Origin of the sequence: Marinobacter shengliensis (assembly GCF_003007715.1) — a bacterium.
GTDB lineage: Bacteria > Pseudomonadota > Gammaproteobacteria > Pseudomonadales > Oleiphilaceae > Marinobacter > Marinobacter shengliensis.
Map to the genome: position 1 here is coordinate 1 of NZ_PXNO01000025.1, position 57,671 is coordinate 57,671.

Here is a 57,671-nt window from a genome sequence, read left to right on the forward strand (position 1 = left end):
CAGAGCCTGAACCGGGAATGGCTGCTGACCGCCATCACCCACACCGGCAAACAGCCCCAGGCCATGGAAGAAGAGGGTGGCAGCGAACCCACCAGCTACCACAACGACTTCACCGCCATCCCGGCCGATAAAACCTGGCGGCCAGTGTGTGAACACAAACCCATGATGGACGGCCCCCAGATGGCCATCGTCACCGGCCCCGAGGGTGAAGAAATCCACTGCGACCAGTACGGCCGGGTGAAAGTGAGATTCCCCTGGGACCGCTACTCCAAGAACGACGAACACTCCAGCGCCTGGTTACGCGTAGCCCAGGGCTGGGCCGGCGGCCAATACGGCTTTATGGCCCTGCCCAGAATCGGTAACGAAGTGATTGTGTCCTTCCTGGACGGCGACCCGGACCAGCCCATCATCACTGGCCGAACCTATCACGCCACCAACACACCGCCGTATGCGCTGCCGGAACACAAAACCCGGACCACATTAAAAACCAAAACCCACAAGGGTGAGGGCAGCAACGAACTCAGATTTGAAGACGAAGCGGACCAGGAACAGATCTACGTCCACGCCCAGAAAGACCTGGACTTGCTGACCGAAAACAACCGCACCGAAGTCATCAAGAACGACAGCCACCTGACGGTGGACAACCACCAGTTCAGCCATGTGAAAGCGGCAGACCACTGCACCACCGATGGTGAAAGCCGAGTCTCTGTCGGCGCCGATTGCAGCCAGACCATCGCCGGCAGTTTCCACCAGAAGACCGGCCGCACCATGGCCTCGGAAGCCGGCACAGAAGTTCATCACAAAGCCGGTGAGAAAGTGGTGCTGGATGCCGGGGCGGAGCTGACGATTTCTGGTGGCGGCAGCTTTATCAAGCTGGACCCAAGCGGGGTTACGTTGGCTGGGCCTGGGATCAAGATAAATTCTGGTGGGGCGCCGGGGAGTGGGGCTGGGCAAAGTTCTGTTCATCCGGAACTTCCAAATCTCGTTGGCAAAGATGGGGCGGCAACGCCACAGCCTCCCGAACTGGCAATGGTTGGCCAGCGCAAATCTGCCTCTCCTGACCAAGAGGAGTTTGATCAGTTACCGGGCTCCGATCGGAAACTGATCATTGATGTGATTGGTGGGCATCTTGAGCGAGATTCTGTGGAAGCGATTAAAGGGACTGATGGGGAGGAAACTGTATGACGGATACTGTGGATTTTTCAGATGAATCCCGGGATCGCTCGATTTTACGAACAGCAGATTACGACGATACCGACCCCGCGGATCTCGTACTGACTGTGCCCAAGCGCGAAGGCGGCAAGATCTCGATTCCTCTCCTGAAGCACGCAAGATCTAACATCGAGCGTGAAGATTACCAGGATAATACCCTCGTAAGGATCAAGCCCCTGGCAGAGATCGCCAGCAACTTGCCTGTTAGAAGTGGCTCCAATGCCCCCGTTTATCAAGGGAAAGGCGTAGCACTGTTGCGGCCTGGCTTTCTTTATATTTTCCGCGAAGACAAGCTCTGGCGAGAATTAGAGATCAGTCAGAACTCCCAATTCAGCGATATTGATCTACAGGCAGTGCGGGCGGAGGTTGGTGACCCAGAATCTGACTTGAGAATGATACGCCCATCAGCCGGGCAGTGGTTGGACGATGTGCTTGTTCCGGTGTTTCTCCAGGGGCAAGCGGTGATGCACGATTTCCGCATGGCCTACAGTGAAATCCAGTGGGATTGGGCCTACATCCAAAAACTTGAAGAGAGTGCAGCGACTCGTAATGCAAGGACGACGGGTGTGGGTCACGCCTGGGCTGTCACATCGGTTGATACATTGAGTTTTGAAACCGGATTCCCGGCATCACGTGTTGAGGATGCACCCGAGCTCAGGCACAGGGATCTGGGCATTGAACTGATGATAGAGAATCCCTGCGACTTCGTGCTCAGTTTTGAAGGGCCGGGTGAAGACGAACTATGCAGCAAGCTTGCGAAGTTATTGGAGAGCAACGAGAAGCAGGCGAGGGAGTCGGCGAACATTCTTGACCTTACCTGCCCACCTGGAGCGGATCTTTTGCAGCACCTTCGCTCGCAGAAGGGGGTCGTTTGCGTGGCTATCCCGGATCCGTTGTTCAGGTTACGCCACTCGTTGGCGCAGCTTCAATTGGCGCTTCACTATCTCGATGCTATTGATCTCTCCATACAGGAAAAGCCGCTGGTTCATTCAGCGATGCTGATACGTCAAACCTTGTTTGATCCGCAGGCATCTGACTCAAGCGATCAGATCGGAAAGCTGCGAGCAGCAGTAGATCAGGACAAGCTCAATCAAATCCTGGAGCATTCAGAGCGCCAGATGATGCTTGAGAAGATAACGGGGCATCTGAAGAAACTCGAAACACTGGTTGATAGCGGTGAGTTTGATTCAATCTGCGGTGATTACCTAGATCACACAGGGCTTGGCCCATGTGAAGCATTCTCTCTGCATACAGGTCTGCTCGACCTCATTCAGCAATTGCCCGGTATTTTCAGGGCGCAGGGGAAGGAGGCACCCAGTATTCTATCTAGGTTGCTAAAGCAGGGATTGGACAAGAGTTCGATTATTGCTGCTTTAGCTAATGAAGGATGTGCAGAGGGAGAAGTATCACCGCTGCTGGCGCATTTAAAAGCTCTATCTAACAAGCACGACACGCTCACAGAACAGCATCTGAGTGGACTGGGCCTGTCGGCCATTAGCACCATTGCGCAGCAGTTAAAGCATGAGGAGGCTGATTCTGACACTAATGATGACGGCAATTCTTCAGTTTCTGTTGGCTCTGCCGGCACTGTTGCGGGAATGCTTGAAACTGCGCTGGGTGGCTGGAGTGGGGCTGTTCTCAAGGTCGCTGATCGTTTACGTGAAAGTGGCGACTTGACGGCCATCAAGCTGGAGCGGGTGTTTGCCGCAGTCAGTGAAGCGGCTGATATTGCGGATCCAAAACTCGGCGGCGAACTAAGAGTGATGCGCCGGGATGCTGTAGACCTGACGCGCTTCAGCATTGTCGGAGTGCATGGGAAAGGACTCTCGTTTGGTTTGACTGACGCGGACCTTCAGAGTGAGGCGTTAACAAGGCGCAACGACTACCTGTTTGCTGATCGGGTTGACGCGGCTGGTAAAAAAGTTGCCTCCACCAGTCCGGCAAGGCTTGCTGATGAGGTTGGAGAAGCTGTGATGAAGGCGGCTGCCCACACCTGGGTGTTTGTGTTGCCGATTGATCATCCGGAAGCTCTAAAGTTCAGTGCGTGGAAATTTGATTGGGCTAATAAGGCTAAGGCTGTTGCCGACGGTCCTGGGTTGTCTCGGGTTTTGGTGGGTTTGGCTGCATTTAATCTCATGACAGAGTTCTGGTCTTTGAAGGACTTAAAATCCAACAACCACGGTTTTTCAGCAGTAAAGATTTTTGGAGCGGGTTTAGACTTAGCTGCCGCTTTAATGAAAATACACACTATAACTTCTCCAGCGGATAGCAAGCTAGTATCAAAATTGATACTCAGGCCACTCTTTGAGATGAGATCAGTTCCGCTCATCGGACCGTTGATTCACGCACGCCTTGCACATGTTGGGGCGAGCACTATAGTGCGCTCGATGTCTTTGGTTAATTTCTTCGCCGCCGGTGTAATGGTAGGGATCAGTGCATGGGATTTTCGTAACAGTGTAGATCGAGGTGATTTTGACGCTGCTTTGGGGCATGGGCTAGCAGTTATTGGTGGAAGTATTTTCGTATTTTCCAAGCTAATGAAGGGGTTACTGTTCGTCCCTGGATGGGGGTGGGCATTGTTTGGGTTGGGGCTTGTTTTGGGTGGCAGCGTATATGCCGCCCTTGCGACCGATAGTGAATTTGAGCAAGTATTGAAACGTGGGCCTTTGGGGATTGGTCCGAGCCATCCGGGGCTTCCAAACGATGATGCATCGTATTACGCGCAGTTGCTTAGCGTGTTCTCACCGGTAAAAGTGAGCGCAAAACGTTACGCTGACTTGAGTCAAGCCGATAAGGCAATGTTTGCTGATCAAAACCCTTCACCAAATGACTACAGGGTGACGGTGAGCTCCCCATTAATCAGCCGATTTAAGTTTGGCAAGAGTGATTATGGCGGAGCCGCAGATATTGGAAACGGTAAAAAAGCGGGTTTACGTCTCGGTGTCCAAGAACTGGAATATACCCACACGACTATTCAGACCTCGAAAACAGCCGCTTGGAGTGCAGACCATTTCAGTTTGACTCGAAAAGTACCACTGAAACGGGTTACTGCCTGGGTCTCTATACCGGATGAGAATTCGGTCCATTTTATTGTTGAGCGAGAAATGACTGGGAGTGAGTTCAAGTCGCATAATTATAGTGAAAAAAGAACTATTAGTTTAAGGGTTGTATTGCAGGCCCGTATCGAAAGTGAAATCGGAGAGATCTGGTTTCCCGCTCCAATATTAGATCATTATGAACCGTTTGAGGTGGCGCGTCATGAGGTGTTGCCCGATAAAATGCAACACTCACTTAATCCCTTCAACAATGATCCTGTACCGTACTGGATTGTTAAAGAGGTAACGGTGTGAGTCAAAGCGAAGAAAAAATCAGAAATCATAATAGTGAGTTGTGTAATAGTCAGATTTCGGCTGTTCCTGAGCCTGTGAAGAGTAGACGGCGTCTTGGTCAAGATATCCAGCCAGTTGGGGATTATGCGGAGATTGAGCCTTACTATAGGGTTTGTGAGGATGTAGGTGAAGTTCAACATCAGGATCAGAGCGATCCCGATGCCTTCCATTCGAGTGATTGGTGGTGGGACGAGCGCCAGATTCGGTTTCTCAATGGTAAAGCGTTTATCGGGCTTTCTATACTGCTATTATTTATACCATATACATGGGGAGGCGTAGTATTAGTCGGTGGTGGAATCTTAACTGTATACAATGCAATTCTATTTACGGTTGATGCGGAACACTTGCTCCGGGTAATCGCTATTCTTATCGTAATGGTGATTTGGATTCCGCTGTCACTATACGTCATCATAAAAACCATGCCTTGGGTTATGGGCGCATTCGCCTTGTTATTGAAACCTTTTGACAAACTCCTCAGCAAGCTCCTGGACCGAGGCCTCGAAGCGGGCGAAAGCTTCTTCAGTCGTGAGACCGGTCAGGTAAGTTTCGCTATGCCGGGCGGCAAGAAACTGACAGCACCCTTTGAGGAGTTCGATGCCTACGTGGAGCGAGTCATTGAAGCCGGCGGTGTCTTTTATCGCCTGATGTTCGTGCATCGCTATACCGCTAAAGAATTCAGCCAGACGTCCCTGAGCCGGGTCGAGCCATCGAAGGAAGAGGTGATGGCGCTGTGGGACATGCTTCAACGCTACATGGACACCTCCCAGCCCCTACCTGATGTGCCAAGACTGGAGCCGTTCCGGCATCTGGACCCGGTCACTGCGGAGCATGACGAGCGCATCGGGCGTAATCCCCGGTTTTGGCGAGACTTGGATCTGGAAGCGTGGAGACAGGGTGAGGGTGCTGAGTGGTTGAAGCGCCAAGTGGAGTATCCGTGGGATAAGCGCAAATGCAAGCTTACACCGCAACTGGGCAAGATATCGATGGATGAATACCGTAAACAGAGGCCTGCCGGCGCTTGGCCAATTTGATATTAAAAGGATAGTAAATTATGGATCGCCAAATAAAAGATCTCATGAAGCAGGGCTTAAGCCGGAACGAAATCTTCGAACAGCTCAAAAAGCAGTCGGGCAATCAAATGCGTCTGGCTCAAAAGATTGCAACGTTCGAGCCTGGCTCATCCTCTACGCAAACCGTCCTGCTGAACCGAGTTCTCATAGTGCTCTGCCTGCTCCAGGCATGTTTCGGGATCTGGGTGATCCACTCCAATGTGGTCCCGATGGATGAGGAGTTCGGCTGGCAGGGTATCGTAGCGACTTTCATTTTGACGATTTTTTATTTTGTCGGGCTGTTTAGGATGTCCTTTACGGGGTACGCATCATTTATGCTCTTCTGTATTACCGTTGTTGCCAGCTATGCCTATTTCTTCAACCATTTCCCGGTTGTCTCGATCGTGGGTGTATTGCTTGCCGTTGCCGGGGGCGTTCTTTCGTACTCGGTCAAGGTTCGCCTGTTTCCTCACATGGGGTTTTTGGATGTGAGGAAAGACGAACGTGGAGACTACATCTTCGAATAGCTGAAGTTGTAGTCTCCACGTCAATGCAATCTCCGGCCTGTCGCAAAACGCAACACCTGTAGTAATCTGTACACATGGTTCGCGGCAACCATTTCAGGAGGGCATCATGGCAACTCCATTCGAATCGATGACAAACTGATCCGTGAAGCATCAGCAGAGGCTCAGGTTCAGCGGCGCTCTACACCCAAGCAGATAGAATACTGGGCGGAGATTGGCAGGATTGTCGCTGGCGAAGTCTCGGCTGAGGATCTGATGTCCATTGCGCAGGGCAATCGTCGGGTAAAGGTGGAGCCGTTAGTTCCGGAGCCGGTATCCGGTGATGAATTATGGGCTGAGGTGGATGCTGCCCGTGATTCGGGAGAGCTTGCTAAGACTATTGCTCACAGTCGAACAGTGTACCAGTGCTCGATAGAAAATCCCGGGTTCCTTGAGGCCATTCATCCTGACGGTACTCGTGAATTAGTGCGATCTTTCTCATCAAACAAATGAGCCCAAAGGCCACTCCCCCGGCACCACAAACCACCGCTCCCTCTCAACCCAACACCCAATCCCCGGCTGCCACTCCACCCGCGCAAACAACACCGGCACGCCCTGGGCCTCCACAAATGCCACTGCCTCCCGCGCCGCCTCAATATCAGGCTGGGCACCCTGCCTCCAAGGCCCAATCCAATGTGGCTTTTTCAACGCAACCCAACCCGTCAGGTCGGTGCTCTGCAAATCGCCGGCATAGCACCATCGCCCCTGCCTATGGCCCGCCGGCACATAGTCCGGAAGTGCCACTCCGTCATCCGGATAGAACAGATAACCCGGCAGAAACACTAGCGGAATAATCGGTTCTGAAATCCCCAGCTCTGTTAACAGAGCCTGCGCTTCCTCCCGCTGTGCCATAGGGCTCTGGTGGCTGAGCATTCGGTCTACTTTCAGGTCCAGGCGGTCCCTGGCGTTTGGCCCGTACCACTTGGTAATGTCGGGGCCTTCGTTGACGCCCAGGTAGTATTTGATGGCAATTTCATGGTGTTCCAGGCACCGGGTGTGTGGATTCCGCACCAGAAAATCCAGCTCGCCGATGGTTCGGTTGCCGGCCTTGATCTGCTGGTTTTTTAGCAGCAGTTCCCAACCTAGAAGGTCGACCAGGAGCACTTCGTACAAACGCTCAAAGTAATGGCCAAGGCGGCGCTCGGTAGTGGCCGCGAGTCTTGCTGGCATGGTGTCCGGGTGCTTGTCCCAGTGTTTGAGTTTGTCGCGGTAATCATCGGGCAGCCACTGCAGTGGCTCAAAGCTCACGGGGGCGGCCAGGAGTTGCGGTGCCGTGCACAGCCAGGCGAGATGCCGGATGGCCGGTATCTGCAGGTTGAGCAGGGTTTCGGTTTCTGCGTTTGTCGTCATGGCCTGAGAATAACGTAAACTGGGCGTGTTTGAGAGCCACGCAACCACAGGAGCCCTATATGCAATACCTGCACACGATGATTCGGGTCAGCAATCTGGACGACACACTCCATTTCTTCTGCGACCTGCTGGGTATGGTGGAGATTTCTCGTAAAGACAGTGAGAAAGGCCGTTTTACGCTGGTGTTCCTGGCGGCCCCGGAAGACGAAGCCCGTGCCCGTGAAGACAGGTCGCCGATGATTGAACTTACCTATAACTGGGACCCTGAGGAGTACACTGGCGGCCGGAATTTCGGGCACCTGGCATTCCGGGTGGAGAACATTTATGCGCTGTGCGAAAGGCTCCAGGCCAACGGCGTTACCATCAATCGCCCGCCTCGGGATGGCCATATGGCCTTTATTCGAACGCCGGATAATATCTCGATTGAACTGCTGCAGAAGGGCGATGCGCTGCCGGCGCAGGAGCCCTGGGCCAGTATGGAAAACACCGGTACCTGGTGAGGTCATGGAGTCTATTGGTCAGGCTAAAGTGAGACTTGATTCACATTTTTGACGCAGACCCCGGGCGATTTGACCAAGGCTCTGAAACATAACACTCGCTTATCATTTGTTGCGCTATGTAACGCTCTGTTACTAAAACAACAACAAATGAGGTGGTCGTTATGTTCTCCAGAAACGCTCTGGTTGCAACCGTTATGCTGGGTTTGGTGGGGTGCGGGGGTTCCGGTTCAGAGAACGCTTCCGATAATACCAATGCCCAGGGCCCGGGGCCGACGGTTCCGGGCACTACGCCGCCCGGTCAGTCTGATGGCAACAGGGGTCTGCCAATAGGTGAGGGCGAGGTGCGGGTTCTGTCCAATCGCGCCGATCTGATCAGCGGTGGTGACGCTCTGATCGACATCGAGGCTGCCAACCCGGGGGCGGCCCGTGTGTTGCTTAACGGACAGGACGTAACGGCGAAGTTCGCGTTGATGGAGTCTGGCCAGCTGCGAGGCCTTGTTACCGGCTTGGCGTTGGGTGATAACACGCTGGAAGTGCTGCTGGATAATCGCAGTAGCCGGCTGGTGAAGACCATCACTAATCACCCGAAAGGTGGGCCGGTATTTTCGGGCCCCCAGGTTCAACCCTGGACCTGCACCAACGCCGCTGCGGTGGATGAGCAATGCAACCAGCCTGCGGAATACCGCCTCAAATATGTTCCTGCGGAACGCTTTACCCGATTGTTCACCGAGTTTGATCCGCAAGACCCCGGCCTGCCGGATGCTTTTTTGCCTTACGACCCGGAAAACCCTCCCGCCGATGACGACATCGCCACCGTGACCACCGATGAAGGCGTTGAAATGCCGTTCATCGTTCGTGTGGAAACCGGTGTGCTGAACAGGGACCGTTACCAGGTAATGTCATTGTTCCAACCCGGAAACGACTGGACCGCCCTGAATCCCCAGGAGCAGTGGAACGGGAAAGTACTGGTTCATCACGGCGGTAACGTGGGGGTGAGTTACGGTATGGGCAGTCCGCCCAACGGTGACATTTCCGGCCTGACTAGCGGTAACGAGCTGTTGCTGGGAGACAGTATTTCCGTGGCGCTGGCCCGGGGTTTTGTAACCCTGTCGACCGCCCAGGCCAATCTTGGCCACAACGTGAATCTGGTGACCGCTGCCGAGTCTTTGATGATGGCCAAGGAACACATCATCGAGAACTATGGCCCGGTCCGTTACACCATTGGCACTGGCTGCTCGGGTGGGGCGATTGCCCAGCAACACATTGCCAATGCCTACCCCGGTATCTATCAGGGGTTGATTGTTCAGTGTTCCTATCCGGATGTCTGGACCACCGCTACCCAGTTTGCCGACTACAACCTGATCAGCAACTACCTTGGGCTGCAGATGCCGGAGGGTCCGGAAGGGTTCTTCTCCTTCATGACGGATCTGCTAACGAACGGTTTGCTGCCAACCCAGTGGCCCTTTATTTATGGGCACCTGCCCGTTAATCCAGTGGTTTCAGACCTGGCCTTCTTCCCGGCGGCCTACCCAGACCAGGAAGATTGCCGGCGCCTGAAGGAGGGCGTTGAGGTTTATCATCCTGAGGAACGACCGGGCGGCCTGCGCTGCGGGTTGATCGATTACATGGTCAACCAGTTTGGCGAGCGGCCACCGGAGGTGTGGTCTGAAAATGAACAGCTTTTGGGCCGGGGTTTTGCCGGTATTCCGCTGGATAACGAAGGGGTTCAGTACGGCCTCAGAGCCCTGCAGCGGGGATTGATTACCGGCCCACAGTTCCTGGATCTAAACCGGGGGATTGGTGGCTTCAACGTGGACATCAAGTATCAGCCAGAGCGCACCCGGGGAGACATCCAGGCCATCACCAATGCCTATCGCACCGGCGCCATCAACACGGCAGAGAATCTTGCCGGTGTGCCGATGATTGATCTGCGAGGCCCGGACCCCGGCTTTGCCCACGATGCCTTCCACTCCTGGCAAACCCGTGCCCGCATTGAGGAGGTTCAGGGCCATTCGCTCAACCATGTCATCTGGTACGGCGCCTTCCCGATCGCCGGGGATACCGTGTTTACCACTGAGGCCCTGTTGACCATGGACCAGTGGCTGGCGGGCATCGAGGCGGATGAGCGGCACGATAGCCTGCCGGAGAAAGTGATTCGTAACCGGCCCGGCTTCGCCCGTGATCGCTGCCTTTCATTGTCGGGCGCTACCGCCGAATGGGGTGTCATGCTGCCGCTGACCGGTGGCCTGTTGTACCCGGACCCGGTTTTGCCCGGCCTGGAATACTTGCCAACCAACCGATTGCCGGCCGAGATGGGTGAAATCCTGGACGTGGCCACCGGGCAGGTGTGCGGCCTGGATCTTGGCGCCCTTGGCTTGCCCTCGCTGGTGACTGATTTGTTGGCGCCGATCACAGACCCGATTGTTGAAACCCAGGCCCTGCTGGTGCAAACCCGGTTTGGTACCCCAAGAACAGTGGCTGGAGATGACATTCGCACCCTGAATAACAAGTGTCAGCTCAAGCCGGTTGACCCTGCGGATTATCCCGCCAATCTGCTCCAAGGTATTTTCACCTCTGAAAACTTTGCCCAGAAGGTTGCGGAGATTTTCCCGAACGGTGTGTGTGACTACAGCAAGCCACCGGTTGGCCAGGTGCCAACCGTCACGTGGATGCACTATGGTGATGCCGAGACGGTGGTGCATGGCGGCGCGCCGCTGAGCAGCAACGATCAGCCTGTTCCGGGGTGGGCTTCACCGGCGTTTGCGGTCACCCTGTCATCCAATCAAGCTGAGTGATCAGGGCCACAGGGTCGGGCTGCGCCTGGCCCTGTGATTGGCTTGCAAGGCATCGGCCCCAACCCCAACCTGAACAGAGTGCGGCCGACTCAGCAAAACCGGCGGCTAACCGTTGCTGTTGGTCGCTCTTCCCCCTAAAATTCCTCGCTGATCAAACACGCATCAGGATGATGCTGCCCCAAACCCAAGGAAGGAGAATGCCGATGGACGATTGGCAAGGGTGCCTTGCGCCCCAGTGTCAGACTGCGCTCTTGCAGGCCCGCAACAATGTCGCCAGCCGCGGTGGTTCGGTGATTACGGTTGAAGACTACCTGTTGGCATTGCTCGATGCCGTTCCTGAGGCAGTTGCGTTTCTGAAACGGCAGGGGGTGGACCTGGACGAACTGATTCGCACCATCCAGGGTGAACAACCCATTGTTGCAGAAGTACGTGGCGATGGGGACCTGTCTTCCCAGCTTATCTACTGGATTTCCAGCACCCGTGAAGCGACCGATCAGCCCTGGCTGGACTGGCCTGTACTGTTGCATGGGCTGGTTCACCTTGCCGAGCGCCTGCAAGACAAAGCCTATGTGGCGGTGCTGGAACTGGTCAGCCACTGGCCGAGTGCGGAGGGTGAGGCCTGCACGCCTCCGGCTTCCTCTGACCAACCTTTCAGCCCCGTTACGGTGACTGATCCAGCCTGGTTGCAGCTGGCTGAGGACGTTGTGGTGGCTTTATCCGCAAACCGGAATGGGTTGATCTGGGTAGCAGGCCCCCGTGGTAGCGGAAAAACCGCCTGGCTGAGGATGTTGCTGGCGACGCCGGGATTCTCGTGGGTGCAGATGGACTTGCGCCGCCAGGCAGAGGTGATGGCGTCCGATCAGCCGGTGGTCCCATCAGGCGGGGGCGGAGTCGCACAGTGGCCAGCGATGATTCTGGACAATGTGGCACCGCTCGACCTATTGGAACTGATGAGCATGCCGGATGGTGCTGTTCGGGAACTGGTGACAGGATGGCAGGGGCCAATCCTGATGCTGGCATCAGACGACAGGGGTAAAGGACGAACAGACAACCGCCGGTTGGCCGCCATTCTGGGCCGGGAGTTGGAAACCATGGCGATGCCGGGTGTTAGCGAGGCGCAGAGAAGAGCGATCTTGACAGCACACCAGCCAGCCATCGAAAAGCGTTGGAACCTGCAATTGTCGCCGGCAGCGATGGAGTATGCGGCGTCCCGCCAAACACGGAGTATAGCAACGCCCGGCGGTATGCTCGAATGGTTGCACCGGGCAGCCGCCAGGCTTGACCTGTTTGCCAGCCGGGGACCGCTGGAGGCGGTGGCTCTGGCGGCAGAACACGACACCCTTCGGCGCCAGTCCCTGGTGGCCCTCGCCCGGGGGGAGTGTGCTGAGCGGGTAGAGCTGCAGATACAACAACTGGATCTTGAACAAGCCGCCGCTGAGGTGGTTTGGCACGAACGTAAGCGCTCCGGCACCCTGCGCCGGTTATTGGTGGAGGATCTTCGCCAGGAACTGGAACGATGGGTTGCAGCCAGGCCCGGGCCGGTTCACTATGTGCTGAATTGTGAACAACAGCAGGGAGATACCTTGGGTGCAGGACCTGGAAATTTATATTCGTGATCTGGAACCGGCGGCCGTATCCGGTTGGCTGGAGAACCAGCTTGATGACGTTCAACTGGACGATTCGGATGTCACGTCGGTGGTGAAGGGAAGTGCGTTGTTCAATGGTACCCGTTTGCGGATTACCCTGTATCCCGGCGCCTTTGGAAAGAGGTTTACCTCTGTGCTGATGGAGGGCGACGATTTGCCCTGGAACAGCGACCTGGACTGCGCCCGAAGTGCCTGGCGGGCCATGGAAGGGGAGATACGGTGCAGCACCGGTGACTGGAAAGAGGGCGATCCGGTGGAAGATGAGAAGTGGTGGCGCCTGGACCACCGGGGTGAACAACGGGTGGTTTGGAACTGAACCGATCGCCAGAAGGTAAAAAGGCAGCCATTGGAGGCTGCCTTTTTCGTATCCCGTGCTTTGAAATTACTCGCTCAGGATAGACACGTTGTCTGCTTGCAGGCCTTTGTCGGCTTCCACAACGTTGAACCGAACCAGTTGGCCCTGACGCAAGACTCGGCGACCACGACCGCGAATGGCGCGGAAATGTACGAAGATCTCGTCGCCGCTGTCGCGGACGATGAAGCCAAAGCCTTTCTTGACGTTGAACCACTTGACGGTGCCTTCTTCATCACCTTCCGGTGTGGTGTCGTCAAAATCGTCTTCTTCGTCATCATAAACGTTGTTCTGGCGACTGTTGCGTGCCGGGCGGCTCTGGCTTCTGGAAGCCGGCGCTGCGGAGGGCTGCTTGGTGGCAAGCGCGATGGCCAGAAAACCGGTGATGGCAAAAATAACAAAGGCAATCAGGTACGCTGCAAGGCCACCAACACTGCCCAGTGCCTCGGCGACGTTGCCAGCGCTCAGCGCGGCCAGGAATTGCGGTGTGACAGACAGCAGCAGAAACAGTACCAGGGGTGCCGGAATGGCGATCATAAGGGAAAGACGGATCGCTTTGGCTGGATTACGCATTGGCTGAATATTCTCCATGGGTTAACACTAACGATAAAAAGCCAGACATCGGGTAACATGGCATGCCCGGCCAATGAACGCCGCCAATGTTCAATGTTGGCGGTAAAAGGCGGCATCATACCAGATTACCGAAAGGGCTGACCAAATCTCATGAGCAAAAAGACACTGGAAGACAGGCTTGCAGAGCTGGAAATGCGACTTGCGTTCCAGGACGATGTGATCAATACCCTGAGTGAGCAGGTGGCGAAGCAGGAGATGGATATTCGGGAGCTGTGGGATGCCAAGAAGGTGCTGCACAAGCAGTTGAAGGATATTTCGCCTTCGAACATCAAGGCGGAGGAGGATGAGACTCCGCCTCCGCATTATTGAATTTGGAGAAGGTCCGAGAATCCGGGGTCAGACCCCAGCGCGGCCTTAGGGCCCACTGACGCGCTGGGGTCTGACCCCTTGGAGTATGTGGCCCAAGCGCGCTGGGGTCTGACCCCTCAGAGTTAGCCTAGCAGTTCTTCCAGTATCTGTTCGTAGATTTCAGAGAGGGTATCCAGGTCTTCGGCCTTTACGCATTCGTCCACTTTGTGGATGGTGGCGTTGATGGGGCCGAGTTCTACTACCTGTGCTCCAGTCGGTGCGATGAAGCGACCATCAGAGGTGCCGCCGGAGGTGGACAGCTCGGTCTCGCGGCCGGTGACGGAGCGGATGGCGTTCTGGCTGGCGGCAACCAGGGCGCCCTTGTCGGTCAGGAAGGGGCGGCCGCTCAGGTGCCACTGCAGGTCGTACTTGAGCTGGTGCCGGTCCAGAATGGCCACTACCCGCTCTTCCAGGCTTTCTGCCGTATTCTCGGTGCAGTAGCGGAAGTTGAAGTGCACCAGGCACTCGCCGGGAATGATGTTGCTGCCCACGCCGGATTCAATCCGGGTAATCTGGAACGTGGTCGGCGGGAAGAAGTCGTTGCCGTTGTCCCAGAATTCCCTGGCCAGTGCATCCAGTGCCGGTGCTACCGTGTGCACGGGGTTCTCTGCCAGATGAGGGTAGGCCACGTGGCCCTGTACGCCGTGTACTGTCAGGTAGCCGTGCAGGGAGCCCCTGCGGCCGTTCTTGATGACATCGCCCACCTGATGGGTGCTGGAAGGCTCGCCAATCAGGCACCAGTCCATCTTTTCGTTGCGGGCTTCCAGGGTTTCTACCACTTTAACCGTGCCGTCCTGGGCCGGTCCTTCTTCATCGCTGGTGATCAAGAGGGCAATGGAGCCTCGGTGCTTAGGGTTGTTCGCCACAAAGCGTTCGCAGGCGGTGATGAAGGCCGCCAGACTGCCCTTCATGTCTGCTGCGCCCCGGCCATACAGATAGCCATCTTTGATCACGGGATCAAAGGGCGGGTGGGCCCAGTTTTTCTCCGGGCCGGTTGGCACCACATCGGTATGGCCGGCAAACGCCAGTACCGGGCCTTCTGAGCCCTTGCGGGCCCAGAGGTTGTCGGTATCACCGAACCGCAGGTTCTCGCCTGCAAAGCCCAGCGGCGCCAGGCGGGACATCATCAGTTCCTGGCAGCCGGCGTCATCCGGCGTCACCGAGCGGCGGCGAATGAGGTCCATGGCGAGTTCTAAAGTGGGTGATAATGACATGCGGGAAACCTGTGTAAAAAAAGAAAATTTGCCACGGACAACACGGACGTTCACGGACATCAAGAAAGGGTTTTGTCCGTGATTGTCCGTGTCGTCCGTGGCTAACCCAAGCGATTAATTATTCGCGTGCAGCTCTTCGTTCAGTTCAATAGCGGACTTGTTGGTCTTGCACTCAACAGCGCCAGTGAGACTGTTGCGACGGAACAGCAGGTCGTTCTTGCCGGCCAGGTCGCGGGCCTTGATGACTTCTACCTGTTTGTTGTTGTCATCCAGCAGGTTCACCTTGGTGCCAGAGGTGATATACAGACCAGCTTCAACGGTGCAGCGATCGCCCAGTGGGATGCCGATGCCGGCGTTAGCGCCGAGCAGGCAGTTTTCGCCCACGGAGATGATGATGTTGCCGCCACCAGACAGGGTACCCATGGTGGAGCAGCCGCCGCCCAGGTCAGAGCCCTTGCCGATCATCACGCCGGCAGAAATGCGGCCTTCGATCATGCTGGTGCCTTCGGTGCCGGCGTTGAAGTTGATAAAGCCCTCGTGCATCACGGTGGTGCCTTCGCCCACATAGGCGCCCAGACGAACACGGGCAGTGTCAGCAATACGCACACCCTTGGGTACAACGTAGTCGGTCATCTGCGGGAACTTGTCGACCGATTTCACTTCCAGGGTGCGGCCTTCAATGCGGGCCTGCAGCTGGCGCTCTGGCAGTTCGTTCAGGTCGATGGCGCCTTCGTTGGTCCAGGCCAGGTTCGGCAGCAGGCCGAAAATGCCGTCCAGCTTTACACTGTGGGGCTTGGCCAGCCGGTGGGAGATCAGGTGCAGCTTCAGATACACTTCCGGGGTGCTGGAGGCGGTATCGTCGGTAGCCAGCACGGTAACCACCACAGGGCGCATGCTCTCGGCCGCTTTTTCCGCAAGTTTCGCCTGGTCGGTTTGGCCCAGCTGGCGCAGGGCGTTGGCAAACCTGGTCAGTTGCTCGGCTTTAACATCCATGGCCTGGTTACCGCCTTTGTAGTCCAGCGCGGTTTCAACCACGTCGATCAGGTCTTTGCCTGGGGTCATGATCGGCTGCTGGTAATACACCTCCAGCCACTCGCCCTGGTTATTCTGGGTGCCGATGCCAATGCCGAATGCAAAACTCATCTGATCTGCTCCTGTGCTCAATAATTGAAAGAATGTTTGCCACGGACGCGCACTGACCTGCACGGACAAAAAAAAGAATTCTTAATTGCTGTCCGTGAGCGTCTGGGAGTGTCCGTGGCTGAAATAATTAATCAGTCCACGTGGACCATTGGTCTGCGTTAAAGCCCACGGTCACTTCGTCGCCCCGCTCAACCACCGGGCGTTTAATGATGGAGGTGTTCTCCAGCATGATCTGGTGGGCATTTTGGGCGTTAATGGTATCACGAAGCTCGTCGGGAAGTTTTCGCCAGGTCGTGCCCCGCTTGTTGATCAGGGTTTCCCAACCTATGGCCTGCTCCCACTGGCTCAGCTTCTCGCTGGTCAGGCCGTCTTTCTTGAAGTCGTGGAATTCGTAGACGATGCCGTTGTCGTCCAGCCACTTACGGGCTTTTTTCACGGTATCGCAGTTCTTGATGCCATATAACTTCATGCTTTGAAACCTTTTACAAAATCGACGATTCGCCGGGCTGCTTCCACGCACTCCTCCAGCGGCGCTACCAGCGCCATGCGCACTCGGTTCTCACCTGGGTTGTGGCCACCTACCGTTCGGGACAGGTACCGGCCGGGCAGTACGTGCACGTTCTGTTGTGCAGACAGCTCCTTGGCGAAGGTTTCATCATCCATCGGCGTCTCCGGCCATAGATAGAAACCGGCATCCGGGAAGTCCACGTTCATCACTTCGCGCAGGATGGGCACCACCGCTTCGAACTTGGCCCGGTAGGCGGCCCGGTTTTCCCGCACGTGGTCTTCATCACTCCAGGCGGCAATGCTGGCCAGCTGGTTGTGAACGGGCATGGCGCAGCCGTGGTAGGTGCGGTACTTCAGGTAACCGGCCAGTACCTCGGCATCACCGGCCACAAAGCCGGAGCGCAGGCCGGGCAGGTTGCTGCGCTTGGACAGGCTGTGGAACACAATGCAGCGCTTGAAGTCGTGACGGCCGATGGCCGCGCAGGTTTGCAGCAGGCCTTCGGGTGGGGTGGCTTCGTCCGGGTAGAGTTCGGAATAGCATTCATCGGAGGCGACCAGAAAATCATGACGGTCAGCCAGTTCGATAACCTTTACCAGAGTCTCCCGGGGGATGACCGCGCCGCTGGGGTTGCCCGGGGAGCACAGGAACAGGATTTGGCAGTCTTCCCAGACCGATTCAGGCACCGCGTCGAAATCCGGAATAAAGCCGTTGCTGGCGTCGCAGGGCAGGTACACGGGGTCGGCGCCGGCCAGGAAGGCAGCCCCCTCGTATATTTGGTAGAACGGGTTCGGGCTGACAACAGTGGCCGGTTTACTGGCATCCACCACCGCCTGAACCAGGGCGAAAATAGCCTCACGGGTGCCGTTGACCGGAACAACGTTGTGAGCCGGGTCCAAACTGCCTTCGGCCAGCTGGAAGCGCTTGCTGGCCCAGTGGGCGATGGCTTCGCGCAACTCATCGATGCCTTTGGTGGTGGGGTAGTTAGCCAGTTTGTCCAGGTTGTCGGCGATCACCTGCTTCACAAACGCCGGTGACGGGTGCTTGGGTTCGCCAATGCCGAGCGATATCGGCTTCAGGTGTTCAGGTACTGTAATGCCGGCTTTAAGTTTGGCCAGCTTTTCAAACGGGTAAGGATGAAGTCTTTCGAGATTCGGGTTCATTGAATGTCGTCCAGCATTTTGCAAAGGTCCTGTTGCAGGGCCTGGCACACGCCCGGGTCGCGCAGCGGCTCTCCGTGTTCATCGGTGATGAAGAACACGTCTTCCACGCGCTCGCCCAGGGTCGCAATCTTGGCGTTAGTTAGTCGCACCCGGTGTTCCAGCAGCACCTGGCCGATGCGGGCCAGAAGGCCGGGGCGGTCCGGGGTGATGACTTCCATCACCGTGCGCTGATTGATGGTGTCATTGGAGAAGGTCACTTCGGTTGGGAAAGCGAAGTGCTTCAGCTGCCGGGGCGTGCGCCGGTGGATGATGTCCGGGTAGTCTTCCGGGTCATCAAGTTCTTCGATCAGGCGCTTGCGCACTCTTTCCTTGCGGGCCGGATCAACGCCCAGTGGCTGACCCTGTTCATCCAATACCACGTAGGAGCTGATCGAGTGGGGGCCTTCGCTGGAGTTGATGCGGGCATCCACGATGTTCAGGTTCAGCTGTTCAAGCACCGCCGTGGTTGCCGCAAACAGGGCAACCCGGTCTTTCATGTAGATAATAATCTGTGAGTAACCGTCTGTCGGCCCACCCCGGGTGTCACGAATCAGCACCAATGGGTCCGGGTTGTCACCGTGGCGAATGATGGCTGCCGTCTGCCAGGCAATATCCACGGTGGAATCCTGCAGGAAGTAGTCCTCGTCTACCGTTTCCCAGATAGGATCAATCTGCTCATCGGTCATATTCTGTGCGTGCAGGATCTGACGGGCTTCCTCCCTGGTGGCGCGTATCCAGGCCTGGCGGTCTACTGGCGTGTCGGTGCCACGGCGCAGGGCGCGCTTGGCTTCAATGTAAAGCTGGCGCAGCAAGGATGCGCGCCAGGTGTTCCAGAGTTTTGGGTTGGTGGCGCTGATGTCGCACACTGTCAGGATGTACAGATAATCCAGGTGGGCCTGGCTGGGCATCGCCCGGGCAAAGGCCTGGATGATGTCCGGGTCTGAAATGTCCTTGCGCTGGGCGGTCATGGACATCAGCAGGTGGTTTTCCACCAGCCATGACACCAGTTGGGTGTCCCGCTCACTCAAGTGGTGGCGCTCACAGAAGGCTTCGGCGTCAATGGCGCCCAGTTCTGAGTGGTCACCGCCCCGGCCCTTGGCCACATCGTGATACAGGCCAGCAATAAACAGCGTTTCCAGTTTGGGCAACCGATGAATCAGCCGGGAGGCCAGGGGGTATTCATTGCGCACGTCGGTACTGTTCAGCCGCGCCATATTGCGGATCACGCGCATGGTGTGGGCATCGACCGTGTATATATGGAAGAGGTCGTGCTGCATCTGGCCGATGATCTGGCCAAACTCCGGCAAGTAGCGGCCCAGTACGTTGTACTTTTTCATGGCAGACAGAGTCTGGTCCAGTGCGTGTGGCGTGCGCAGCAGTTCCATGAACAGGGTGGTAACCGCCAGATCGGACCGGAAGGCGTCGTCAATCAGGTGCCGGTGGGCCCTTAACGAGCGGATGGTGGTCGCACGGATACCCTTGATTTCAGGGTGCTGGGCCATCAGCACGAAGATTTCCATGATGGCGTAGGGGGCGTAGGCGAACACCTGGTTGTTGATGGCTTCTATATACAGGTTGCGAATCTGGAAGCGTTTGTTCAGTGGGCGGATTTCGTCTTCACTGCCCTCGCCGATAATGGCTTCGTCGTAGTACTGCAGGATAACGTCAGCCAGCTCCGCCAGGGCCAGTACGGTGCGGTAGTAGGACTGCATCATCAGCTCGACGCCCAGCCGTTTGCCTTCATCTTTGTAGCCGAGCATTTCCGCGAGCGCACGTTGGTGGTCGAACAGCAGCCGGTTTTCATTGCGGTCGGCAATCAGTTGCAGGCCATAACGCAATTGCCACAGGAAGGTTTCGCCCTGGTGCAGGATCTGGTGTTCTTCTTCGGTCAGAATACTGAAGCGGGTGAGGTCGGCAATGTTCTGCAGGCCGAAGTGGCGTTTGGTGATCCAGCCGATGGTCTGGATGTCCCGAAGTGCGCCGGGGGAACCTTTAACGTTAGGCTCCAGGTTGTATTCGGTGTCGCCGTATTTTTTGTGGCGCTGTTGCTGCTCTTCCCGCTTGGCCAGGAAGTAGTCACGATCCGAGCTGACCTCGTCGGAATAGACCAGCTCACTGAGCTCTGCCCGCAGTCCATCGGGGCCGGCGATGGTTCGGGTCTCCAGCAGGTTGGTCAGGATGGTGATGTCCTGCCGGGCCGAGGAGAGGCACTCTTCCATGCTGCGCACACTGTGACCGATATCCAGCTTGAGGTCCCAGAGCAGGGTAACGAATGCGCCCAGGTCATCCTGCCAGGCCTCTTCTATGCCGTGGCGGGTCAGGATCAGCAGGTCTATGTCGGAGTGGGGGTGTAGTTCGCCGCGCCCGTAACCGCCCACAGCGACCAGGGCAATGTCGGAGGAGCGGGAAAACGGGTACCGGTTCCAGATCAGCCGGAGCACTTTGTCGATGGTGTTGGCCCTGGCATGAACCAGGGCTCTTACATCGGCACCCTGGCGGAAAGCTTCGGCGTCAGCATCATAGCTTTCCCGTAACAGTTCCCTGGCGGCAAATACCGGTGAGGTGTCGTTGCTGATACGGGATTCCAGCTCGCTTCGGTCCACTTAGAATGACTCTTCCGATCGTTTGGTCAGCACTTCATAGCCGTCAGCGGTCACCAGGATGGTGTGCTCCCACTGGGCAGACAGTTTGTGGTCCTTGGTGACCACCGTCCAGCCATCGGCCATCAGCTTGGTCTGGTATTTGCCTTGGTTGATCATCGGTTCGATGGTGAAGGTCATGCCTTCCTGCAGTTCCATCCCGGTGCCGGGCTTGCCGTAATGCATGACCTGCGGCTCCTCGTGGAACACCTTGCCAATGCCGTGGCCGCAGTAGTCTCTTACCACGGAATAACGATGCTTCTCGGCATGCTGCTGGATGACATGGCCAATGTCGCCCAGGCGGGTGCCGGGCTTGACCAGTTCAATACCTTTATACAGGCACTCCTGGGTGATCTGGATCAGGCGTTCGGTACCGGGCTTGGGTTTGCCAACAACCCACATCTTGCTGGTGTCGCCGTGGTACTCATCCTTTATAACGGTGACGTCGATGTTAATGATGTCGCCGTCTTTCAGGATTTTCTTTTCGGTCGGGATGCCGTGGCAGATCACATGGTTGACCGACGTACAGATGGATTTCGGGAAACCCTTGTAGTTGAGCGGCGCCGGAATAGCCTGCTGTTTGTTCACGATATAATCGTGGGCGATGCTGTTGAGCTCCTCGGTAGAAATTCCGGGCTTTACGTGTTCGTCCAGCATTTCCAGAACTTCGGCCGCCAGCCGGCCGGCCACGCGCATTTTTTCAATTTCTTCGGGAGTCTTGATGGATACTTGCATCGCTATACCTGTTGATTTGCATCAAACAGGCATTTTAAGGGCCTGAGGGGTCAGGTACAAGGCGAGCTGCCTGCTATCGTGACTATAGGGTTGCGCTAAAAATAATGGCACCCCGGTGTCGCTTTATGGTATAAACGCGCCCGCCGGAAACGAATCCGGCAAATTCACACACGTGTCAGCACGTTGTCCCAGGGTGCCGGCTCCTGTTAGAGGAGGCTGGTTGGGGCAATCGGACGCGTGGAGGACTAACCCGAAGCTAAAAGGTAAATATCATGGCTCAGGTAAATATGCGTGACCTGCTCAAAGCAGGTGCTCACTTTGGTCACCAGACCCGTTACTGGAACCCGAAAATGGGTAAGTACATTTTCGGTGCCCGCAACAAGATTCATATCATCAACCTTGAGCAGACTGTTCCTGCCATGAACGAAGCGCTGAATGTGATTCAGCAGCTGGCAGAGAGCAAGAACAAGATCCTGTTCGTTGGTACCAAGCGTGCTGCGTCCAAGATCATCAAGGAAGAAGCTCAGCGTTCCGGCCAGCCCTACGTTAACCATCGCTGGTTGGGTGGCATGCTGACCAACTACAAGACCATCCGTCAGTCTATTCGCCGCTACCGTGATCTGGAAGCCCAGAGCAAAGACGGTACTTTCGACAAACTGACCAAGAAAGAAGCCCTTGAGCGTACCCGTGAAATGGACAAGCTCGAGCGCTCCATCGGTGGTATCAAGGATATGGGCGGCCTGCCCGACGCGCTGTTCGTTATCGACGTGGATCACGAGCGTATCGCTATCAAGGAAGCCAACAAGCTGGGTATTCCTGTTATCGGTGTTGTTGATACCAACAGCGATCCGGACGGCGTTGATTACGTAATCCCGGGTAACGATGACGCCATCCGCGCCATCCAGATCTACGTGAAGGCTGTTGCCGATACCTGCCTGGAAGCTTCCCAGTCTGCAGGCGCTGGTGCTGACGAGTTTGTTGAAGTCAGCGAAGACGCTGCGGGCGCCGCTCCGGCTGCCGAGTAACACTTAAACTTCACGTTTGAGTTGCAAGGTATGCCCGCTCGTTAATCCGGGCATACCTCCCCACCGAATTCGGAAACGATTAAGAGGACTGAACATGGCTGCAATTACCGCTGCAATGGTCAAAGAGCTGCGTGAGCGTACCGGCCTTGGCATGATGGAATGCAAGAAGGCACTGGTTGAAGCCGGTGGTGACGTTGACGCCGCAATCGAAGAGCTGCGCAAGTCTTCCGGTCTGAAAGCCGCCAAGAAAGCCGGCCGTACCGCCGCTGAAGGCGTGTCTCTGGTTAAAGTGTCTGACGACAACACCGTTGCCTACATTCTGGAAGTGAACTCCGAGACAGACTTTGTTGCTCGTGACGACAACTTCATGAACTTCGCCAACGACGTTCTGAACGTTGCCTTCGAAAAAGGTGAAACCGACGTTGCGGCCCTGATGGCTGGCGATCTGGAAGCCAAGCGTGAGGCGCTGGTTCAGAAGATCGGCGAGAACATCACTGTTCGTCGCATCATCAAGGTGGAAGGTCCGGTTGTGGGCGGTTACGTTCACAGCAACAACAAGATTGCCTCTGTTGTGGCCCTGACTGCAGGTAACGAAGAGCTGGCTCGTGACATCGCGATGCACGTGGCTGCTGTTAACCCGCGTGTTGGCAAGCCCGACGACATGCCGGCTGAAGAGCTGGAAAAAGAGAAAGAGATCATCAAGGCGCAGCCGGATATGGAAGGCAAGCCTGCTGAGATCATCGAAAAGATGATGGGTGGCCGCATCAAGAAGTTCCTGGCTGAGAACAGCCTGATTGAGCAGCCGTTCGTCAAGAACCCAGACCAGAAAGTGGGCGACCTGATCAAAGCTGCCGGTGGCGAGCTGGTTGGTTTCGTTCGCCTGGAAGTGGGTGAAGGCATCGAGAAAGAAGAAGTGGATTTCGCTGCTGAAGTGGCTGCTGCCGCTGGCACAGGCAAGGCCTGATCCTCTTCTGAGCGCTGTCACGCAAGGTGGCAGTGCTTACCTGAGTCTGCCACGTCAGTCGGGTACGCCCGGCTTTCGTGGCGGGCTTGTATCTGAGATACCCCTTTTTTTGAGGAGTATGTCAGATACAAGCCTGCAACGGGTTTGCGCCGGATAGCCAACAGACGATAAGGGGATCACCATGCCGACATCTTCAAAAAACCAGCCCAGATACAAGCGTGTTCTGCTGAAGCTCAGTGGCGAGGCCCTGATGGGCGATCACGATTTCGGTATTGATCCCAAAGTTCTTGATCGCATGGCGCTTGAAATCGGTGCCCTGGTCGGTATTGGCGTACAAGTGGGGTTGGTGATTGGCGGTGGTAACCTGTTCCGGGGGGCAGCGCTGAGTGCCGCAGGCCTTGACCGTGTGACGGGGGATCACATGGGTATGCTGGCCACGGTCATGAATGGTCTGGCCATGCGTGATGCGCTTGAGCGTTCCAATATCCGGACCCGTGTGATGTCTGCCATTCCAATGAGCGGCATTGTTGAACATTATGACCGCCGGCGCGCAGTACGTGACCTGAAAGAGGGTGACGTGGTTATTTTCAGCGCAGGTACCGGTAACCCGTTCTTCACCACAGACTCCGCCGCTTGCCTGCGGGGTATCGAGATCGAGGCCGATGCCGTGCTGAAGGCCACCAAGGTTGACGGTGTCTACAATGCGGATCCCCATCTTGACCCCAGCGCTGTAAAATACGATTACCTGACCTACGATGAGGTTCTGGACAAAAAGCTCGGGGTGATGGACCTCACGGCTATCTGCCTGGCCCGGGATCATGGTATGCCGCTGCGCGTGTTCAATATGAGCCAGCCGGGCGTTCTGACCCGCATTGTGACTGGCGAGAAAGAAGGCACATTGATTGAATAATTGGTTGCCGGCTGCGGAAAGATGGCCGGATACTGCACTATAACCAGACGAACGTTTCGAGGATGCTGACGTGATTAACGATATCAAAGCAGATGCCGAGAAGAAGATGAAGAAGAGCCTGGAGGCTCTGCACTCGGCTTTCAACAAGATTCGCACCGGCCGTGCCCACCCTGCGATTCTGGACAGTGTGATGGTGAACTACTACGGTCAGGAAACGCCGTTGAAGCAGATTGCCAGCGTTAACGTTGAAGACAATCGCACCCTGATGGTTGCCCCTTGGGAGAAAAATCTGGTTCCCACCATCGAAAAGGCCATCATGACGTCGGATCTGGGACTGAATCCGTCTACCAGCGGTGATGTGATTCGTGTGCCCATGCCCATGCTGACCGAAGAAACCCGTAAGGAAATGGTCAAGCAGGCGAAAGCGGATGCCGAGCATGGTCGGGTGTCCATCCGTAACGCTCGCCGCGATGCCAACAGCATGATCAAAGACCTGCTCAAAGAAAAAGAGATCAGTGAGGACGATCAGCGCCGGGGCGAAGACGAAGTCCAGAAACTGACTGACAAGTACATCGCTGAAGTCGACAAGATGCTGAAGGCGAAGGAAGAGGACCTGATGGCGGTCTGACCGCCAGGTCCATTCAGTAGAAAGCACGCGGCGGGGTGGATGCTCCGCGGCACAGAGGGTTTCATGACGGCACAAATAACCGCAGAAATTCCGGTGATGGCAGACAACTGTCCCCGGCATGTGGCCATTATCATGGATGGCAATAACCGCTGGGCCAAGGCCCATCGGCTCAAAGGAGTGGCTGGTCACAAGGCTGGTGTGGATGCGGTAAAGGCCGTGGTGGAAACCTGCGCCAGGGAAGGGGTGGAGGTGCTCACCCTGTTCGCTTTCTCCAGCGAGAACTGGCGTCGCCCGAAAGACGAAGTGTCGGCTTTGATGAGGCTTTTCCTGATTGCCCTTGAGCGCGAGGTCCGGAAGCTCCATCGCAACAATATCCGCTTGCGCATAATAGGCGATCGCTCGGCTTTCAATCCAACGCTTCAGGAGCACATGGAGAAAGCCGAGACGCTGACCCGCGACAACACGGCGATGACTCTGGTGATTGCGGCGAACTACGGGGGCCACTGGGACATAACCCAGGCCACCCGGAAGGTGGCAGAACAGGTTCGGATTGGTCAACTTGAACCGTCAGACATTACCGACGACCTGATCCAGCAGCACCTCAGTATTGGCGACCTGCCCATGCCGGACCTAATGATCCGTACCGCCGGCGAGCAGCGCATCAGCAACTTCCTGTTGTGGCACCTGGCCTATACCGAGTTCTACTTTTCCAGCGTTTACTGGCCGGATTTCAAGGCTGAGGAAATGCGCAAGGCACTGGAAGCCTACAGCCGTCGCCAGCGTCGTTTCGGGCAAACCGACGACCAGATCGCGGCGCGAGCTTCACAACAATAACGATACAGCGACTTATACCGTGTTAAAAACCCGCATCATCACAGCTCTTATTCTTGCTCCCATCGCGATTGGCGGCATCTTTTTTACATCACCCTTGGGGTTTGCCCTGTTCACCGGCGCGATCATCACTCTGGGTGCCTGGGAATGGGCGAATATGTCCGGCATTGAGGCGCAGCCGGGCCGGGTTATCTACGCCGCTGTTGTTGCAGCGTTACTCTATGGGCTGCTGAACGTGCCTTCGGTGGCCGTGCTCTGGCTTGCCGTGATTTGGTGGCTGGTGTGCTTCTGGCTGGTGCGCCGGTATCCGGCTGGATCGGATTCCTGGGGTGCCGTGCCAGTGCGAGCGGTGATGGGCCTGCTGGTGCTGATACCGGCCTGGGTGGGGTTGAACCACCTGCGAACCGGAGGCTTTCAGTTTGGTGACCTGGCAGATAACCGCCTGGCGATTCTCTATATATTTCTTGTGGTTTGGGTGGCGGATATTGGCGCCTATTTTGCGGGCAGAGCGTTCGGCAAGGCCAAACTGGCGCCCCGGGTCAGCCCCGGTAAGTCCTGGGCCGGTGTGTGGGGTGGCCTGGCGGCGGTCGCCTTGCTTGCCGTTGTCGCCAGCCAGCTGGCTGGCGCCACGCCTGTTCAAATGGCTCTGTTGATCGTTGCCACACTGGTCACCGGTTTTGTGTCGGTGCTGGGCGACCTTCTTGAAAGCATGCTCAAGCGGTTCCGGGGTATCAAGGACAGCAGTCAATTGCTGCCCGGCCATGGCGGGATCATGGATCGCATCGATAGCCTGACTGCCGCCATTCCTGTATTTGCCCTGATAATCACCCTGCTGGGTTGGTTGACCACCGGTCACTGGTAACTATGACAACACGTTGCATTACCGTATTGGGGGCAACGGGCTCCATCGGGCTCAGCACCCTGGATGTGATTCGCCGACACCCGGGCCGGTTCTCGGTCTACGCGCTGACAGCGGGCACGCGGGCATGGGAGTTGGCAACCCTGTGCCGGGAGTTTCGCCCCAAGGTAGCTGTCATGGCCAGTGAGCGCGCTGCGGACGAGCTCAGGGAGTTGCTGGCCGATTGCCCGGATACCCAGGTGCTCGGGGGTGAGGCAGGCCTCTGTGCCGTGGCTGCTGCGAGCGACGCCGATACAGTCATGGCCGCCATTGTTGGCGCTGCGGGCCTGGCGCCAACCTTATCGGCAGTGCGGGCCGGAAAGCGGGTACTGCTGGCCAACAAGGAAGCCTTGGTGATGTCGGGCCAGTTGTTTATGGACGCGGTAATCGCCTCAGGCTCGGAGTTGCTGCCCATCGACTCTGAGCACAACGCCATTTTCCAGTGCATGCCAGCAGACAAAATTCGGGATCCGAAGGCCGCCGGTATTACCCGGATCCTGTTGACCGCCTCTGGTGGGCCGTTTCGAACCATGGCAGCAGAAGAGCTCCGCAGTGTTACTCCGTCTCAGGCCTGTGCGCACCCGAACTGGTCGATGGGCCAGAAGATTTCGGTCGATTCCGCCACGCTGATGAACAAAGGGTTGGAGCTGATTGAAGCCTGCTGGCTGTTCAATACCACGCCAGACCGGGTTGAGGTTCACGTTCATCCGGAGAGTATTATCCATTCCATGGTGGAGTACGCGGACGGCTCTGTTCTGGCTCAACTTGGAAGCCCGGACATGCGTACGCCAATTGCCAACGGGCTGGCCTGGCCCGAGCGTATTGAGGCGGGGGTTGCACCTCTGGACCTGTTTGCCATTGGTAAATTCCATTTTGAACGACCGGATCTCCAGCGCTTCCCCTGCCTGCGGCTGGCCGCCGAGGCTTTCGCCAGTGGTGGCACGGCACCAGCGGTGCTGAATGCCGCCAACGAAGTGGCGGTGGAGGCGTTTCTGGACGGTAAGCTGTGCTTCGCCGATATCCCCGTTATCATAGAGCGGACTTTGGCGGCGACGCCGGTCGTTCCAGCGAGCGACTTCGACACCATATTTACCAAGGATGCCGAGGCTCGCAGCCGGGCCAGGGAACAGATAAGCCTGCTGTCTGTCTGAGTCCTGCGGGAATGTTCATGTTGGCCGACGGCCTCAAACCGGAAACTCTATGCAGATTATTCAAACCGTTCTGGCACTTGCATTAACACTGGGAATCCTGGTGACCCTGCACGAGTATGGTCACTTCTGGGTGGCCCGGCGGTGCGGGGTCAAGGTGCTCAGGTTTTCCGTGGGCTTCGGTAAACCCTTGTTTTCCTGGTACGATCGTCACGGTACCGAGTTTGCGGTGGCGGCGATCCCGTTGGGCGGCTACGTCAAGATGCTCGATGAGCGGGAAGGCCCCGTACCGGAGGGGCTGAAAGATCAGGCCTTTACCTCCAAGCCGCCGTCCCAGAGAATTGCCATCGCTGCTGCCGGCCCGCTGGCAAATTTCCTGTTTGCCATCTTCGCCTACTGGTTGCTGAGCGTAGTGGGCGTAACAACCGTTGCTCCGGTGGTAGGGGATGTGACGCCCGGCAGTGTGGCCGAGAGGGCAGGGTTGCAGCAGGGCATGGAAATCCATGCTGTGGATGGTCACCGGGTGACGTCCTGGCGTGATATTAATATGCGCCTGTTGGAGCGAACCGGAGAACAGGGCCTGGTGACACTTGAGGTGTCACAGAATGGATCAAGAGGCACAGTCGACGGAGCCCTGAATGGCTGGCGTCTGAGCAATGATACGCCTAACCCCCTGGCAGAATTCGGTATCACGCCCTGGCGACCGGCGGTGCCGGCTGTGTTGGGGCAGGTCACCAGTGATGGCCGGGCTGCTGCCGCAGGGCTTCGGAGCGGCGATCGTATTGTTGCCGTGGACGGCGAGCCGGTGGCCGACTGGTTTGCCCTGGTGGACTACATCAGGAATGCGCCGGAAACCGACCTTGAGCTGTCCATAGAGCGTGATGGCACTCCCCTGGAGCTTACCGTTCGCCCGGCTACCCGAACCCTCGACGACGGCCAGGAAATTGGCTTTGTGGGTGCAGGTGTCGAAGCGATCACCTGGCCAGACGAGTTGCTGCGTGAAGTCCGTTACGGCCCCTTTGCGGCCATTCCGAATGCGGTGCATGAAACCTGGGCGGATACCCGACTGACGCTGGTGGCCATCAAGAAAATGGTCACGGGCCTGTTGTCGCCCACCAATCTGAGTGGGCCGATAACCATTGCCCGGGTGGCTGAGGCCAGTGTCAGTTCCGGGTTTGAAGATTTTATCCGTTTTCTGGCCTACCTGAGTGTCAGCCTCGGGGTGCTGAATCTTTTGCCGATTCCTGTATTGGACGGTGGCCACATTGTGTATTACACCATCGAGGCTATACGCCGAAAGCCGGTATCTGAACAGGTTCAGGCACTTGGATTACGAATTGGTATGGCTTTGATTCTGACTTTAATGGTGTTTGCTCTTTACAACGACCTGATGCGGTTGTGAGAATTGCGGGCTCCTTACCGCACATTAACCAGGCGATATAACTGAATGAGACGTTCCCTTCTAGCTGTAGCCGTTGGCCTAGCCATTACCGCAACTGGTATCAAGCCTGTGCTGGCGGATGAATTCACGGTAGCGGATATCGAGGTAGAAGGCCTTCAGCGGGTTTCAGCGGGCTCCGTCTTCTCGGCTTTTCCGGTAAACATTGGCGAGCAGATCGACGAGACCCGCCTGGCCAATGCCATCAAGGAGTTGTTCAGGACCGGTCTGTTTACCGACATCGAAGCCAGCCGTGACAGCGGTGTACTCATTCTGTCGGTCAAGGAGCGCCCTTCCATTTCGTCCATTGAGATCGACGGCAACAAGAACATCGAAACCGATATGTTGATGGATGCGCTGGCGGGCGCCGGGCTGGAAGAAGGTCAGGTTTTCCGTAGAGCGACCCTCGAACGGCTGGAGCTTGAGATCCTGCGCTCCTATATCGCACAGGGCCGTTATAACGCGCGAGTGCGTGCCACGGCTGAAGAACTTCCCAGAAACCGGGTAGCGGTTCGTCTCGATATCAACGAAGGCACTGTTGCCTCAATCAAGCACATTAATATTGTTGGAAATCAGGATTTCAGTGATGAAGAGCTGATCAGCCTGTTTGAGTTGCGCACCAGCAGCTGGTGGAATTCCATTACCAATAAAGACAAGTATGCCCGGGAGCGCCTGAGTGGTGACCTGGAATCGTTGCGTTCATTTTACCTTGACCGCGGTTATCTGGATTTCACCGTAGAATCCAGCCAGGTGTCCATTTCACCGGACAAGCAGCAGGTATTTATCGCCATCTCCCTGGATGAAGGCCCCCAGTATACGATTTCGGACATTCGCCTTCGCGGCAACCTGATCGTCGAAGAAGAAGAGTTGCGCAAACTGATCCCGGTTAAAGAGGGAGATGTATTCTCCCGCGCCCAGATGACCTCCATCTCTGAGGCGTTGTCGTTCCGCCTGGGGCGCGAGGGCTATGCCTTTGCCAACGTCAATGCGGTCCCTGAACCCGGCGAAGACAACACAGCGGCGGTGACCTTCTTTATCGAGCCGGGCAAGCGCGCTTACGTCAGGCGTGTGAATTTTGAGGGCAATATCTCCACCAAGGATGAAGTGTTGCGTCAGGAAATGACCCAGATGGAAGGGGGCGTTGCGTCATCTGATCGCATTGAATTCTCAAAAACCCGATTGGAGCGATTGGGCTTCTTCCAGACGGTAGACGTTGAAACCGTCCCAGTACCCGGAACCGATGATCTGGTGGATGTGAATTACAGTGTCCGTGAACAGCCGACGGGCAGCTTGTCAGCGTCGATCGGTTTTTCCCAGAACTCCGGTGTGATCCTCGGTGCTGCAGTCTCCGAGAACAACTTCTTCGGTACAGGTAAGCGGGTGTCGTTTGGTGTAAACGTCAGCGATTCTGTTAAAAGCGCCAATATTTCCTATCTGGATCCCTACTACACTGTCGACGGCGTCAGCCGTGGTTTCAGTTTGTTTGCCAGGGAAACCGATTTTGAAGAGCAGGATATCTCCTCTTACTTGCTGGATGAATATGGCGCCAGATTAACCTTCGGGTATCCGACAGATGCCATCACCCGGCTCAATTTCGGTGTGGGTGTCACTCAATCCAACCTCAAACCTGGCATCTTTTCCTCGGTTGAGGTGCGTGACTTCATTGCCGACGAAGGTGATTCGTTTACCAACTATTTCCTGTTCGGCAGCTGGCGGCGCAGCACACTGAACCGCGGCGTACTGCCTACTCGCGGTTATAGCCATTCTCTGTCGCTGGATGTGGCGGTGCCCGGAAGTGACCTCACGTTCTATAAGGCCACCCACAGAACAGATTTTTATTTCCCGCTGGTAGATACGCAGCGGTGGGTGGTCAGGGCTCGCACTGAGGTGGGTTACGGGGATGGCTATGGCGATCGTACCCAGATGCCGTTCTTTGAGCACTTCTACTCGGGTGGCTATGGTTCGGTGCGTGGTTACCGGGCAAACTCCCTTGGCAATCGTGCTGAGCCGGCAGAAAATGATTTCTCAAGCCCGGATCCCTTTGGCGGTAACCTGCTGACCGAGGCCGGCCTGGAACTGATCTTCCCAACCCCCTTTGCGGGCGACACCCGTTCCATGCGCACTTCCTTTTTCCTTGACGCGGGCCAGGTGTTCGATACCGATCGCGGCTTCGACCCGGAATTGAAGGAAGTGAGGACCGCGGCTGGTGTGAGTTTCCAGTGGATTACGGCAGTGGGTCCGCTTGCTTTCAGCCTGGCGAAACCGCTTAATGACAAGCCGGGCGATGATACTCAGGTGTTCCAGTTCTCGCTGGGGCAAACCTTCTGATTGCAGTAAACAGAAAAACAAAGGATGAAACACAGGAGATTCCCGATGAAACGTCTATCTGCCATTGTTGGCGCAACTCTGATGGCATTCTCGCTGCAGCTCGCAGCGGAGACTAGAATTGGCGTGGTTGACCTGCGCCAGGCGTTGTTTTCGTCCAACGACGCCCAGTCTTTCAGTGAGAAACTTCAGCAGGATTTTGCTGGCGAAGAAGCCAAGGTTCGTGAGGCCCAGGAACAGGCCCGCAGGCTGAAGGATCGGATCGAGAAAGACGGCGCCATGATGAATGAAAGCGAGCGCAACAAGGTGACCGGTGAGTTCCAGGAGAAAGTGCAGGAGTTCAACTTCCTCAAACAGCGCCTGGACCAGACCGTTGCGCAGCGCAAACAGCAGTTTCTGGAGAACGCTCGCCCTGAAGTAGACGCGGCCGTCAAAGAGCTGCTGGAAGAGCACAATCTGGACCTGATTCTGCCGAGCGAAGCGGTTGTCTACGTTAAGCCGGAGATGAACCTGACCTCGGAATTGCTCGAGAAGCTTAACCGATAAACCTGGCCAGGCACTGTTACTACCGCATCGGGAGAAGGTTCAATGGTGCAAAAATCCTTTCGTTTGCAGGAACTGGCCGAGGCGTTGGGTGCTGAGCTGAGGGGAGATCCGGACACATCCATTTCCGGTTTGGCAACGCTGCAGGCTGCGGGCCCCGGGCAGATGAGTTTTCTGGCTAATCCCGCCTATGCCAAGTATCTGGCGCAGACCAAGGCCTCTGCGGTGATTGTGTCGCCGGCTAATGCGGCCGATGCTCCGACCAATGTCCTGTTACTGGACAACCCCTACCTGGGCTACGCTCGCATCAGTCACTGGTTTGACGCCACGCCGGCACCGGTTGCCGGTATTCACCCTACCGCCGTGGTTGATCCCTCGGCAACCGTTGCGGACTCTGCCTGTGTCGGCCCGCACGTGGTGATTGAAGCGGATGCGCAAATCGGTGATCAAGTTGTCATCGGGGCTGGCTGTTTCATCGGAGCCCGTTCCCGGATCGGTGATCAGTCAGTCCTGCGCCCGCGAGCTACCCTGGCCCATGATGTAGTGCTCGGGCTGCGTTGTCATATTCTCAGCGGGGCAGTCATCGGTTCAGATGGCTTTGGTTTTGCCAACGAGCGTGGTGTGTGGCACCGCATTGCCCAGGTTGGGGGCGTGGTGCTCGGAGATGATGTAGAGATTGGTGCCAATACCACGATTGATCGGGGTGCGGTTGACGACACAGTGATTGGCAATGGTGTAAAGATCGATAACCTGGTTCAGGTTGCGCACAACGTACGCATTGGCGACCACAGCGCCATGGCCGCGAAAGTGGGCATTGCCGGCAGTACAAAGATTGGTCGGCATTGTGTGTTCGGGGGCGCCGCTGGTGTTGCCGGCCACCTGGAAATTACGGATCAGGTGCAACTGACCGGTATGACGATGGTCACAGGCGACATTGCAGAGCCCGGGGTGTATTCGTCGGGTACCAGCGCAGATACCAACCGGCAATGGCGAAAAAATGCGGTACGCTTCAGGCAGTTGGACGTTCTGGCGAGGCGGGTCAAGGAACTGGAAAAAAAGCTAGAGGGCTGAGGCCAAGCAAGATGATGAAAATTGATGAAATCCTGGAGTATCTGCCGCATCGCTATCCATTTCTGCTGGTGGACCGGGTAACCGAAGTCGAAAAAGGAAAGTCGATTAAGGGATACAAGAATATCTCCTTCAATGAGCCTTTCTTCACCGGGCATTTCCCGGACAACCCCATTATGCCCGGGGTGCTGATTATTGAGGCCATGGCGCAACTTTCCGGAATTCTCGGTTTTGTGACCGTGGAACGGAAACCGTCTGATGGCGTGATACAATATCTGGCTGGCTCCAGTAAAGTACGCTTCAAGCGTCCCGTGCTGCCGGGAGACCGCCTGGATATGGAATCCGAGTTTGTGTCTGGCAAGCGTGGTATCTGGAAATTCGAATGCCGCGCATTGGTGGACGGAGAAGTCGCGTGCGTTGCAGAAATATTGACCGCTGAGAGAGAAGTTTGATGGCGACAAATGACTGGTCGGGTGTCCATCCTCAGGCGATTGTGGACTCGTCAGCCAAACTGGCGGATAACGTTACGGTAGGTCCCTGGAGTTACATTGGCCCGGGAGTGGAAATCGGTGAGGGCACCGAGATCCTTTCCCATGTGGTGATCAAGGGCCCGACGGCTATCGGTCGCAATAACCGTATTTTTCAGTTCTCCAGTATCGGGGAAGAGTGTCAGGACAAGAAGTACGCCGGTGAGCCAACCACACTGGTGATCGGCGACAACAACGTTATCCGCGAGAACTGCACCATCCACCGCGGAACCATCCAGGATCGGGGCGAAACCCGCATTGGCAATGGCAACCTGCTAATGGCCTACGTGCATGTTGCCCATGACTGCTGCGTTGGAGACAACACCATTCTGGCGAACTGTGCCACCCTGGCTGGTCACGTTACGGTAGGTGATTACGCCATCCTCGGTGGCGGCACCATGGTGCATCAGTTCTGCCATATCGGGCCCCACAGCATGGCAGCCGGTGGCAGTATCGTGCTCAAGGATATCCCCGCTTATGTCATGGCCAGCGGGCAATCAGCCCAGCCCCACGGCATGAACGTGGAGGGGCTTAAGCGCCGGGGTTTCAGCAAGGAAGTTTTGTTGACCTTACGCCGGGCCTATAAGGTGATCTACCGTCAGGGCCTGACCACAGAGCAGGCACTGGAAGAGCTTGAGAGCAGCTTTGCTGACGTGCCAGAGGTTCGCCCGCTGATCGACTCGCTCCGGGGAGCGGATCGCGGCATCATCCGCTGATCCGGCAGGAGGCTGCCGGTGACGCACGCACAGGCTGACATGGTCAGTTCCCGCAAGTTGACCATTGCCATTATCGCCGGTGAGGCATCGGGGGATATCCTCGGTGCCGGCTTGATCCGGTCTCTCCGTAATCGCTATCCGAATGCCCGCTTCGTTGGTATTGGCGGCGATGAGATGAACGCCGAAGGGTTTCATTCCCTGGTCCCCATGGAGCGGTTATCCGTTATGGGGTTGGTGGAAGTGCTGGGGCGTATTCGGGAGTTGTTCAGTATCCGCGCCCGGCTGTTGGACTATTTCTTTACCACTCCGCCGGATGTCGTGATTGGCATTGATTCACCGGATTTCACCCTGGCTATCGAGCGGCGGTGTCGGGAGGCGGGTATCCCCTCGGTTCATTATGTGAGTCCTTCGGTCTGGGCGTGGCGCCAGAAGCGTATTTTCAAGATTGCCAAGTCTGTGGACCTGATGCTCACGCTGTTTCCCTTTGAAGCCCGTTTCTACGAAGAGCACCAGGTGCCGGTCGCTTTTGTGGGGCACCCGCTGGCTGATCGTATTCCCATGGAACCGGATACCGGTTCCGCCCGGGAGAGCCTTGGGCTTGAGCCAGACAAGCCGGTACTGGCCGTTTTGCCAGGCAGTCGGGGTGGGGAGGTGGAGCGCCTTGGCACGCTGTTCCTGGAGGCGTCCCGTTGGCTACAGGCCCGCAGGCCAGACATTCAGTTGGTGATTCCCTGTGTAAACCGGGATCGGGAACGGCAGGTGCAGGCGTTGGTGGAATCCCTGGACGTGAAACTGTCGGTTACCCTGGTGCGCGGTCGCTCTCGTGAGGTGATGGCTGCCAGTGATGTGGTGCTGCTTGCCTCAGGAACTGCCACCCTCGAAGCGATGTTGCTCAAAAAGCCAATGGTGGTGGGCTACCGATTGAGCAACTTCAGTTACAAGCTGCTGTCGCGGCTGGTAAAAGTGCCCTGGGTGGCGTTACCGAACCTGCTCGCCCAGAAACCATTAGTGCCGGAACTGTTGCAGGACGATGCCACCCCTGAAAGTCTGGGTGCTGCTGTGCTTGAGCGACTGGAAAATGAACAGGAGCGGGCTGCATTGAAGCGAGCCTTTTCCGAGCTTCATCAGTCGCTGAAACAGAATGCCGATGAGCGGGCCGCCAAGGCTATTTCTGAATTGTTGGAGCGGCACCGCTAATGGCTGGTAAGGCGCTCCCTCCGTTTGAATGCAGTTATCAAGGCTGGCGACTCGCCGGGGTGGACGAGGTAGGCCGGGGCCCTTTAATCGGTGCCGTCGTCACCGCAGCGGTGATTCTGGACCCCGAGCGGCCTATTCAGGGCCTTGCGGATTCCAAGAAGCTCACAGAGAAGCGGCGCCTGGCACTGTACGATGAGATTGTCGAAAAGTCAGCGGCTTGGTGCCTGGGGCGCTGTGAGCCTGGCGAGATCGATCAATTGAATATCTACCAGGCCACGATGCTGGCCATGAAGCGGGCGGTGGATGGTCTTTCCATCGCTCCGGAATACGTTCTCGTGGATGGCAACCGTTGCCCGAACTGGCGCTGGCCATCGGAGCCGGTGGTAAAAGGGGATAGTCGACACCCGGCCATCGGCGCAGCATCTATCATTGCCAAGGTGACGCGTGATCGGGAAATGGCGTTGCTGGAGCAAACCTATCCCGGTTACGGTCTGGCGCAACATAAGGGGTACCCGACGCCGGTGCACCTGGAGGCGCTGATGCGTCTTGGGGCAACCCCGGAGCATCGCCGATCCTTTCGTCCTGTCCAGGAAGCAATTGACTCCGCAGGTTTCTTTCAGCCGGCCAGCGATAAGGGTGCGCCCGAGTTGAGCTATCCCACCGACCTGTTTGAAAATATGGATTGACAGTCCCGGTGGTGCGCTGTAATATTCTCGCCACGTTGATCGGGGCAACCCCGGTAAACAAAAGATTTTGTTAAAAGTTTTGATGCGGGGTGGAGCAGTCTGGTAGCTCGTCGGGCTCATAACCCGAAGGTCGTTGGTTCGAATCCAGCCCCCGCTACCAATCAGAAAAAGGCCGGCTTTTTAGTCGGCCTTTTTCGTTTTCTGTGCCCGAAAACCTCCTGAGCCCACCTTTTATACAATCCGCGTTTGGCGTTTTGTCTGATCGCCTGCACAATTTTTCATCAACTGTAAAGTCAAAAAAATGACAATTTTATAACTTCAAAAATGACGTCATTCGCATCATCATCCGATCCGATTTTATAGAATTTCACAAAGTCGACGGAAAAATGGTGTAGATAGCCAATGAAACGCGTCATCAAAATGTCAAAGGCATGGATTGCCGCGTTTTTACTAGGAGTTCTTCTCACCGGCTGTGGCGGAGGCGGTTCCGATGCCGGGAGTGATGCAAATACCTCGGGCTCCAATACCTCCGGTAATGTAGGGTCAGGTCCTTCGGGTGTGCAGCCTGAGCCGGTCCGTGCAGCCGTCCTGAGTTGGTCAGCACCCTCTACCCGGGTCAACGGCGACGGTATTGCCATGGGCGAGCTCGACAAGTATGTAATCCGTTATGGTCAGGACGTTGAAAATCTGTCTGGTGAGGTGATCATTGGCGAGGCCGACGTCTACCCGGAGATGAGCTACACGGTGGACAATCTGGATTCCGGTACCTGGTACTTCACGATTCAGGTGCAAGATAAGCAGGGCCTGGTCAGCGAGCCCTCAGCGCCTGTCAGCAAGACCATTCGCTCCTGAGGGGCATGAGCAAGTCATGGCATCGGGTCGGCAATGGGCAGTTTCAGGATGAAAGTGGTGCCTTCGCCTGCGGTGGATTCAACAGAGATGTCGCCCCGATGTTTTTCAACAACGGTTTTCACGAACGACAGGCCCAGCCCGGTGCCGTGGGTGCCTGCCAGCTCACTGCGCTTCTGCCGGTGGTAGCGATCGAACAGCATCGGTAGTTCTGCCTGATCTATCCCGCTACCCTCATCGGCGATGGCGAGGCATGCCAGGTGGCCAGCGCGGTATACCTGAACCGTGATCGCAGATCCCGGTGGGCTGTATTGGACTGCATTGGTCATCAGGTTAATGACTGCCCGCTCCAGCAATTCCGCATTCCCCTTCAGCCAGAGATCTTCGGTGCCAATCACCTGCAGGCTTATCTGCTTTTCCTGTGCCTGCTCACACACGCTGTCCCGTGCGTTTTCTACGATAGCCAGAAACTCACACTCGTAGAACCGGGTTTCCGTCAGCTGCTCTGCCCGCGCTAGCTGTACAAATTCTTCCGCCAGGTGGTAGCTGCGCCGGGCCAGTCTGCCCAGCTGTTCAAGCTGGCGCTCATCAATATGGCTAGGGTCTCGTTTCAGTTGCTCAATCAATGCCAACTGAGACACCAGCGGAGAGCGAACATCGTGAGAGATAAAGTCGATGGCTTCCCGATGCTGCCGCTGCTGCTCCCGAAGCTCGGAAATGTCCGAGATGTTGGCGATGATTCCGAATTGATTGCTGTCTGGCAATGCGAACGGTGCCAGGTGAATCAGGAAATCCTTGTTGTGAATTTTGAGGTCAACGGTTCGGCTTTGCCGAAGGGTCAGCGTCTCAGACACGGTTTCATACCAGGGCGCCGCGTCCCTTGGGTCATGGCCTTCCAGCAGGCGCGTCAGGGGTAAGCCGCTGAGGCTCGGCATGGGCTCCCGGAACCAGGCTTCAATGTGCCGGTTGGCGAAGCGGATAACACCCAGCTCATCCGTTACGATGATGCCGTCTGGCATGCGCTCGAAGCTGTGGCTGATGAATGCCTGCATCTGGCTGAGGCGCTCGGTGGCGGTTCGGACTTTTTCAATACGCCGGGACAGGTTCTCCTGGGCGCCCGGCTCAAGGGCGGGCGCGCTTGGGTCTTCCAGTTTAAGGTTCTGCAAGTACAGCTGGATAACTTCCCGGCTCAGGTCATCCGGCAGGGTGAGCCCGAGCAGGTACCCGCTGCCGCCGCGAATAAGGCGTATCCAGCTCTGGTTGCCATGATGACTCCATTGCCCGACTTGGATGTTGGTCGGGACATCGGCCAGTGTCATTCCTTTGACTGCCAGCAGGTCTCTGCCTTCCGCCAGCAGCCAACCCTGGGGCTGGAGTAACGCGCTCAGGTGTTCAAGAAGTTGGTGAGGTTGCCTGCGTGAAGGGTCTGGCAAGGCAAGTTGCGGTGTTCTGGCCAAGTCATCCAGTTGACGGTTCAGGAAACGGTTGGCCATCGCAAGCCGAAGGCCGCTGGCCACCGGCAAAGCGATCATGGGCAACAATAGGGCATTGGCGGCCGACAGGTGGTAATGCAAGCTGCGTAGGACCACAAAGTAGGTGACCAACACCAGTGCAAAACTGACGCTACAAGCGAGGACGGTGGCTGCGGGCTTGAGCCGTGGCAGGGAGTTGGCGAGGCCAAGGAGGATAACCAGTGCCAGTGCAATGGAGGCCCAGCCAGGTGCGGAGGAGATCAGTGTGTTCTGGCGACTGGCGGAATACACGTTGGCGTGGAACTCAACGCCACTCATGGGCCTGCCGAGGCCGGAAAACGGTGTACTAAGAATATCGCCAAAACCGACCGCGGTGGCTCCGATGAAGACGGTCTTGCCAGCGAAGGTCTCCAGGGGTACCGCGCCGTTCAGCACATCGACGTAGGAATGGGCAGGGATTGTATCTGCTCCGCCAGCCAGTGGCACAAAGCGGAATTCGCTGCGGACGTTGGTATAGGCAGGCGCATCCGGTGCGTGGCGACTGGGGTTGACCTGATCCTGAGCAGCCAGTGCCAGCGCCGGCCAGCGATGATTGCCCAGGCTGTTGTACAGGTACAGGCCGCGGGCCACGCCATCGTCTTCCAGCTCAACATGCACGTGCCCGAGTGCAGAAGCCTTCTTCTCCAGCAGCGGTGCGGGCAGTTGTTCAGCCATCCGTTGTCTTGGCGTAGCCGGCGAGTAGTGTATGGGCAGCACAACCCGGCCATGGCGCTCCATGGCGTCTGCGAGGGCCTGGTCGCTGGAGGAGGGTTCAGGAAACAGAATGTCCAGCACAATGACTTCTGCGCCGGCATCGGCAAGCTGGTCAATCAGCCGGGCATGGAGGTTGCGGTCCCACGGCCAGCGCCCGAGCGCGTCCAGGCTGTGTTCATCGATGCCCACCAGAGCCAGGCTGTCATCAATGGGCGCCGGCCAGCTGGTGATGGCTTTGTCGTAAAGCCAGAAATCGATGCGCTCTTCCAGTGTGGTTATCTGGAGTAATAGCAGGATGCCTGTGAGCAGCAAGCCCAGAGACCAGGGTGTTGTCTTTAAGGTTAACCAATCCCTTCTCATGGGCCGTGCGGTTCGTTCTTGTTGTGGAGGTGTTTAATCCAGGTAAAGCTCCCTCCCCGGGCCCCATCGGCTTGCCAGCGGACCATCAGAAAGAGCTTTGACGCGCACAAAATACCTTCTTCCGGGAATCAGACGCAAGGCCGCAGTGGTATCTGCCACGTTTGCTTCCTTGATAATGTTGTTGAATCCGGGCTCTTCCGCGAGTTGGAGGCGATAGTCTTTTGCGGTATCAACCTTCTCCCAGAACACGCGCACCTGGTTGTCCAGGTAGTTGATGCTGATGATGCGTACTGGCGGCAAGGTGCCATTCACAACCAGTGACCGGGGCTGGGACGCGGCCACGGAGTTGCCGCCGGCCTCGCTGACCACTCGCCAGTAGTACTGGCCGGGGCTTAGCGGTCGGGAGGGGAGGGCTCGGTTGTCTGGCGCCCATTCACTGGAGGTAATCAGCCGTCGGAATTCTTCATCTTCTGCGATTTCAACCCGAGCAACTTCGTTGGTACCGTTCAGGCGCCATTGGAACTCAGGCATGTCGTCATTTACGCTCTCACCGGGTTCTGGCGAAATCAGATCGGGCGTTCGTGCCTGCAGGTCAACTTCGATTGACGTGATGGCCGGCATTCCGGCGATGCCCTGGCGATCCATTGCGGCCAGGTGGAGTTCGTAGCGCCCGTTGTCCAGTTGGCTGATGTCAAATCGGTGGCCAGGCATTTCACGGCTTTGTAGCCAGGTGCCGCCGTCCTCTTCAAAGATATCGACGCGATACCGGTTGGCGCCGTCCTGCTGCCAGCTGAGTTCGGCTGGCAGCTGAGTGAGCACCGGTGTGATGGGGTTGAGCACCGGGGCTGGTGGCAGCCGTCGGATGTTCATGGGGTTGGCGCTCGCGGTGGACACGCTGGCGCCATAGCCCGCAGGAATCCGGCGCACCTGGCCCGGAGGGCCGAAATCAACCACGCCCTCGGTTACCTGAACGCTGCTGCCAGAGGCAGATGCCTGCATGGAAAACACAGTACCGCGCACGGCAGCGACCGCTGATGGCGTCTCTATCTCAAACCGGGCGCCGTCCTCCATTACAGGTTTCACACGGGTATGAACTTCGCCCCGTTGAAGGCGAACGCGGGTGTCAGCCATTCCGGCCCTGCCGTACTGGGTGAGGCGGTTGAAGATGAGCCGGGAATTGGGCGCCATACGGAGCTCGGAGCCATCAGCCAGAACGATAGTCGCGGTGCCGGCAGAGGAAATCACTTCATCACCCACCCGGATGACAGAGTTTTCGGTCAGTGGCGTTTTCTGACCGGTGGTGCCAGATACGTGCATAATATTACCGCTGGCGGAGCTAACCCTGGCGGGCTCGGGCTGGCGCTTCAGCCAGGCAAGCGGAATACGGACTCTATCCCCGGCCGACAGTCTGGCGTTACCGGGCAGGTTGTTGTACTGGAGCACCTGGCCAATGGTTACCCGATCCATCAGCAAGGACTGGCCGATGTCGCTGAGTGTCTCACCGGAGCGGAGCGTATACACCCATTCCGGGGCGCTTTCCGATTGCTGGGCGGGCGCGGCGGAAGAAGAGCCTCGGGCAACCGATATCTCGGCGGCAGCTACGCCGGGCAGCAGGCTGGTTACAATCAACAGGAGCAAACCTGTGACGCTTTGGCGTTTGCGGTCAAGCATTGGTTGCACTGTCTTCCCGGGGCTCGTCAGCTTCAGTGGCTTTGATCGCTTCCAGGCGATAGCCGCGCTGGTAAATGGTCTTGATGCGGAATCCGTTCTCCGGGTTTACACCCAGCCGACGGCGTAACCGGCTCATGTGGGTATCAACGGTCCGGGTGTTGATATCCCGGGCAAGGCCCCACACGCGTTCCAGCAGCATCTCGCGGGTCAGGAGCCGGCCCTGGTTCTGAAACAGGAACAGGGTGAGGTCGAAGTCCTTGTCGGTCAGGGTAAGCGGTTCACCGTGCAGCAGGATGATTCGTTGCCGGGTGTTAACTTCAAACGGACCGTAAACCAGCACTTCTTTGTCGCTGTCGGGGTTGCTGCGGCGGGCCAGGGCATTGATCCTGGCGGTAAGCTCGGCCGCCCGGGCCGGTTTTGACAGGTAGTCGTCGGCGCCGGCATCCAGCGCCCGGACGATGTCCGCCTCGCTGTCCCGCTGGGTCAGGAAAATGGCCGGAATGGGCCAGTCCAACTGGGCGCGCACATTCTCCAGTACGTCGATACCCGTCATGTCTGGAATCTGCCAGTCCAGGATAATCAGGTCATAACTGCGGTGCAGAACGGCACCGAGAAAGGCCTGACCGGTGGGGAAGCTGTCACAGTGATGACCCTTCTCGGAGAGAATGGCTTGAATGTGTTGCGCTTGTTCGTGTTCGTCTTCCAGCAGAGCAATGCGCATTAAGCTTGGCCCTCGATGGTGTTGCCGATTTCGTGGTCTTGGCACAGAGCGGAGTGAAAATCCTCTGCATTAGAGGCCAAGTATCCCAAAAAATGAGGCTGCGTTCAGTAGTGATATGTAGAATTCCGTAACTACAGCGCAGGCTTGCCGTTGGCGTCGTTCACTGTTTGTCGGCAGGCGGGGAAATTACTGCAGCCCCAGAACCAGCCTTTTTTGCTTTGGCGCCTCACCAGGGGTGAAAAGCAATGGGGGCAGGGCACGGGTTTCTGCCCGGTTCCGTCTGCCGGTGCACTGTCTTCCAGAGGGCGCGTGCCGTTACATTTTGGGTAGCGGGTGCAGGCAAAGAAACGTCCGAATTTTCCTTCCCGCTCGACCATGGGCGCCCGGCACTTTGGGCAATGCACCGACGTTTCGCTGACCGGAGTTCCGGTCGCATCGGGCGCCCGATGAATGAATTCGCGGATTTCCTGCTTTAGCGACTCCAGAAATGCCCTGGGGTCGTCTTCGCCACGGCGGATGCTCTCCAGTGTTGCTTCCCAGACCGCTGTACGGTCCGGGGTACGGATAGTGTCCGGCAGCGCCGCAATCAGCGCCTTGCCTTTGTCGGTGGCGCGGATGAATCGCTTTTCCCGGTACAGGTAATCTCGCCGGAACAGTGTGTCGATAATGGCGGCGCGGGTGGCTTCCGTGCCAAGGCCATCGGTCTCCCTCAGGGTTTTACGCAGTTCCGGGGCCGCCACGAAACGAGCGATGTTGGTCATCGCCGACAGCAAGGTGGCATCGGTAAAGTGCTGGGGTGGCTGGGTTTTGCGTTCGGTTACCGTGGCGTTGCTGCAGGTGACCGGCTCACGACTCTCCAGCCTTGGCAGCGGTGGTTTTTCCGGCTCGTTGTTGTTCTCCCGAAGTTTCAGCTCCAGGGCTTTCCAGCCGGGGGTGAGTATCGCCGTCTCGGTGGCCCGGAATCTGTGTTCCTGAACCTGCACCGTCAGTTTTCCCTCACGGTGAACTGCATCCTGGGCGAACTGCATCAGATAGTAGCGGCTGATCAGGTTATAGATCTTTTCCTCGGCGGCCGTCAGCTTGCCATTCGGGGTAGGGCGGACGGTCGGAATGATCGCGTGGTGGGCGTCCACCTGTTTGTCGTTCCAGGCCGCGGAGCGCCGGTTACTGTCCAGTTGCCCGGTAAGCGCTTCCAGCTCGCCGGATACCCGACCAATGGCGCGAATCACCTGCTCCCGTTGATGAAAATGTTCCTCGGGCAGGTAACGGTTGTCGGACCGGGGGTAGGTGATCAACTGGTGCCGTTCATACAGATTCTGGGCGGTGTCCAGCACATCTTTGGCGCCCATCCGCAACAGCCGCCCGGCTTCTATCTGCAGTGCCGACAGGGACAGCGGCAGGGGCGGTGGCTCGGGCCGGTCCCGGAAGCGGGACTCAGTGATGGTGCCGGGCCGACCGTTCACGGCATGGGCAATTTGCTCGGCCACATCCCGGCTGAGCAGGCGTTTCTCTTCGTCCAAGTGGTCCTCATAGCCTTCATCCGGCAGCCAGCGGGCGGTAAACGGGCGTTGGTCCGCGTCCTCTTCGGATGCCTGGAATTGGCCTTCAATGCGGTACCAGGGTTTGGGCTCGAAGTTCTCGATGGTATTGTCCCGCTCCACGACCAGGCCAAGCACCGGCGTTTGTACTCGGCCAACCGAGTAAACGCCGTCCTGACCCTGTTGCTGGTAGCTCAGGGTGTAGAACCGGGTGAGGTTGATACCATACAACCAGTCGGCCCTTTGTCGGGCCAGGGCGGAATGGGATAGCCGGCGGAATTCCTTGTTGTCTCTCGGTGCCTGAATGGAGCGCGCAACGGCGCTGGGAGTCAGGTCGTTAATCAGTACCCGCTTGACCGGAACGGTGGTGCCAACGTAGCGCAGCACTTCGTCGACGAGGAGCTGGCCTTCTCGGTCGGGGTCGCCGGCGTGGGTGATCATGTCGGCCTGTCGAATCAGGGATTCGAGCACCTTGAGTTGCTGTTTTACGCTGTCTTTGGGGATAAGCTGCCATTGTTCCGGGAACATGGGCAGGTCTTCCTGGCGCCACTTTTTCCATGCCGGGTTGTAGCGCGCGGGCTCGGCCGGCTCCAGCAGGTGGCCGATGCACCAGCTGACGGTGGCGGCTTCCTGGCCGTTTCCGCAACGGATCCAACCCTGGCCTTTCTGGTGCGGGCCGGGGAGGGCGGCGGCGATGGCTCTGGCCAGGCTGGGTTTTTCGGCGATGTACAGGTGCATGGTGTTGGCGGTTTGCTGAGTGGCATCGGAATGTGTCTGTTTGGGGCTTTTGTGTCAAGGGCTTCGGGCTTATCGTTTGTTGTGTAGTAGACTGGTTGTGTTGGGGGAGGCGGCTGTGGTGGAAGCTTTCCCAAAAGACGCCGTGAACCCGTCCATGGGGGCTTGGTGTTGCCATCCCTGGCAACACACACTTTTGGGAAAGCTTCCACCACAGCCGCTTGAGACCCCGCGAAATTCGCCCGGTAGAAAGCGCTTCCGAGCGCCCTGCAAACCGCCGCGGTGATTGCGGTGACTTAAACGGACGGTTGTGGAGTAGTTATGAAAGTTCAGAACGCAATTGAAGCAAAACTTAAAGACGGGTTTGCCGCGCAGCTGCTGGCTGTGGAGAACGAGAGCCATATGCATTCGGTGCCGCCGAATTCGGAAACCCATTTCAAGGTGACGCTGGTGTCGCGGGATTTTGCCGGTCAGATGAAGGTTAAGCGGCATCAGGCCATTTATAAAGTGTTGGCGGATGAGCTGGCGGGGCCTGTGCATGCTTTGGCGTTGCATTTGTATACGCCGGAGGAGTGGGCGGCCAGTGGTCAGGCGGCGCCGGATTCGCCCGGTTGTATGGGTGGGTCGAAGGGCGATGACGCCATGGCTGCAAAATTGGGGCAGGGAGTGAATTCATGAGTCAGTTTTTCCAGATCCATCCTGAGAATCCGCAGAAGCGGTTGATCAACCAGGCGGTTGATATTCTTCGTAAGGGTGGGGTGATTGTGTATCCCACGGATTCCGGGTATGCGCTGGGTTGTCACCTGGGTGACAAGCAGGCGGCGGATCGTATCAAGCGTATCCGGAAGCTGGATGACAAGCATAACTTTACGCTGGTGTGCCGGGATTTGTCGGATATTGGTGTGTACGCCAAGGTGGATAACACTCAGTACCGTTTGCTGAAGACGTTCACACCGGGACCTTATACGTTCATTCTGCCAGCCACCAGTGAGGTGCCGCGCCGGTTGTTGCATCCCAAGCGTCGGTCTATTGGTGTGCGGGTGCCGGATAACGAGATTGTTCGGGAGCTGCTGGGCGAGTTGGGCGAGCCGATCATGAGCAGTACCCTGATTCTGCCCGATGAAACTGAGCCGATGACCGATCCCTATGAAATCCGGGATGTTCTGGAACACGAGCTGGATTTGATCATTGATGGCGGGTTCTGTGGGATGGAAGCGACTACAGTGGTGAACTTTCTTGGGGATGCGCCCGAGGTCACCCGGGTTGGTAAGGGCGATCCCGCCCCGTTTCAGGTTTAACGGTCAAAGACCAATGCCACCCGGGTATCAGGCCCGGGTGTTCAGGTTGAAGGCGTAGCGTTGTACGCTGTTACCGAAGTCGGGTTGGCCGCTGTTGGCGTTGCGTTTCAGGCTGTCGTAACGGTGGATGACATCCTGTAATCCGTTGAACTGCTGGTTGTCGCTGAGCAGTGAATCCAGTAGGGAGTTGTTCACGCCGTAGGCCTGATTGAGCTTCAGGGCGTTATCCATAAAGTGCAGTGTCGGTTCGCTGACGCTCAGCCGACTGAAGGCTTCCCGGAAGCCCCGGTTGTTGTTCAGGTCCATTTCAATTCTTTCGCGAAGCTCCTCGGGCAGCTTCCCCTCAACTACCGCATTGCCGTTCTCACCTTTTCCCACGCTCAGGGCCGTTGCCGGGTGCAGGTTGTACTCGGCAAGTTTGTGCCGGAGGGTTTCACGAACAAAGGAAAGATCCTGTGCAACGGTCTGTTTGTACTGGCCGAGTGGGAGCTTGCGAGCTTTCAGGCTGCCGGGGTCCAGCTCTGACTGCCCTGACGGGGTAAAGCGGTCATCACCCGGGCTACCGGCGGCTTCGGGTTGCTTCGTGGCAGCGGGTTTCTCACCATCAGGGTTGGCTGCCGGTGCCTGGCGGCTGTCCATGGCTTGCTGAAAGCGTGTGCTGGCTTGTATCAGGGATGTCAGCAAAGACATGGTGTATTTCCTCCTCGGCGGTAAATAACTGCCGGAAATCCGTTTATGGGTTGTGTTTGTGAGTAATAAGCAGGTTTTGGGCCAGGTTGTTCTTGAGGTTTGGCAGTCTGTACTCGCGCGGAAATGTAAAACTTTGCAACGAGTGTCATAGGGATGGCATCGGGCTGATCTGGGTCATATAAAAATTGACGTATGTCTATAAAGTTATGCCCGAAACTGCCGTCATAACAGATGGTTGTTCAGTTGACCTTCCGCTGCCGGGGTACCATGAAAAAACAACACTCGATCCGTTTTCTGCTGCTTGCGGCCCTGGCCGTGGCGTTTTCCGTCATTCTGGCGTTTACGGTTGTCTACAGCGCCCAGTCGCAGCGCGCGCACCTTGAAGAATACAGCCACAAGTATGTGGATGGGCTGGCAAAATCCTACTTTGACGGACTCAACACCATGATGGTCACCGGCACCATCAATAACCGGGAGGTACTGCGTGATCGGGCGAAGGCATCCGAGGACGTTCTGGATATCCGGGTGGTGCGCAGCGATCAACTGAATGCGATGTACGGTGCCGGGAATGCGGAGGAGCAGCGCCGGGAACCGGAGGATATGCAGGCACTGCGCGGCGAGCGGGTGGAGCTGTATTCTGAAAACGAACACGGCCGTGTTTATACCCTGGTTGAGCCTGTTATTGCTGAGGCAGACTACCAGGGAGTGAATTGCCTTGGCTGTCACCAGGCCCAGGAAGGCGACATTCTCGGTGCAATCCGGGTGGATTATTCCCTGGCCCAGAGCGATGCCCGCCTGCAGCAGCAGTTACTGGTGGGCGGTGGTGTTCAGGTGGTCATTTTCGTTGTGATCTTCTTCCTGACCGCGCTGGTCCTGGGGCGGCTGGTGTTTTCCCGGTTGCGCAGGCTCCATGACCGGATGGATGAAATATCCCGGAATTCGGATCTGTCGATCGAGCTGGACGTTACCCGTAACGATGAAATCGGTTCACTGTCCCGCGCCTTTAACCGAATGGTGGCGAAGATTCGGGAGAGCATGCATACGGTGATGGACAACGCTGCCCAGGTTGAATCAGCGGCACGGACCATTGCCGGCAAGGCGGAAACCACGGAACGTGAGGTTCTCGCTCAACGAGACAATACCGATCAGGTAGCCAGCGCCACTACAGAGATGGCGGCATCCGCAGTTCAGGTGCGGGAGAACGCGGTGAATACCGCTCGCAAATCCGCAGACACAGCGAAGGCGGCGGAGACCGGTGAACAACTGGCTCACAACGCCGTGAAAGGTATTGAGACACTTAACACCGAGGTGCAGAGCGGTGCGCAGCGAATCGAACAGCTGGACCAGCGCACTACCGAGATGGCAACCCGGCTGGAGCTGATTTCCGAGATTGCAGACCAGACCAACCTGCTGGCCCTGAACGCCGCCATTGAAGCCGCCCGTGCCGGTGAACAGGGCCGTGGATTTGCGGTAGTGGCTGATGAAGTGCGCGCGCTGGCGTCCCGCACCCAGGCGTCCACGGAGGAGATTCGCCACACCATAGATGGCCTGAAGAAAGAGGTGGTGGATTGCGTGGGCACCATGCGCCATGCCTCTGAACTGGCGCAGCATCAGGTGGAGTCGATTCTGAAAGTGGAAACGGAATTGCAGACCATTGCGGCGGCGGTGCGCGAGATCACTGGCCTGAATGAAGAAATGGAAAGCGCGGCCAACGAACAGAGCGATGTGTCGGAATCCATCAATCATAACGTGATTGAAATCAGCCGTTCGGCGGAGCAAACCTCCAGCGACGCCCAGGAAACCGCCCGCATTGCCGGTGACCTCCTGGCCATGGCCGAAACCCTTCGCAAGACCATTGAGCAGTTCCGCTTATCGCAAAGCTGATGCTGATTACGGTAGCCGGGGCGTTCAGCCCCGGTGATCCGACACGAACGGATTGGTGGCCCGTTCCTGGCCGAAGGTGGACATGGGGCCGTGGCCGCAGATGAAGTTCACATCATCCCCCAGGGGGAACAGCTTTTCCCGGATGGAATGAATCAGCGTGTTGTAGTCGCCTTTCGGGAAATCCGTCCGGCCAATGGAGCCGTTGAATAGCACATCTCCGACCTGGGCCAGCTTTGATGCGCGATGAAAGAACACCACATGGCCCGGTGTGTGGCCCGGAGTGTGCAGCACCTCCAGGGTTTCATTGCCCACCGTTACCGTGTCGCCGTCTTCCAGCCAGCGATTGGGCGTGAACACTTCCGGCGCCGGGAACCCGAACATCTGAGCCTGCATGGCCAGGCCCTGAATCCAGAAGTTATCTTCCTTATGGGGGCCTTCGATGGGCAGCCCTTCCGACTTTGCCAGCTCGGCGGTACCGCCGGCGTGGTCAATGTGGGCGTGGGTGAGCAGAATTTTCTCCAGGGTAACGCCTTCGGCCTCGACGGTTGCCCGAATGCGGTCCAGATCCCCGCCCGGGTCCACCACCGCCGCCTTGTTGGTTTCGGTGCACCAGAGCAGGGTGCAGTTCTGTTCAAAGGGAGTGACGGGAATCACGCGGTACTTCAGGGACATAATTTGCCTCGGGTTGTAAACTTTCTGACAAGTTTACCAAGGCGGCAACAGGTGAGCCATTGAACAACTACCTCGAGAAAATCCTTAAAGGCCAGGCTATCAACTATGAGGCCTTTCTGAAAAAGCTACCAGATGCTCTGCGCCGGCGGCACCGGGAGCCGTTCGCAACGGTGAAGGTTGGCGGCAATCGCTGGCGGGTAACCGTTCTGGATGAGGCTGCCTTTGAGGCGCTTCGGGAGCAGGCCGCAGCCCCGGTGAGCCGGGTAGATGCGGCGAGGAAGGGCGATTCCCACCGCCATGGCACCGAGGTGAGTTTCCTGCTGGTGTATCATCACGCCCTGACAGGCCACCGGCCGGATTCGGTAGTGATTGCCGGGGATTCCGTGGATATTGTTTTCAAGCCTGCATCCCGGGTACTGGTGGTGGAGAACGAGCGCAATTTTTACCATTACCGCCAGATGCTGGCTTTTGCCGGAGAGTGCCTTGGCCGGCCGACGAAACTCACAAATTGCGATGTAGTGCTCGGTGGCGGTAACCGGATTACCCGCACGGCAGACCTGAACTGGCTGGCCGGTTACGATGAGGTGCTCTGCGCCTTTGATTACGATGCCGGCGGCCTGCAGATGTTTGCATCGGTGCGATCGGCGTTGGGCAACAAAGCCTGCTATCTGCAGCCGGCTGACTGGCAGTCCTGGTTGAGCCGCTTCCGCAAAGCCCCGGACGCCACCGAAAGGTTTACAAAGGCCATCATGCTGGCGGAAGATCTGGGGTTTGTGTCGCTGGCGCAGGCTTTCCGGGCCACCGGCAAATTCATGGAACAGGAGATGATTCTGGATGAGTGATTCACAGGCGAGCGCTAGCACCTTTACCTTCGGCATTCGCCGCCTGGTGCTGGTGGATTCTGCCGGCTTCTGTTACGTGGAAATTCCAGTAGATAACCATGGCCTGATTCTGGGGCCGGGCAATCTGGGCAAATCCAGCCTCCTGAACAGCCTGCGCCTGTTCCTGTTGCCGGAGAACAACTTCAAGAACAGCCGCAAGAAGTTTGCCTTCCGCAACGCCAGTGCCGGCAGTTTCTACACCAACGAAGAAAGCTACCAGCACTATTTCCCCAGCCAGTTCAGCTTCCTGATCATGGAAGCGGAGAACCCGGCGGGCACCCATTGCCAGATTCTGTACCGGGACAACGCCAGCCTGCTCAGCTATGGCCGGGCCTTTGTGCCAGTGAGCTACGACCAGCTGCGGCCGCTGTTCTGGAATGGCGACGATGAAGATGGCATTGGCCAGGCGGTGCCGGAGTTGTCGTTCAGCCGGTTATCCGAAGCCCTGAAAAAACTGTCGAAAGACACGAAGCTGGTGAACGACCCCGCCAAACTCAAATCCATGCTTTACAGCAGCGAGTTGATGAACGCCGATGCCGTGCGCTATTCGGTGTTGCCGTTGGGGGAATCCGACGAGCGCCGGGTGCAGTCCCTGCGCACACTGATTTTGTTGCTGTTCGAGATGAAGGCCGACGACCAGGCCATGGCCAATGCCGTGGCCAGCATCATCGAAGCGGACAAGAAGTTCGCCGATGATGCCTTCGATTTCAACATCGACGACTTCCTGAATCGCCATGACCAACTGAAACAGCAGCAAAGCCAGCTCAACCGAATCGAGAAAGAGCGACCAAGGTTTGAGAAGCTGAACCGCGACTACCAGGCCTATCAGACTTTGCTGCGCAGCCAGCACGATTTTGCCGCCTTTCGGGACGGCGTGGCCAGTGCCCTGGCGGACATCGGCGCCAAACGGCGGGTGGCGCTAGACGCCTTTAACGAACAGAACGACACCCTGCGCCACGTGCTGCAAACCCTGAAAAAACTGGAACAGGAAGTCAGCGGACTGAAAGGCGAGATCCGCTCCGCTGACCGACGCATCAAGCAGGCGGAGCAGAGCCAGAAAGACGGCGAGCTGCTGGTTGCGCAATACGGCGAGATGACCCTGCAGGAAATCGAGGACATCCAGAAGGAAGAACTCGAGGGCAAACGTGGCCACCTGGCGGCCCTGAAAAGCGCCGCCCAGGCAGAGATTCGGCTGGAACAGATACAGCGCAAGAAGCTGGACCTGGAACGACAGCTGGAAAGTCTGAGAGACCGGGAAAGCAAGCAGCAGTGGCAGTTGCAGAACCAGCTGGACGAAGCCACCGCCGCGCCGCTTCGTGCTGTCGATCCCCGGTTGATGATGGCCAGTCCGGGTCAGGATCTGGATGCGGACAGCAAGTCCACTATTGAAGCCTTCGCGCGATTGTTCATACCCAACGATCAGGGTTTTGACTGGTTTGACGCCGAATACCAGAGCCAACCCGCTCGCCACACCAACTTTGCCGAACAGCGGCATCACATCGAAAGTGAACGAAACAGCCTTGAAAGAGAACGTTCAGAGCTTGCGGACACCGCCAATCAGGAACACGACCGGCCCCGGCTGATTGAGCGAACGGAAAAAGAAATCCGCGCTATTGAGAAAGACCTGGAAACGCTACAGCGCTATCCGGCGGCGGCCACTACCCTGAAAGACGCGACGGAGGAAAAGCTGGCGGCGGAAGAACAGCTCGCCAAACTGGATGAGCAAGCCCGCCTGGAACAGGAGAAACAGGACGCGGTGCAACAGAAGGCCGCCAAGGCCAAGGCCGAGAAAGACCGCATCGAGGAACGGGAGCGGGAGCTGGCGGGCCTGAGCCGTAGCGTAGGCACCGTTGAACACCGCTTCCCGCACCTGAAAGCGGTGGACGCGGAACAGCCACTGGCCATTGGGAAAGTCTCCGCTGCCGCCTTTGACGACCTGCAAACCCAGCTGGACGATCTGGAAGAACGGCGCCGCAACATACTCGATCACCTGCGCCAGTTCGTTTATCTGGGCATCCACGAGGACAGCGACGGCGAGTTGCAGAAAGATAGCCCAGCGTCGTCCATTATTCGTGAGACCTTCAAGAGCCTTGCGGACCTGTTCGCCGGTATGGCCGAGCGTTGGCAGGTATTGGAAGAGCAGATTGCCATCCACAACGAGACCGTGGCCAGCTACCGCCAGGCGTTGAAATCCAACCACGAACACATTGCGCGCTTTGAAGCCCAGCTCAATCGGGAGCTGGACGGCGTTCGCATCAACGACCTGGTGGAAATTCGGGTGGACATCCACACCGACCCGAAATTCCGCAACCTGGTGGAAGAAGCCAACAACATCGACCCGTACGGCAACCAGTTGCAGTCCGACGCCTTCTACGACCGCCTGCGGGTGTTTGTGGCCGACTTTTTCGGCGAGCAGGGCGGCAGCAAACGCCTGACCATGGACAAGGTGATCACCGGCATTTCCTACCGCACCCGCAAGGAAAACGCCGCGAACCTGGACAAGAAAGGCCAGTCCACCTCCACCACCGCGCTGATCAACCTGGAACTGGTGTACCGGCTGCTCAAGCGGGTGCTGTACCCGGGCGTGCAGTTGTCGTTCCCCATGGTGCTGGATGAGCTGGCCAGTGTAGATATCAGCCAGATGCCGTCCTTGCTGGAACGGCTGCGCAGACAGGGCTTCAACCTGTTCTCCGCCGCCACTCACAGTGCCAGTGCCGAAGTGATCTACCTGATTGGTCGGCACCTGGAAGTGGGGCAAATGCGCACGGCTCGGCCATACAGCCCGCAACGTACCCTGGTGTTCTGGGGCGGCGTCGAAGGCTTCACCGGCGGCGAACCGCTGAGCCATTGGGCGGACCAGACCCAAAACAGCCTGCTGGAGCCGGTGGATGAGTAAGCGCTTCAGCACCCTGGATACCACCCGGCTGCTGTTCGAGCACCCGAAGATCCTGTTCCGAATGATCGAACGCATGGACCGGAATGAGGCCCGCTACATTCGTGAAAGCGACCTGGTGACCGAGGTGATGGACTATACCGGTAATCTCGGCAAGGCCGACCGGGACCGGGTCCGGCTGGCCATGAACACCGACAACCTGTTCCGTAGCGGCCTGATCATCGACATCATCAAGGCCGACGGCGAGCGCCGGCTGGTGTTCCAGGACGCCCTGATCAATCTGATGCGCGCCTGTAACGCCTCGCTGTATCAGGAGCTGACCGACGCCCGCCTGCGGGGCCATTTGGTGACCCTGCGGGATGTACGCAACCGCCTTGAAATCAGCAGTTTCAGTGAAGCAGACCCGGATTACACCGAACTGCGGGACGACCTGAACGAACGGGTTAGCCAGCTCATCGGCCTGTTGCGCCAGAACGTGCTGCGGATGCAGACCATCAGTGCCCAGCTGGCGGACTTGTCTGGCGATGCCAGCCGGGCGCCGGAGAAGTACCTGGAGTTTCGCCAGAACCTGTTTGAGCAGATCGTGACCCTGTACGACCGGCACATCAAACCCACGCTGGTGTTCCTGAACCCGGACACCCGCCTGCCCGATGGCAGCAATTTGTTCGAAACTCTGGAAGCCATGGTCCGGTTACTGGAAACCAACGACAACCACAGCCTGGCGGACCAGATTTTCCGCTCGTCCCTCAGCCTGAATGCGCTGTACAAACCCATTCAGGCAGTGGCCCAGGAAGTGGAGCACTTCCTGCGCAAAACCCGCCGGGGCATGGCCCAGTACAATGCCATGGAGCACTTCTACGGCAAGCTGCGGGCGCTCAAAGACGACACCGAAACCCTCAGCCTGCGCCGCAAGTGGCTGGAAGGTGGGGAGTTTGCCCGCAGCACCGGATTTCTGGTGGGGCTGCGGGCACAACAGCGGCCCAAGCATTATGCCTTTGGCCAGTCTTCCAGCTACTACCAGCTGTTGTTCAGCGAACTGGACCTGCGCCTGAGTGATCTTCGCCGCAAAGCGGAAGTGCCGGTGCTGCAGGAAGTGGATGGCAGCGGCCGCCATAGTCGTATCGACGTTCAGCGCATCAACCAGCTTTACCAGTGGCTGGAAACGCTGGAGCTGAGGCCTACGGCGGATCTGGTGCGGGAGCTGCACGGCCGGCTGGATGGTTTTATTCCCGGCTACCGCTTTCCGGACCTGCTGGCAGCGTTGAACCGCTTGGTGAATTCGCCACCTGAGGGTATGCAGGTGGTCACCACCAACCGCTTCCGCACCCTGGAGCAGGCGCCGGACAGCGAGCAATTCGTCTACCGAAAACGCCGGCTTGAGCCCGGCGTAACCGACATCAAACAAGAGCCAAGCCATGCCTGATTTTTCTGACATGACCGAGACGGAAAACAGCCTGAGCGCAGCGCCCGTCGGCAGCTTCGAGCAGATCCTGCCCGCCCACAGCGCGGCCATCTACCGTGAGTTCCTGGCCGGCCGGGTGATCGTGCGGGACGTGTGGGACAACAACCGCTCGGAGCTGCGGGCCAATCCACTATACAACCTGCTGTACAACCACTTATCCCACTTCCGCACCTTTTACGAACACCTGGGCAGTGAGCTTGTATTCAATGAAACCGGCGCATTTTTCTTCCTGAAGGAGAGCAGTGACGACGAAAGTGAAGAGCACGATGAGAATGCGTTCAGGGTGCAGGTGGTACTGTTGTTGATTGGGCGTTACTTTGCCCGCAGCGGGAGGGATCTGGATTACCTGGGGCGGCCAGGCGCCGGCCTGAATGAGCAGGACCTTGAAGCTATGGCCGGAGACGACGAGTACCAGGACATTCTCCGGGCGGCCCGGTTCGAGAAAGGGCTCACTGAGGCCCTGGATTATCTGGAAAAGCGGAATCTGGTGTTCCGGGCTGGTGCCGGACGGTATTTTCTCAGCTCGGCAGGCCTGTATTTTCTCGGCCAGCTGGTGCAGGAATACGAGCAGGCCTGAGCGGTTTCAGGCATAGGCCACGGCGTTACGGCCGCTGGTTTTAACCCGGTACATGGCCGCGTCAGCCTGTTTAAGGAGGTCTTCCGCCGCCATGCCGTGGTCCGGATAGAGCGCAACGCCAACCGAGGCGCCTATCTGGATATTGTGCCCCTGGATGTGGAAAACATCGTTCAGAACTGCAACGATTTTGTCGGCAATAGGTTTGGCGTCATCATCGCCATGCAGCGGCCCGGTAATCACCACAAACTCGTCACCGCCTCGCCGGCCCACCACATCGCTGCTGCGAATGCAGTGTTTCAGACGCTTGCCAACATTACGTAGCAGCTCGTCACCCACCTGATGGCCATAGTTATCATTCACTGGCTTGAACTTATCCAGATCCAGGAACATCAGGGCAAAATGGCTGTTGTCCCGGCGCGCCTGCTGAATGGCCTGCTCCAGGTGGTTCTCAAGCGCCACCCGGTTAGGCAGGCCGGTCAGTTCATCGTAATGGGCAAGCCGGATCATCTGTTTCTCGGCCTGTACCCGCTCCGTGATATTGCTGAAGGTCAGCACCAGTTGCCGGATCTGGCCATTTTTGTTTCTGACGGGTGACACCGTCATCAGGTTGGGAATGGTGAGGCCCTGATGGCCCTTCAGCCAGACCTCACCTTGCCAGGCGTTCACCGTGACCAGCTGTTTCCGAATCTCCTCCAGAACAACACCTTTTCCTTTCTGACAGTCCAGAAAGTCTGTCAGTGGCTTGCGATGTAACGCTCTGTTTGCTTCACCGGTAATGTCGGAAAAAGCAGGGTTGGCCCGAACGATCATAAAGTTTGCATCGGTGATCAGAATCGCCTCATGAGTGTGTTCGAACACCTGGTAGGCCAGCCGCAGCTCTTCGGTGGAACGGGCGATCTGAGACGTTTGCTTTACCATCGCGCCGACAATCGGTTTCAGTGACCTCCAGACCAGCAACCCCGCAAGCGCAGAGAGCATAAGGATAGCCAGAATACTGATCATGATATCAACGATAACGTCGGCGAAAACCCGTGAGGTTCGGGTGTACATATGCAGTTCCCAGCCATAACCCGCCAGTGGCCGGTGGAACGTGAGCACTCTCGAACCATCGTCAAGCCTTGCCCGGAAAGCACCGGAGCGGTCTCGGGTGGACACTCCCTGCCTGACAGCCAGGCAGCCCTCAGGGGCCGTCAGCTCGATCTGAACCGTCTGTGGGTCCAGGATAACGCGCTTGGTTCTCTGGTTGTCGAGCAGACAAAGTGATGAATCCGGCTGACCCTGGAAGACCCGCGTCAGAGAGTTCGGCGAGAACAGAAGCTGGTCATAACCTACCACCCGTCCTTCGGTCAGTATTGGGCTTGCTGCCTGCAGCAGCGGGCCGCTGGTTTCGCCGGACACCAGCGCGAATGCATTGATGTCCAGGGTATCGGAGAGAGGGATATCCGCAGGTAGATCATTGGCCCAGGGCCCGACCCTGACCAGTTCGTTGCCGGCAGCGTCGTATCGGATTAATACTGCAAGGTCTTCTATGATTCGGGCTGCGTCTTGCAGTCTCGGGCGGGAAAACGTGTGCACAACACCGGCCGAAACCTCACCTTTGGCGTATTGGCCCAGCACCTTTGCCAGTTCTGACCGGCTGGCGGTCTGGCGGGCCAGGTCCTGGTGCTGATCGAAAACAGCTCTGACGTTCTCGGCTTTCGCGTCTGCAACGCCCCCAGCTGTCTGTGCCGCCTGGGTGTGAATCTGGTTGATCAGTGGAGCAGAAACCACTGCGGCAATGATGATGCCCGTCATAACCACGGCAACAATGGCGGTGGTGATGATGCGGCGTTTCTGCTCAAAAATATCCATCAAGACGGGTCCGAAAAGCACTACCTGAGGCTATGGTATCCGTTTCTTGCAAACCGTAAAGCGGATTGCGGTACTTTTATGTAATTAACTGCTACGGGTCAAATGGCTTGCACTCTCCTGTGTTCCTTGAAGGGACAGCGGTTAGCGATGCATGACTCCTATGGTGCCGGCGTTCCGTGTAGACTAAAACCTTTCAGGTTGCCGGGAGTACTCGATGCAAGAGCCTGTGCTGTTCAGAACCCACCGTCGCCGGAGTGTGCTCTGGCTGGCACTGATTGCGCTGGCTGTTGCCGTGCTGGTGGCGGTTCGGTTCCAGCCGCAACCGGTGGAAGAGCGGCTGGTACGCCTGCATGCCCAGGATGTATTTGGCGCCCGTTCGGCTGTGCTTGCCGAGCCACTGCCGGTGCAGGCCCTGCTGCTCGATTATCGGGACGACCGCCTGCTGTTGTTGAAGGCCCAGGCGGCGCTGCAGGTGTATCCGGAACACACCAGGTTGCTGATGGAGTTATTCGGGGAGGAACCCGAGTTCCAGGATGCCTTGAAAGCCCACGGTGAGTACCTGATACCTCCGGTTATCCATTTTTACCAGAACCCGGTCAGATCTATCGAGCTGATGAATCGCGTGGCCGGAACCCGCCAAACGCTCACGCCCGAACAGCGCGCCTGGTATGCCGTCAATTTTGCCAACAAGGAAGGGCAGGATTTCACCGGTCAGTTTGTTGTGGGCCCGGACGGGAATGTCGAGTGGATCTGGACCGATCGCATCACCGAAGGCGTTACCCAGTTCTTTACCAGCGGCATTCGCACCCTGGAATCCCGTTATCGCACCGATCAGCCCATTCGTGCCAGCGATGTGGGCTGGGCCGCCGTGGATGCCATTGTTATCGGCAGTGCGGTGAAGTTTCTGAAAGCGGGCAGGGCGGCAGCCACCACGGCGCGGGCTTCTACCGTCACTGCCCGTTCAGCGGCTTACAGCACCCGCCTTGCCCGGGCCGGGCGCATGGCCTCGGTTATGGTTGGTCATGCTAAATGGCCCGCCGTGGCTGCCCTGGCCTATGTGGCCGTTCGACACCCGTTGGTGCTGAACGACCTGTTCGCCGGCGCTGCCAAAGTACTCGGCGTGCCACCGTGGATGGTACAGGTACCCGGCTGGTTCCTGATTCTGCTGCCGTTCCTGTTGCTGTT

Annotated in this window: 49 protein-coding genes and 1 tRNA gene (1 of these 50 running past the window's edge); 35 read left to right on the top strand and 15 right to left on the bottom strand. The window is 57.4% G+C overall.

Going from position 1 to position 57,671, the window contains the following annotated elements:
- The 5 genes from C7H10_RS12810 to C7H10_RS12830 all read left to right on the top strand — a co-directional run.
- Positions 1–1,185 (top strand): type VI secretion system Vgr family protein (locus tag C7H10_RS12810; protein ID WP_279629214.1); only part of this gene is annotated, 1,185 nt, incomplete at its 5' end.
- On the top strand, positions 1,182–4,562 hold the full coding sequence (locus C7H10_RS12815; RefSeq protein WP_106695220.1) for a toxin VasX: 3,381 nt from the start codon (positions 1,182–1,184) through the stop codon (positions 4,560–4,562). The genes C7H10_RS12810 and C7H10_RS12815, both read left to right, overlap by 4 nt.
- Positions 4,559–5,632, top strand: coding sequence for a hypothetical protein (locus C7H10_RS12820; protein ID WP_208622837.1), 1,074 nt, complete (start codon positions 4,559–4,561; stop codon positions 5,630–5,632). Before C7H10_RS12815 ends, C7H10_RS12820 begins: the two co-directional genes overlap by 4 nt.
- A gap of 20 nt (positions 5,633–5,652) precedes the next feature.
- Positions 5,653–6,177 (top strand): hypothetical protein, encoded by a 525-nt coding sequence (locus C7H10_RS12825; protein WP_106695221.1) that lies wholly within the window; start codon positions 5,653–5,655, stop codon positions 6,175–6,177.
- Positions 6,178–6,300: 123 nt separating this feature from the next.
- A complete protein-coding gene (locus C7H10_RS12830; RefSeq protein WP_279629215.1) occupies positions 6,301–6,666 on the top strand; it encodes a TA system antitoxin ParD family protein in 366 nt (121 codons plus the stop codon).
- On the opposite strand, the gene C7H10_RS12835 is transcribed toward C7H10_RS12830, so the two are convergent.
- Entirely contained in the window at positions 6,655–7,563 is a 909-nt protein-coding gene (locus tag C7H10_RS12835; protein WP_106695223.1) for a DUF1853 family protein, read from the bottom strand. The genes C7H10_RS12830 and C7H10_RS12835 overlap by 12 nt on opposite strands.
- 59 nt (positions 7,564–7,622) lie before the next feature.
- On the opposite strand from C7H10_RS12835, the gene C7H10_RS12840 reads away from it, so the two are divergent.
- From C7H10_RS12840 to C7H10_RS12855, 4 genes are all read left to right on the top strand, one after another.
- Positions 7,623–8,063, top strand: a complete 441-nt coding sequence (locus tag C7H10_RS12840; protein ID WP_061333448.1) for a VOC family protein — start codon at positions 7,623–7,625, stop codon at positions 8,061–8,063.
- Positions 8,064–8,224: 161 nt separating this feature from the next.
- On the top strand, positions 8,225–10,858 hold the full coding sequence (locus C7H10_RS12845) for a DUF6351 family protein (RefSeq protein ID WP_106695224.1): 2,634 nt from the start codon (positions 8,225–8,227) through the stop codon (positions 10,856–10,858).
- Between the two features lie 203 nt (positions 10,859–11,061).
- Positions 11,062–12,474: a hypothetical protein gene (locus C7H10_RS12850; RefSeq protein WP_106695225.1), complete on the top strand. Its 1,413-nt coding sequence runs from the start codon at positions 11,062–11,064 to the stop codon at positions 12,472–12,474.
- Positions 12,446–12,820 carry a hypothetical protein gene (locus C7H10_RS12855; RefSeq protein ID WP_061333445.1) on the top strand — a complete coding sequence of 125 codons (375 nt, stop codon included), beginning with the start codon at positions 12,446–12,448 and terminating at the stop codon, positions 12,818–12,820. Before C7H10_RS12850 ends, C7H10_RS12855 begins: the two co-directional genes overlap by 29 nt.
- Positions 12,821–12,886: 66 nt before the next feature.
- Here C7H10_RS12855 and C7H10_RS19425 read toward each other — a convergent pair whose 3' ends face one another.
- Positions 12,887–13,429: a cold-shock protein gene (locus tag C7H10_RS19425; protein ID WP_106695226.1), complete on the bottom strand. Its 543-nt coding sequence runs from the start codon at positions 13,427–13,429 to the stop codon at positions 12,887–12,889.
- A gap of 150 nt (positions 13,430–13,579) precedes the next feature.
- Between C7H10_RS19425 and C7H10_RS12865 the strand changes: the two genes are divergently transcribed.
- Positions 13,580–13,798, top strand: coding sequence for a SlyX family protein (locus C7H10_RS12865; RefSeq protein WP_058090267.1), 219 nt, complete (start codon positions 13,580–13,582; stop codon positions 13,796–13,798).
- A gap of 122 nt (positions 13,799–13,920) precedes the next feature.
- On the opposite strand, the gene dapE is transcribed toward C7H10_RS12865, so the two are convergent.
- The 6 genes from dapE to map form a co-directional block, all read right to left on the bottom strand.
- Positions 13,921–15,051 (bottom strand): succinyl-diaminopimelate desuccinylase, encoded by a 1,131-nt coding sequence (gene dapE, locus C7H10_RS12870; protein WP_106695227.1) that lies wholly within the window; start codon positions 15,049–15,051, stop codon positions 13,921–13,923.
- A gap of 114 nt (positions 15,052–15,165) precedes the next feature.
- Positions 15,166–16,194, bottom strand: coding sequence for a 2,3,4,5-tetrahydropyridine-2,6-dicarboxylate N-succinyltransferase (gene dapD / locus C7H10_RS12875; protein ID WP_106695228.1), 1,029 nt, complete (start codon positions 16,192–16,194; stop codon positions 15,166–15,168).
- 127 nt (positions 16,195–16,321) lie between these two features.
- Positions 16,322–16,663: an ArsC family reductase gene (locus C7H10_RS12880; protein WP_106695229.1), complete on the bottom strand. Its 342-nt coding sequence runs from the start codon at positions 16,661–16,663 to the stop codon at positions 16,322–16,324.
- A complete protein-coding gene (dapC, locus tag C7H10_RS12885; RefSeq protein WP_072676895.1) occupies positions 16,660–17,862 on the bottom strand; it encodes a succinyldiaminopimelate transaminase in 1,203 nt (400 codons plus the stop codon). The genes C7H10_RS12880 and dapC overlap by 4 nt, the downstream gene beginning before the upstream one ends.
- Positions 17,859–20,504, bottom strand: a complete 2,646-nt coding sequence (locus C7H10_RS12890; RefSeq protein WP_106695230.1) for a [protein-PII] uridylyltransferase — start codon at positions 20,502–20,504, stop codon at positions 17,859–17,861. The genes dapC and C7H10_RS12890 overlap by 4 nt, the downstream gene beginning before the upstream one ends.
- Positions 20,505–21,275, bottom strand: coding sequence for a type I methionyl aminopeptidase (gene map, locus C7H10_RS12895; protein WP_106695231.1), 771 nt, complete (start codon positions 21,273–21,275; stop codon positions 20,505–20,507).
- Between the two features lie 272 nt (positions 21,276–21,547).
- Between map and rpsB the strand changes: the two genes are divergently transcribed.
- The 17 genes from rpsB (at position 21,548) to C7H10_RS12980 (ending at position 37,031) form a co-directional block, all read left to right on the top strand.
- The gene (gene rpsB, locus C7H10_RS12900) at positions 21,548–22,300 is read left to right on the top strand and encodes a 30S ribosomal protein S2 (RefSeq protein ID WP_058090260.1); all 753 of its coding nucleotides are present in this window, start codon (positions 21,548–21,550) and stop codon (positions 22,298–22,300) included.
- Between the two features lie 94 nt (positions 22,301–22,394).
- A complete protein-coding gene (gene tsf, locus C7H10_RS12905; protein WP_061333438.1) occupies positions 22,395–23,264 on the top strand; it encodes a translation elongation factor Ts in 870 nt (289 codons plus the stop codon).
- A 181-nt stretch (positions 23,265–23,445) separates the two neighbouring features.
- Positions 23,446–24,174, top strand: a complete 729-nt coding sequence (gene pyrH, locus C7H10_RS12910) for a UMP kinase (protein WP_058090258.1) — start codon at positions 23,446–23,448, stop codon at positions 24,172–24,174.
- A gap of 70 nt (positions 24,175–24,244) precedes the next feature.
- Positions 24,245–24,802 (top strand): ribosome recycling factor, encoded by a 558-nt coding sequence (gene frr, locus C7H10_RS12915; protein ID WP_061333437.1) that lies wholly within the window; start codon positions 24,245–24,247, stop codon positions 24,800–24,802.
- 63 nt (positions 24,803–24,865) lie between these two features.
- Positions 24,866–25,636, top strand: a complete 771-nt coding sequence (uppS, locus tag C7H10_RS12920) for a polyprenyl diphosphate synthase (RefSeq protein WP_061333436.1) — start codon at positions 24,866–24,868, stop codon at positions 25,634–25,636.
- 19 nt (positions 25,637–25,655) lie between these two features.
- Positions 25,656–26,495, top strand: coding sequence for a phosphatidate cytidylyltransferase (locus tag C7H10_RS12925; protein ID WP_061333435.1), 840 nt, complete (start codon positions 25,656–25,658; stop codon positions 26,493–26,495).
- A 2-nt stretch (positions 26,496–26,497) separates the two neighbouring features.
- Positions 26,498–27,682 (top strand): 1-deoxy-D-xylulose-5-phosphate reductoisomerase, encoded by a 1,185-nt coding sequence (gene ispC / locus C7H10_RS12930; protein WP_061333434.1) that lies wholly within the window; start codon positions 26,498–26,500, stop codon positions 27,680–27,682.
- 49 nt (positions 27,683–27,731) lie between these two features.
- The gene (gene rseP, locus C7H10_RS12935) at positions 27,732–29,081 is read left to right on the top strand and encodes an RIP metalloprotease RseP (protein ID WP_061333433.1); all 1,350 of its coding nucleotides are present in this window, start codon (positions 27,732–27,734) and stop codon (positions 29,079–29,081) included.
- Between the two features lie 45 nt (positions 29,082–29,126).
- Positions 29,127–31,445 (top strand): outer membrane protein assembly factor BamA, encoded by a 2,319-nt coding sequence (gene bamA / locus C7H10_RS12940; RefSeq protein ID WP_106695232.1) that lies wholly within the window; start codon positions 29,127–29,129, stop codon positions 31,443–31,445.
- 45 nt (positions 31,446–31,490) lie between these two features.
- A complete protein-coding gene (locus tag C7H10_RS12945; RefSeq protein WP_106695233.1) occupies positions 31,491–31,988 on the top strand; it encodes an OmpH/Skp family outer membrane protein in 498 nt (165 codons plus the stop codon).
- Between the two features lie 45 nt (positions 31,989–32,033).
- Positions 32,034–33,056, top strand: coding sequence for a UDP-3-O-(3-hydroxymyristoyl)glucosamine N-acyltransferase (lpxD, locus tag C7H10_RS12950; protein WP_425269122.1), 1,023 nt, complete (start codon positions 32,034–32,036; stop codon positions 33,054–33,056).
- Between the two features lie 11 nt (positions 33,057–33,067).
- On the top strand, positions 33,068–33,505 hold the full coding sequence (gene fabZ / locus C7H10_RS12955) for a 3-hydroxyacyl-ACP dehydratase FabZ (RefSeq protein WP_058090249.1): 438 nt from the start codon (positions 33,068–33,070) through the stop codon (positions 33,503–33,505).
- A complete protein-coding gene (gene lpxA, locus C7H10_RS12960; RefSeq protein WP_106695235.1) occupies positions 33,505–34,296 on the top strand; it encodes an acyl-ACP--UDP-N-acetylglucosamine O-acyltransferase in 792 nt (263 codons plus the stop codon). The genes fabZ and lpxA overlap by 1 nt, the downstream gene beginning before the upstream one ends.
- 39 nt (positions 34,297–34,335) lie before the next feature.
- Complete coding sequence (gene lpxB / locus C7H10_RS12965) at positions 34,336–35,493, top strand: lipid-A-disaccharide synthase (protein ID WP_106695270.1); 1,158 nt, start codon at positions 34,336–34,338, stop codon at positions 35,491–35,493.
- On the top strand, positions 35,493–36,179 hold the full coding sequence (gene rnhB / locus C7H10_RS12970) for a ribonuclease HII (RefSeq protein ID WP_106695236.1): 687 nt from the start codon (positions 35,493–35,495) through the stop codon (positions 36,177–36,179). Before lpxB ends, rnhB begins: the two co-directional genes overlap by 1 nt.
- A gap of 83 nt (positions 36,180–36,262) precedes the next feature.
- Positions 36,263–36,339, top strand: a tRNA-Met gene (locus C7H10_RS12975).
- 398 nt (positions 36,340–36,737) lie between these two features.
- Positions 36,738–37,031: a fibronectin type III domain-containing protein gene (locus C7H10_RS12980; protein WP_227510239.1), complete on the top strand. Its 294-nt coding sequence runs from the start codon at positions 36,738–36,740 to the stop codon at positions 37,029–37,031.
- A 14-nt stretch (positions 37,032–37,045) separates the two neighbouring features.
- Here the strand turns inward: C7H10_RS12980 and C7H10_RS12985 are convergent, their stop codons facing one another.
- The 4 genes from C7H10_RS12985 to C7H10_RS13000 all read right to left on the bottom strand — a co-directional run bounded on the left by C7H10_RS12985 (position 37,046) and on the right by C7H10_RS13000 (position 44,281).
- Entirely contained in the window at positions 37,046–39,613 is a 2,568-nt protein-coding gene (locus C7H10_RS12985; RefSeq protein WP_106695237.1) for a CHASE2 domain-containing protein, read from the bottom strand.
- 33 nt (positions 39,614–39,646) lie between these two features.
- Positions 39,647–41,284, bottom strand: coding sequence for a FecR domain-containing protein (locus C7H10_RS12990; protein WP_106695238.1), 1,638 nt, complete (start codon positions 41,282–41,284; stop codon positions 39,647–39,649).
- On the bottom strand, positions 41,277–42,005 hold the full coding sequence (locus C7H10_RS12995; RefSeq protein ID WP_106695239.1) for a response regulator transcription factor: 729 nt from the start codon (positions 42,003–42,005) through the stop codon (positions 41,277–41,279). The genes C7H10_RS12990 and C7H10_RS12995 overlap by 8 nt, the downstream gene beginning before the upstream one ends.
- 131 nt (positions 42,006–42,136) lie before the next feature.
- A complete protein-coding gene (locus C7H10_RS13000) occupies positions 42,137–44,281 on the bottom strand; it encodes a DNA topoisomerase III (RefSeq protein ID WP_106695240.1) in 2,145 nt (714 codons plus the stop codon).
- Positions 44,282–44,599: 318 nt separating this feature from the next.
- Between C7H10_RS13000 and C7H10_RS13005 the strand changes: the two genes are divergently transcribed.
- Both C7H10_RS13005 and C7H10_RS13010 read left to right on the top strand, forming a co-directional pair.
- Positions 44,600–44,956 (top strand): BolA family protein, encoded by a 357-nt coding sequence (locus C7H10_RS13005; protein WP_106695241.1) that lies wholly within the window; start codon positions 44,600–44,602, stop codon positions 44,954–44,956.
- Positions 44,953–45,576, top strand: coding sequence for an L-threonylcarbamoyladenylate synthase (locus tag C7H10_RS13010; RefSeq protein WP_061333110.1), 624 nt, complete (start codon positions 44,953–44,955; stop codon positions 45,574–45,576). Before C7H10_RS13005 ends, C7H10_RS13010 begins: the two co-directional genes overlap by 4 nt.
- Positions 45,577–45,603: 27 nt before the next feature.
- Here the strand turns inward: C7H10_RS13010 and C7H10_RS13015 are convergent, their stop codons facing one another.
- Positions 45,604–46,266, bottom strand: coding sequence for a hypothetical protein (locus C7H10_RS13015; protein ID WP_061333111.1), 663 nt, complete (start codon positions 46,264–46,266; stop codon positions 45,604–45,606).
- Positions 46,267–46,533: 267 nt separating this feature from the next.
- Between C7H10_RS13015 and C7H10_RS13020 the strand changes: the two genes are divergently transcribed.
- Entirely contained in the window at positions 46,534–48,150 is a 1,617-nt protein-coding gene (locus tag C7H10_RS13020) for a methyl-accepting chemotaxis protein (RefSeq protein WP_106695271.1), read from the top strand.
- A gap of 24 nt (positions 48,151–48,174) precedes the next feature.
- Here the strand turns inward: C7H10_RS13020 and C7H10_RS13025 are convergent, their stop codons facing one another.
- Positions 48,175–48,822, bottom strand: coding sequence for an MBL fold metallo-hydrolase (locus C7H10_RS13025; RefSeq protein ID WP_106695242.1), 648 nt, complete (start codon positions 48,820–48,822; stop codon positions 48,175–48,177).
- A 59-nt stretch (positions 48,823–48,881) separates the two neighbouring features.
- Between C7H10_RS13025 and C7H10_RS13030 the strand changes: the two genes are divergently transcribed.
- From C7H10_RS13030 to C7H10_RS13045, 4 genes are read left to right on the top strand one after another with little or no spacing between them, the layout of a single operon-like run.
- On the top strand, positions 48,882–49,664 hold the full coding sequence (locus tag C7H10_RS13030) for a Wadjet anti-phage system protein JetD domain-containing protein (RefSeq protein WP_106695243.1): 783 nt from the start codon (positions 48,882–48,884) through the stop codon (positions 49,662–49,664).
- Positions 49,657–52,599, top strand: a complete 2,943-nt coding sequence (locus tag C7H10_RS13035) for a coiled-coil domain-containing protein (RefSeq protein WP_106695244.1) — start codon at positions 49,657–49,659, stop codon at positions 52,597–52,599. The genes C7H10_RS13030 and C7H10_RS13035 overlap by 8 nt, the downstream gene beginning before the upstream one ends.
- The gene (locus tag C7H10_RS13040) at positions 52,592–54,019 is read left to right on the top strand and encodes a hypothetical protein (protein WP_106695245.1); all 1,428 of its coding nucleotides are present in this window, start codon (positions 52,592–52,594) and stop codon (positions 54,017–54,019) included. Before C7H10_RS13035 ends, C7H10_RS13040 begins: the two co-directional genes overlap by 8 nt.
- A complete protein-coding gene (locus tag C7H10_RS13045; RefSeq protein WP_208622838.1) occupies positions 54,012–54,635 on the top strand; it encodes a condensin complex protein MksE in 624 nt (207 codons plus the stop codon). The genes C7H10_RS13040 and C7H10_RS13045 overlap by 8 nt, the downstream gene beginning before the upstream one ends.
- Positions 54,636–54,641: 6 nt before the next feature.
- Here the strand turns inward: C7H10_RS13045 and C7H10_RS13050 are convergent, their stop codons facing one another.
- Entirely contained in the window at positions 54,642–56,486 is a 1,845-nt protein-coding gene (locus C7H10_RS13050; RefSeq protein ID WP_106695246.1) for a sensor domain-containing diguanylate cyclase, read from the bottom strand.
- Positions 56,487–56,700: 214 nt separating this feature from the next.
- Between C7H10_RS13050 and C7H10_RS13055 the strand changes: the two genes are divergently transcribed.
- Positions 56,701–57,671 carry the 5' portion of a hypothetical protein gene (locus C7H10_RS13055; protein ID WP_106695247.1) on the top strand. It continues 70 nt past the right edge of the window, so 971 of the gene's 1,041 nt are visible here — the first part of the coding sequence; its start codon is at positions 56,701–56,703; the stop codon falls past the right edge of the window.

Bases quoted from the DNA above. Each gene is read 5' to 3' on its own strand.
- C7H10_RS12815 (WP_106695220.1), top strand. From the start codon at position 1,182: ATGACGGATACTGTGGATTTTTCAGATGAATCCCGGGATCGCTCGATT.
- C7H10_RS12825 (WP_106695221.1), top strand. From the start codon at position 5,653: ATGGATCGCCAAATAAAAGATCTCATGAAGCAGGGCTTAAGCCGGAAC.
- C7H10_RS12835 (WP_106695223.1), bottom strand. From the start codon at position 7,563: ATGACGACAAACGCAGAAACCGAAACCCTGCTCAACCTGCAGATACCG.
- C7H10_RS12840 (WP_061333448.1), top strand. From the start codon at position 7,623: ATGCAATACCTGCACACGATGATTCGGGTCAGCAATCTGGACGACACA.
- C7H10_RS12845 (WP_106695224.1), top strand. From the start codon at position 8,225: ATGTTCTCCAGAAACGCTCTGGTTGCAACCGTTATGCTGGGTTTGGTG.
- C7H10_RS12850 (WP_106695225.1), top strand. From the start codon at position 11,062: ATGGACGATTGGCAAGGGTGCCTTGCGCCCCAGTGTCAGACTGCGCTC.
- C7H10_RS19425 (WP_106695226.1), bottom strand. From the start codon at position 13,429: ATGCGTAATCCAGCCAAAGCGATCCGTCTTTCCCTTATGATCGCCATT.
- C7H10_RS12865 (WP_058090267.1), top strand. From the start codon at position 13,580: ATGAGCAAAAAGACACTGGAAGACAGGCTTGCAGAGCTGGAAATGCGA.
- dapE (WP_106695227.1), bottom strand. From the start codon at position 15,051: ATGTCATTATCACCCACTTTAGAACTCGCCATGGACCTCATTCGCCGC.
- dapD (WP_106695228.1), bottom strand. From the start codon at position 16,194: ATGAGTTTTGCATTCGGCATTGGCATCGGCACCCAGAATAACCAGGGC.
- C7H10_RS12880 (WP_106695229.1), bottom strand. From the start codon at position 16,663: ATGAAGTTATATGGCATCAAGAACTGCGATACCGTGAAAAAAGCCCGT.
- dapC (WP_072676895.1), bottom strand. From the start codon at position 17,862: ATGAACCCGAATCTCGAAAGACTTCATCCTTACCCGTTTGAAAAGCTG.
- map (WP_106695231.1), bottom strand. From the start codon at position 21,275: ATGCAAGTATCCATCAAGACTCCCGAAGAAATTGAAAAAATGCGCGTG.
- rpsB (WP_058090260.1), top strand. From the start codon at position 21,548: ATGGCTCAGGTAAATATGCGTGACCTGCTCAAAGCAGGTGCTCACTTT.
- tsf (WP_061333438.1), top strand. From the start codon at position 22,395: ATGGCTGCAATTACCGCTGCAATGGTCAAAGAGCTGCGTGAGCGTACC.
- pyrH (WP_058090258.1), top strand. From the start codon at position 23,446: ATGCCGACATCTTCAAAAAACCAGCCCAGATACAAGCGTGTTCTGCTG.
- uppS (WP_061333436.1), top strand. From the start codon at position 24,866: ATGACGGCACAAATAACCGCAGAAATTCCGGTGATGGCAGACAACTGT.
- ispC (WP_061333434.1), top strand. From the start codon at position 26,498: ATGACAACACGTTGCATTACCGTATTGGGGGCAACGGGCTCCATCGGG.
- rseP (WP_061333433.1), top strand. From the start codon at position 27,732: ATGCAGATTATTCAAACCGTTCTGGCACTTGCATTAACACTGGGAATC.
- bamA (WP_106695232.1), top strand. From the start codon at position 29,127: ATGAGACGTTCCCTTCTAGCTGTAGCCGTTGGCCTAGCCATTACCGCA.
- C7H10_RS12945 (WP_106695233.1), top strand. From the start codon at position 31,491: ATGAAACGTCTATCTGCCATTGTTGGCGCAACTCTGATGGCATTCTCG.
- fabZ (WP_058090249.1), top strand. From the start codon at position 33,068: ATGATGAAAATTGATGAAATCCTGGAGTATCTGCCGCATCGCTATCCA.
- lpxA (WP_106695235.1), top strand. From the start codon at position 33,505: ATGGCGACAAATGACTGGTCGGGTGTCCATCCTCAGGCGATTGTGGAC.
- lpxB (WP_106695270.1), top strand. From the start codon at position 34,336: ATGGTCAGTTCCCGCAAGTTGACCATTGCCATTATCGCCGGTGAGGCA.
- rnhB (WP_106695236.1), top strand. From the start codon at position 35,493: ATGGCTGGTAAGGCGCTCCCTCCGTTTGAATGCAGTTATCAAGGCTGG.
- C7H10_RS12985 (WP_106695237.1), bottom strand. From the start codon at position 39,613: ATGAGAAGGGATTGGTTAACCTTAAAGACAACACCCTGGTCTCTGGGC.
- C7H10_RS12990 (WP_106695238.1), bottom strand. From the start codon at position 41,284: ATGCTTGACCGCAAACGCCAAAGCGTCACAGGTTTGCTCCTGTTGATT.
- C7H10_RS12995 (WP_106695239.1), bottom strand. From the start codon at position 42,005: ATGCGCATTGCTCTGCTGGAAGACGAACACGAACAAGCGCAACACATT.
- C7H10_RS13000 (WP_106695240.1), bottom strand. From the start codon at position 44,281: ATGCACCTGTACATCGCCGAAAAACCCAGCCTGGCCAGAGCCATCGCC.
- C7H10_RS13005 (WP_106695241.1), top strand. From the start codon at position 44,600: ATGAAAGTTCAGAACGCAATTGAAGCAAAACTTAAAGACGGGTTTGCC.
- C7H10_RS13010 (WP_061333110.1), top strand. From the start codon at position 44,953: ATGAGTCAGTTTTTCCAGATCCATCCTGAGAATCCGCAGAAGCGGTTG.
- C7H10_RS13015 (WP_061333111.1), bottom strand. From the start codon at position 46,266: ATGTCTTTGCTGACATCCCTGATACAAGCCAGCACACGCTTTCAGCAA.
- C7H10_RS13020 (WP_106695271.1), top strand. From the start codon at position 46,534: ATGAAAAAACAACACTCGATCCGTTTTCTGCTGCTTGCGGCCCTGGCC.
- C7H10_RS13025 (WP_106695242.1), bottom strand. From the start codon at position 48,822: ATGTCCCTGAAGTACCGCGTGATTCCCGTCACTCCCTTTGAACAGAAC.
- C7H10_RS13035 (WP_106695244.1), top strand. From the start codon at position 49,657: ATGAGTGATTCACAGGCGAGCGCTAGCACCTTTACCTTCGGCATTCGC.
- C7H10_RS13040 (WP_106695245.1), top strand. From the start codon at position 52,592: ATGAGTAAGCGCTTCAGCACCCTGGATACCACCCGGCTGCTGTTCGAG.
- C7H10_RS13045 (WP_208622838.1), top strand. From the start codon at position 54,012: ATGCCTGATTTTTCTGACATGACCGAGACGGAAAACAGCCTGAGCGCA.
- C7H10_RS13050 (WP_106695246.1), bottom strand. From the start codon at position 56,486: ATGGATATTTTTGAGCAGAAACGCCGCATCATCACCACCGCCATTGTT.